Annotated in this window: 35 protein-coding genes; 19 read left to right on the forward strand and 16 right to left on the reverse strand. The window is 51.5% G+C overall.

Annotation, left to right across the window (positions count from 1 at the left end; translation table 11 throughout):
• Window positions 1-204: 204 nt before the first annotated feature.
• The 3 genes from AB1N33_RS15050 to AB1N33_RS15060 all read right to left on the reverse strand — a co-directional run bounded on the left by AB1N33_RS15050 (window position 205) and on the right by AB1N33_RS15060 (window position 1,645).
• Complete coding sequence (locus AB1N33_RS15050) at window positions 205-456, reverse strand: HP1242/YdcH family protein (protein ID WP_411272388.1); 252 nt, start codon at window positions 454-456, stop codon at window positions 205-207.
• Between the two features lie 129 nt (window positions 457-585).
• Window positions 586-996, reverse strand: coding sequence for a BLUF domain-containing protein (locus AB1N33_RS15055; RefSeq protein WP_411272389.1), 411 nt, complete (start codon window positions 994-996; stop codon window positions 586-588).
• A gap of 28 nt (window positions 997-1,024) precedes the next feature.
• On the reverse strand, window positions 1,025-1,645 hold the full coding sequence (locus tag AB1N33_RS15060; RefSeq protein WP_411272390.1) for a Crp/Fnr family transcriptional regulator: 621 nt from the start codon (window positions 1,643-1,645) through the stop codon (window positions 1,025-1,027).
• A gap of 204 nt (window positions 1,646-1,849) precedes the next feature.
• On the opposite strand from AB1N33_RS15060, the gene AB1N33_RS15065 reads away from it, so the two are divergent.
• Window positions 1,850-2,524 (forward strand): response regulator transcription factor, encoded by a 675-nt coding sequence (locus AB1N33_RS15065; RefSeq protein WP_411272391.1) that lies wholly within the window; start codon window positions 1,850-1,852, stop codon window positions 2,522-2,524.
• A 20-nt stretch (window positions 2,525-2,544) separates the two neighbouring features.
• Here the strand turns inward: AB1N33_RS15065 and AB1N33_RS15070 are convergent, their stop codons facing one another.
• The 7 genes from AB1N33_RS15070 to AB1N33_RS15100 are packed head-to-tail and all read right to left on the reverse strand — an operon-like array spanning window position 2,545 to window position 9,929.
• Window positions 2,545-3,588 carry a protein-glutamate methylesterase/protein-glutamine glutaminase gene (locus tag AB1N33_RS15070; RefSeq protein WP_411272392.1) on the reverse strand — a complete coding sequence of 348 codons (1,044 nt, stop codon included), beginning with the start codon at window positions 3,586-3,588 and terminating at the stop codon, window positions 2,545-2,547.
• Window positions 3,585-4,208 (reverse strand): chemoreceptor glutamine deamidase CheD, encoded by a 624-nt coding sequence (cheD, locus tag AB1N33_RS15075; protein WP_411272393.1) that lies wholly within the window; start codon window positions 4,206-4,208, stop codon window positions 3,585-3,587. Before cheD ends, AB1N33_RS15070 begins: the two co-directional genes overlap by 4 nt.
• Window positions 4,201-5,028, reverse strand: coding sequence for a CheR family methyltransferase (locus tag AB1N33_RS15080; RefSeq protein WP_411272394.1), 828 nt, complete (start codon window positions 5,026-5,028; stop codon window positions 4,201-4,203). Before AB1N33_RS15080 ends, cheD begins: the two co-directional genes overlap by 8 nt.
• Window positions 5,029-5,042: 14 nt before the next feature.
• Window positions 5,043-7,208: a methyl-accepting chemotaxis protein gene (locus AB1N33_RS15085; protein ID WP_411272395.1), complete on the reverse strand. Its 2,166-nt coding sequence runs from the start codon at window positions 7,206-7,208 to the stop codon at window positions 5,043-5,045.
• A gap of 3 nt (window positions 7,209-7,211) precedes the next feature.
• A complete protein-coding gene (locus AB1N33_RS15090) occupies window positions 7,212-7,724 on the reverse strand; it encodes a chemotaxis protein CheW (protein WP_411272396.1) in 513 nt (170 codons plus the stop codon).
• Window positions 7,690-9,555 (reverse strand): chemotaxis protein CheA, encoded by a 1,866-nt coding sequence (locus tag AB1N33_RS15095; RefSeq protein ID WP_411272397.1) that lies wholly within the window; start codon window positions 9,553-9,555, stop codon window positions 7,690-7,692. The genes AB1N33_RS15090 and AB1N33_RS15095 overlap by 35 nt, the downstream gene beginning before the upstream one ends.
• A gap of 8 nt (window positions 9,556-9,563) precedes the next feature.
• On the reverse strand, window positions 9,564-9,929 hold the full coding sequence (locus tag AB1N33_RS15100) for a response regulator (protein ID WP_411272398.1): 366 nt from the start codon (window positions 9,927-9,929) through the stop codon (window positions 9,564-9,566).
• 262 nt (window positions 9,930-10,191) lie between these two features.
• Here AB1N33_RS15100 and AB1N33_RS15105 point away from each other — a divergent pair, with 262 nt between their 5' ends.
• The 18 genes from AB1N33_RS15105 to AB1N33_RS15190 all read left to right on the forward strand — a co-directional run bounded on the left by AB1N33_RS15105 (window position 10,192) and on the right by AB1N33_RS15190 (window position 33,456).
• Entirely contained in the window at window positions 10,192-11,343 is a 1,152-nt protein-coding gene (locus AB1N33_RS15105; RefSeq protein ID WP_411272399.1) for a response regulator transcription factor, read from the forward strand.
• A 96-nt stretch (window positions 11,344-11,439) separates the two neighbouring features.
• The gene (locus AB1N33_RS15110; RefSeq protein ID WP_411272400.1) at window positions 11,440-12,618 is read left to right on the forward strand and encodes an EAL domain-containing response regulator; all 1,179 of its coding nucleotides are present in this window, start codon (window positions 11,440-11,442) and stop codon (window positions 12,616-12,618) included.
• 45 nt (window positions 12,619-12,663) lie between these two features.
• Window positions 12,664-14,529, forward strand: coding sequence for a PAS domain-containing sensor histidine kinase (locus tag AB1N33_RS15115; RefSeq protein ID WP_411272401.1), 1,866 nt, complete (start codon window positions 12,664-12,666; stop codon window positions 14,527-14,529).
• Window positions 14,529-14,900, forward strand: coding sequence for a response regulator (locus tag AB1N33_RS15120; protein WP_411272402.1), 372 nt, complete (start codon window positions 14,529-14,531; stop codon window positions 14,898-14,900). The genes AB1N33_RS15115 and AB1N33_RS15120 overlap by 1 nt, the downstream gene beginning before the upstream one ends.
• Window positions 14,901-14,996: 96 nt before the next feature.
• Entirely contained in the window at window positions 14,997-16,982 is a 1,986-nt protein-coding gene (locus AB1N33_RS15125) for a hybrid sensor histidine kinase/response regulator (RefSeq protein WP_411272403.1), read from the forward strand.
• Between the two features lie 168 nt (window positions 16,983-17,150).
• Window positions 17,151-19,037 (forward strand): diguanylate cyclase, encoded by a 1,887-nt coding sequence (locus tag AB1N33_RS15130; protein WP_411272404.1) that lies wholly within the window; start codon window positions 17,151-17,153, stop codon window positions 19,035-19,037.
• Window positions 19,038-19,169: 132 nt separating this feature from the next.
• The gene (locus AB1N33_RS15135; RefSeq protein ID WP_411272405.1) at window positions 19,170-20,333 is read left to right on the forward strand and encodes a DUF547 domain-containing protein; all 1,164 of its coding nucleotides are present in this window, start codon (window positions 19,170-19,172) and stop codon (window positions 20,331-20,333) included.
• Window positions 20,334-20,461: 128 nt separating this feature from the next.
• Window positions 20,462-21,640: a DUF547 domain-containing protein gene (locus AB1N33_RS15140; RefSeq protein WP_411272406.1), complete on the forward strand. Its 1,179-nt coding sequence runs from the start codon at window positions 20,462-20,464 to the stop codon at window positions 21,638-21,640.
• A gap of 154 nt (window positions 21,641-21,794) precedes the next feature.
• On the forward strand, window positions 21,795-22,967 hold the full coding sequence (locus AB1N33_RS15145; RefSeq protein ID WP_411272407.1) for a DUF547 domain-containing protein: 1,173 nt from the start codon (window positions 21,795-21,797) through the stop codon (window positions 22,965-22,967).
• A gap of 105 nt (window positions 22,968-23,072) precedes the next feature.
• Window positions 23,073-24,275, forward strand: a complete 1,203-nt coding sequence (locus AB1N33_RS15150; protein ID WP_411272408.1) for a DUF547 domain-containing protein — start codon at window positions 23,073-23,075, stop codon at window positions 24,273-24,275.
• A gap of 206 nt (window positions 24,276-24,481) precedes the next feature.
• Window positions 24,482-25,240 (forward strand): glycosyltransferase family 2 protein, encoded by a 759-nt coding sequence (locus AB1N33_RS15155; RefSeq protein WP_411272409.1) that lies wholly within the window; start codon window positions 24,482-24,484, stop codon window positions 25,238-25,240.
• Window positions 25,241-25,254: 14 nt separating this feature from the next.
• A complete protein-coding gene (locus AB1N33_RS15160; protein ID WP_411272410.1) occupies window positions 25,255-25,980 on the forward strand; it encodes a TVP38/TMEM64 family protein in 726 nt (241 codons plus the stop codon).
• 15 nt (window positions 25,981-25,995) lie between these two features.
• The gene (locus tag AB1N33_RS15165; RefSeq protein WP_411272411.1) at window positions 25,996-27,705 is read left to right on the forward strand and encodes an ArnT family glycosyltransferase; all 1,710 of its coding nucleotides are present in this window, start codon (window positions 25,996-25,998) and stop codon (window positions 27,703-27,705) included.
• A 127-nt stretch (window positions 27,706-27,832) separates the two neighbouring features.
• Window positions 27,833-28,732 (forward strand): DUF2785 domain-containing protein, encoded by a 900-nt coding sequence (locus AB1N33_RS15170; protein ID WP_411272412.1) that lies wholly within the window; start codon window positions 27,833-27,835, stop codon window positions 28,730-28,732.
• Between the two features lie 122 nt (window positions 28,733-28,854).
• The gene (locus AB1N33_RS15175) at window positions 28,855-30,921 is read left to right on the forward strand and encodes a glycoside hydrolase family 97 protein (RefSeq protein ID WP_411272413.1); all 2,067 of its coding nucleotides are present in this window, start codon (window positions 28,855-28,857) and stop codon (window positions 30,919-30,921) included.
• A 294-nt stretch (window positions 30,922-31,215) separates the two neighbouring features.
• Entirely contained in the window at window positions 31,216-31,449 is a 234-nt protein-coding gene (locus tag AB1N33_RS15180; protein WP_411272414.1) for a DNA-binding protein, read from the forward strand.
• A 96-nt stretch (window positions 31,450-31,545) separates the two neighbouring features.
• On the forward strand, window positions 31,546-32,175 hold the full coding sequence (gene upp / locus AB1N33_RS15185; protein WP_411272415.1) for a uracil phosphoribosyltransferase: 630 nt from the start codon (window positions 31,546-31,548) through the stop codon (window positions 32,173-32,175).
• Window positions 32,176-32,427: 252 nt separating this feature from the next.
• On the forward strand, window positions 32,428-33,456 hold the full coding sequence (locus tag AB1N33_RS15190; RefSeq protein ID WP_411272416.1) for a LacI family DNA-binding transcriptional regulator: 1,029 nt from the start codon (window positions 32,428-32,430) through the stop codon (window positions 33,454-33,456).
• Between the two features lie 12 nt (window positions 33,457-33,468).
• Here AB1N33_RS15190 and AB1N33_RS15195 read toward each other — a convergent pair whose 3' ends face one another.
• From AB1N33_RS15195 to AB1N33_RS15220, 6 genes are all read right to left on the reverse strand, one after another.
• On the reverse strand, window positions 33,469-34,965 hold the full coding sequence (locus AB1N33_RS15195; RefSeq protein WP_411272417.1) for a tryptophan halogenase family protein: 1,497 nt from the start codon (window positions 34,963-34,965) through the stop codon (window positions 33,469-33,471).
• 1 nt (window position 34,966) lies between these two features.
• On the reverse strand, window positions 34,967-36,457 hold the full coding sequence (locus AB1N33_RS15200) for a tryptophan halogenase family protein (RefSeq protein ID WP_411272418.1): 1,491 nt from the start codon (window positions 36,455-36,457) through the stop codon (window positions 34,967-34,969).
• A 174-nt stretch (window positions 36,458-36,631) separates the two neighbouring features.
• The gene (locus AB1N33_RS15205) at window positions 36,632-39,553 is read right to left on the reverse strand and encodes a TonB-dependent receptor (protein WP_411272419.1); all 2,922 of its coding nucleotides are present in this window, start codon (window positions 39,551-39,553) and stop codon (window positions 36,632-36,634) included.
• 548 nt (window positions 39,554-40,101) lie between these two features.
• On the reverse strand, window positions 40,102-40,851 hold the full coding sequence (locus AB1N33_RS15210; protein WP_411272420.1) for an SDR family oxidoreductase: 750 nt from the start codon (window positions 40,849-40,851) through the stop codon (window positions 40,102-40,104).
• On the reverse strand, window positions 40,851-41,432 hold the full coding sequence (locus AB1N33_RS15215) for a thymidine kinase (protein ID WP_411272421.1): 582 nt from the start codon (window positions 41,430-41,432) through the stop codon (window positions 40,851-40,853). The genes AB1N33_RS15210 and AB1N33_RS15215 overlap by 1 nt, the downstream gene beginning before the upstream one ends.
• 11 nt (window positions 41,433-41,443) lie before the next feature.
• Window positions 41,444-43,462: a putative bifunctional diguanylate cyclase/phosphodiesterase gene (locus tag AB1N33_RS15220; RefSeq protein WP_411272422.1), complete on the reverse strand. Its 2,019-nt coding sequence runs from the start codon at window positions 43,460-43,462 to the stop codon at window positions 41,444-41,446.
• Window positions 43,463-43,677 lie beyond the last annotated feature (215 nt).

Genomic DNA, 43,677 nt, shown 5'->3' on the forward strand with positions numbered 1-43,677 from the left:
GTCGACAACCGCCAGTTTAAAGGCCAGTGAATAATCCCGCTGAGTTCGTTTAGTACTTGTATTCATTACACTCTCCAAAAAGAAGCTGGAAAGTGTCAACTTTATTTAGGACGGGTCAAGTGATAAAAGAAAGCCCACGTCCTGTGGGCTTTTTGGGTGCACGGGAGAGTGCATGCAGCGTGTGAACGCGTCACACGAAAAACGTTACTGCGCGGCTTCTTCCTGTTTTACCAGGTCGAACAGGGTGTCTTTAAGATGAACCCGTTCGCGCTTTTTCTGCTCAAGGACATCATCAGAGCAAGCCTCTGCGCCTGACTCAATGCGAAAAATGTTCTGGTCGATGTCATTGTATTTTTCGAACAGTTTCGCAAAGTGGGCATCGTTCAGCTTAAGATGCCGGATAGTGTGATGGTGATCAGAAAACTCGCTCAAAAAATCATGTTTGCTTAACGGCATAAGTCCCTCGTTGGTCTCTTGTGGTTCTGTTATCAGACTAGAACTTTCTCACACGCTAAACGTTGATCTACATCAGTGGTTCGTCGTTTCCTCATTATGTCTTCAACCTCTGACACACTGGTGGTGTTATCAGACAATGGCTGCCAGTTCTTTCAGCATCCGGTAGGCGCTCTCGCCGCTCATCTGATATGGATTGAATTCGTCACTGCCTGCGTACTTCCGGCGTATTGCCGCTGTCATGGAGGCTTCGGGTATATAGCCCATTGACCAGGCGCTGAATGCGCGTTCAGACAGCTCTGAATAATCCAGCAGGACCACACGCGCGTGTCGCTCGTCGGCCATGATTGCCGTAAAAATGTGGTTCACGGCAGTGCGAGACCCCTCCAGACACTGCAGGAAGTACCGACTGTTGAAGCAGAGCATGCCGGTGAGGCCCTGCTCGGCGTTATTTTTTCTGGCCGCCTGCAGGATGTGGTCGATATCCGCAGGCTGAAATGTGCTACTGACTTCACTGGCGTAAAGCAGTCTGACTAAAAACATGTGGCGTCCCCCATCACTATCGGCACTGTCATGCCGCGTTTGACGATGTGCTGTTGTCAAAATGCCGGAACACAATGTGCCGGTTGTGGGCTTCAATCAGGCCTTTTTTCGTCAGCCCTTTGATCAGGCGGCACAGGGTTTCTACGGCAATACCCAGATAATTGGCAATGTCGACCCGGGTCATGGGCAGTTCCAACTGGTTACTGCGGGGACGCGAGCAGGCGTATAGCTCATTAAGAAAGCTCATCAGTCTGACCTCGGCATCCTGCATCATATTAAAGGCACTATTGTGCTGGCGTCTGACCAGGTTGTCGCTCAACAGACGAATCATCTCGCCAGCCATTTCAGGCATAGCGTGCAGTGCGTCATTAAAGTCGTCTTTGCTGATTTTAAACACCCGGCTGTATGACAGGATTTGAACACTTTCCTGATAGGTGGCATTACCAAAACCACACAGGCCAATGATATTGTTGGGATGATAAAAACCGACAATTTTGTCGTTATCGCCGGATTGTGTGCACACAGCCTTGGCACTGCCCTGACACAGCACATAAAACCCGTCGAAGGTGTCGCCCGCTTTGAACAGGTAGTCACCTTTTTCCGGACATGAAATGGATTTTTTAAGCTGCTTAAAAATACCTTCATGCATTTTGCAGCCCTTTGCAAAAGGGCAGTGTTTACATATGTCTATCACATCGGCAGCACACATATACGTTGTCCTTTTCAGCGTTAAACCATGGGATTGCAAAAGAAACTGAACATCACCTGATTTAAAATAGAACAATACTTTGCATAAAGTTATTGTGTGTTGTATCACTATTACTACGTAGAAACCGCAAGGTAGTCATCGGGCATGATGCATAATGCCGCTGGTGTTAACGACAAAAAACAACCTCTTTCCACCTCTGCTGATGTCGCCCTCGTGCATCTGATAGACGACGATGCCCTGATGCTGGACACCGTTGGCATGATCCTCGACAGCGTCGGCATTGTGCATAAAGACTACGTCAACGCGGACGCTTTCCTTAACGCCTATCCGAAAGACGCGTTCAGTACCATGGCAGGCTGCGTGGTGTGTGATATCCGCATGCCGGGGATAAGCGGCATGGAATGTCAGCGTATTCTCAATCAGTACGAGTCTGTGTTGCCGGTGATATTTATGACCGGATTTGCCGATGTCAGAATGGCGGTCGATGCGATGCATGAAGGCGCATTCGATTTCGTTGAAAAACCCTTTCGCGATCAGACCCTGATTGATACCGTCCAGCGAGCCCTGACGCACAATGCGGAGGTGTTACAAAAACGCCAGTCAGAGCAAAAGGTCCGTGAGGCGCTGTCGACGCTGTCGCCACGCGAAAAAGATGTCATGACACTGATGCTCGACGGACTGCCAAATAAGAAAATATCCACCACGCTGAATATCAGCCTGCGCACGGTGGAAGTACACCGCGCCCACGTGCTCGAGAAAATGGCTGCCAGAAATGTTACCGAACTGGTAAAAATGGTGCTGTCAGTCAGTAGCGACTGAACCCGCCGTACAGCATGGGTTTACAGGCGGGAACCGCTGCCGGTCACCTTGATATAGTCAAACACCGTTTTCGCAATATCGTTAATGTCACAGACCACACTGGCGGCACCCAGCTTCACCGCTTCCCCGGGCATCCCATAGACCACACACGAGGCCTCATCCTGTGCAATGGTATAACCGCCGCTGAGCTTCATGTCGTACAGTCCGGCCGCGCCGTCTTTGCCCATCCCGGTCATAATGATGCCGATGGCGTTTTTACCCGCGCTCTTACTTACACTGCGAAACAGCACATCCACTGAGGGTTTGTGACCACTGACCCGCTCACTGTCGATAAGCACGGTACGGTAGTCGGCACCGCTTTTTTCTATCCCCATGTGAATATCTCCCGGCGCGATGTAGACAAAACCCGGCAGCAGACGCTCTCCACCCTGAGATTCCGCCACGGTCACCTTACACAGGGCATTGAGGCGGTTCGCAAAGGTTTTGGTAAAGCCGGGCGGCATGTGCTGGGTTATTACCACTGCAGGGGCATTGGCCGGTAATGACAGCAAAAAGGTTTTAATGGCTTCGGTGCCGCCTGTGGATGCGCCAACGGCGATAATTTTTTCGGTACCCCCAATAATGCTCTGCGGTGTAATGCTGCCGGGCGCAGGAGCTTTACGGGTTACTTTGGACGTTGCCGCCATGCGTATCTTGTCAATAATTTCCTGGCGGTATTCCTCCATGGCTTCTTTAACGCCCAGTTTGGGCTTTTCAATGTAGTCCACTGCGCCCAGCTCGAGTGATCGCAGGGTCGCTTCGGCCCCCTGCGCGGTCAGGGTCGATATCATCAGTACCGGGGTAGGCCTGGCCTTCATCAGCTTGGATAAAAACGTAATGCCATCCATGCGCGGCATTTCAATATCCAGGGTGATTACATCGGGGGCAAACTTGTTTACCATGTCACGGGCGGCATAGGCATCGGGCGCGGCGCCTACTACTGTCATATCGCTTTGTGCCGCTATCATCTCTTTTAGCAGGCTGCGGATCAGCGCCGAGTCATCCACGATGAGTACCTTTATCATAGCTCCTCCCCAAATAAATCGACGTCTTTATCAAGCTTGCTTTGTTTAATGCGAAGCCGGTATTCGCTCTCCCGGTCAAGGATAGTGGTGTTATGAAGAGACCTGATTTTCTTGATGTTGACCCGGCCCTCGCCGGGCATAAAGTAGACTTTTCTGGGATAATCGCTAAGTACATCACTGGCCAGCAAAGGGATCTGCTCACGCTCGAGGTACTCAAACGTGAAGTCCACATTTCGCTCACCGACATTGTTTAGCGTGAAGCCTTTCATTACGTTGCCACCACCAAACACCTTGGCGGTCAGCTGTTGACGACTGGCACCGAGTTTGAGCATCTGGTTAATCAGAATTTCCATGGCATAGCCGCCGTAGCGGGCTGACTCGGACAATAGCGACTCCCGACTTGTGTTATCAGAGGGGAGCAAAAAGTGATTCATGCCCCGGATCCCGGCTATTGCATCATGCAGGCATACCGAGACGCAGGAGCCCAGCACGGTAACAATCATAGTGTCATCACTGGTGGCATAATATTCACCAGGCAGCAGCTTAACGGCATGTAACTGGAAGTGGTTGTCAAAGTACCGGTTGGCATACAGTGCGCTGTGAGGACGTTCGTCAATCATGTCTGCCAACCTTGCGGTAGACGGTTTTCCCTACCGGCCGGATAAGGTCGGCGGCATTAAGAAAACTTTCTGAGTGACCTGCGAAATACAGACCGCCGTCATTCAGCAGCCCCACCAGCCTTCTAAGCACCCTCAGTTGTGTTTCTTTATCAAAATAAATCATCACATTACGACAAAAAATAACGTCAAAAGGGCCTTTTATCTGCGGCCAGTGTGCGTCAGTCAGGTTAAGGCGTGTAAAGGTAATCAGCTGTTGCAGCTCGGGTACCACGCGGACTTTTCCTGCGCTGCTGCCTTTACCCTTATGAAAAAAACGCTTCAGTCTGTCATTACGCATATCGTTGACCCGCTGCGCCGGATAAATGCCGACACTGGCCGTAGCCAGTACGTTGCTGTCGATATCGGTAGCCAGTATGTCAACCGGCGGCGTCAGCGTGCCATAGGCCTCGGCCGCACACATGGCGATAGAGTAGGGCTCTTCGCCGGTACTGCTGGCCGCACACCAGATCCGCTGACGTCCTGTCGCATGGGTCAGGTGGTTTTGCAGGGCATCAAAGTGATGGTTTTCCCTGAAAAACGCGGTCAGGTTGGTCGTCAGGCCATTGATAAAATGCTCAAGCTCGTCACTGTTCGTTTTTAAAAAACGCAGATACTCGGCAAAGCTGGGTATCTTCAGAGCCCGCAGGCGGCGGGCAAGCCGACTGTAGACCATAGAGTCCTTGGTGTCGGCCAGCTTAATTCCGGCTGCGTTGTACAGCACAGAACGAACCTGCTCGAAGTCATCCCGGCAAAAATGAAACTCACGGACCTCATCGTTCATTCAGTGACTCCGTCTCAGAACGACTCCCACTCATCCTCTTCCGGTGTCGCCGGTTTGATCTGGCGCGCTTTGTCAGTGGTCGCTTTGGGTTTAGACGCCAGTTGCTTGACCGGCTTGCTGGCAGTCGCCATGACCGGCGAGTGAGTCACACTGCTTTCATCCAGCTTAAACGCCGAGATCTGACGCGACATGCTTTCGGCCTGTGCCTGCAGACTTTCTGCCGCTGCCGCGGCTTCTTCCACCAGTGCGGCGTTCTGCTGGGTCACTTCATCCATCTGCGACACGGCTTTGCTGACTTCATCAATGCCCGATGCCTGCTCAGACGAGGCAGCGGCAATCTCGGCCATAATGTCATTGACCCGTTTAATCGCTGTGACCACTTCTTCCATTGTTTTGCCTGACTGGGTTACCAGTTCATTGCCATTCTCAATTTTGTTCACCGAGTCTGAAATCAGTGACTTGATGTCTTTTGCCGCATCAGCGGAGCGCTGCGCAAGAGAACGAACCTCAGAAGCAACCACCGCAAATCCGCGCCCCTGTTCGCCTGCCCGGGCGGCCTCAACGGCTGCATTGAGTGCCAGAATGTTGGTCTGGAAGGCAATGCCGTCGATGACACCAATGATGTCAGAGATTTTCTGTGCTGATTCATTTATCGAGCCCATGGTATCGACCACTTTGTTAATCAGGCTGCCACCATTTATAGCAACCGTCGAGGCCTGGGACGCCAGACTGTTTGCCTGATTGGCGTTCTCGGAGTTAAGTTTCACGGTGCCATTCAGTTCTTCCATACTTGAGGCGGTTTCTTCGAGGCTGGACGCTTGTTCTTCGGTGCGGCTCGACAGGTCGGCATTGCCCTGAGCTATCTCGGTGGCGGCGGTGTTAATCAAGTCAGAGGCGCTACGGATCTCTGATATCATTCGACAAAGGTCGACGATAAATGAAGACAAGGCGTCACTGATTTGTTTGAACTCACCCTCAAACTCCATCGCCACATTCGTGGTCAGATCACCCTGCGAAAGGGCAAGCAGTACGCGTTTAATTTCGTTGATGGCAGCTTTGCGACCGGTGATATCGGTGGCGTATTTGACCACTTTAAACGGCTTGCCGTTAAGATCCAGAATGGGATTGTAGGTAGCCTGGATCCACACTTCTTTGCCGCCTTTGCCAATTCGTTTGAACTCGTTGTTTGAGTAAATACCCGCGTTCAGCTGATTCCAGAACTCCTGATACTCATGACTGCTGCGGTATTCCGGATCGACAAAAATACTGTGGTGCTTGCCTTTCACCTCGGCCAGCGTGTAGCCCATGGTCTGCAGGAAATTTTCGTTGGCATGGATAATGGTGCCATCCATGTTAAATTCGATGACCGCCTGCGACTTGCCGATAGCTTCAATCTGTCCGGCATAGTCGGCGTTACGCATTTTTTGTTCGGTCACTTCGGTGGCGTATTTGACCACGCCTTTGACATTACCCTTGCTGTCGAGAATGGGGTTATACGACGCCTGGATCCACACTTCTCGTCCATCCTTGGTGATGCGCTTAAACTCACCGGTCTGGAACTGACCTGCCTGAAGTTGTTTCCATAGATTCAGGTAATCAGTACTCTGATGTTCTTTGGTGTCCACAAACAGGCGATGGTGTTTGCCCACAATCTCTTCCAGGCTATAGCCCATGGTTGAGAGGAAGTTTTCATTCGCGGTAACGATATGACCGTCCGGGGTAAACTCAATCACCGCCTGGGAACGATCCAGGGCATCCAGCATGCCGGCTTTCAGAATCAGTTCACTCTGATCAAGCCATTCCACGGCGGTTCCGATACTTTTGCCGGCATCGTCAAACAGCGGCATCAGGGTCAGTTTGAAGTTCAGTGAGCCGATAGAAATGGACGACTCCATCACATCGCGCAAATTGGCCAGAATACCGCGCTGGTGGGCCGGATTTTTGTGGAAGATATCAATGTTCTGGCCAATCAGGTTGTCTGCCGAAAACTGTGGCAATACCTTACGCAGTTCATCCTCACTGTTTTTCAGCAGCGCCAGTACCGCCTTATTGGCATAGACAATGGTGCGGTCGACATCAGCAATCATAAAGCAGGTTGAACTCATCTCGAGGGTATGGACCTGCCGGTCGGTATTCACTGACGACTGGGTGGGGCTTTTAAATAAGTTTAAAACGTTCATAGTTCACTCCTGACCATCATTATTGCTCTTGTCGAATAACGCCAGCGACTCGCTGCTTATCAGACTCTCAATGTTGACGATAATAATCATGGCCTCGTTTACTTCTGCCAGACCGTGTAAAAACTGAGTATCAAAGGCGACGCCAAATTCGGGTGGGGGTTTAATGTCATCGGCTGTCAGCTTGATCACATCGGACACAGCATCAACCACAATGCCGACGATGCGGTCACACACATTCAGCATGATCACAATGGTAAAGTCGTTGTAGGTAGCCTCGCCTACGTTAAACTTAATGCGCAGGTCGACAATGGGGACAATGTCTCCCCGCAGATTCAGCACCCCTTTTATAAATGGCGGCGCATTGGCTATTTTGGTGACAGGCTCGTAACCCCGGATTTCTTTCACTGCCATAATATCCAGCGCGTACTGCTCATCACCGAGTACGAAGCTCAGAAACTCACGCTCGGTCTGAGCGTGCTGCTCAGCCTGCGCTGTGTTGTCTTGATGTTTGCTCATGCGTTTGTCTCTCCGCTACCTCGGTATTGACGTCTTCCGCCAGTGATTCCACGTCAAGGATAATGGCAACGTGTCCGTCGCCCATGATGGTGGCGCCTGCGGCGCCCGGCACCCGGCGGTAATGCTGCTCCAGACTTTTTATGACCACCTGCTGCTGTCCCAGCAAACGGTCAACCATCAGGCCGAAGCGTTTCTTACTGCTTTCAATCAGAATAATAATGGCGTCAGTGGGATTTTGTATGGCACCGTCAATCTCCATGCGCCTGGACAGATTCAGGATGGGCCAGTATCTGTCGCGCACCCACAGCAGGTTGTCTTTGGCAATAGTTCGAAGCTGTGATGCAGCGGGCTGAATAGATTCTATAATGGCAACCAGCGGCACCACGAACACCTGCTCGCCGGATGCCACGCACATGCCGTCAACAATCGCCAGGGTTAGCGGTACGCTTATGTCAAAACACGAACCGTGCCCCTCAGACGAGGCAATGCTGATCCTGCCGCCCATACTTTCGATATTGCGTTTAACCACATCCATGCCAACACCCCGGCCTGACACATCTGTCACCGTCTCTGCGGTCGAAAAGCCGGGTGCAAAAATCAACTCCCAGATCGCCTGGTGATTGCCGGGATCCGGTAACGGCAGGTTATTCTGCTGCGCCTTAGCAAGGATTTTCTGTTTATTGAGTCCCGCCCCATCATCACGAATACTGATCACAATATTGCCACCCCGCTGCGCGGCGGCCAGGGTGATATTGCCGCTCTTCGTTTTGCCGCGTGCGGTGCGCACATCAGGACGTTCGATACCATGATCAATGCTGTTTCTGACGAGGTGAGTCAGCGGGTCGACCAGCTTTTCAATCAGTCCTTTATCAATTTCTGTGCTGCCCCCCTCAATGTGCAGGTCAACCTGTTTACCGAGTTTGTCGGCAAGGTCCCTGACCAGGCGCGGGAAGCGATTGAAGACAAATGAAATCGGCAGCATGCGCATTGACATCACCGCCTCCTGCAGTTCGCGGGTATTACGCTCCAGTTCGGCCAGCCCCTGTTCCAGTTTGTCCTGGACAACGGGGCCGTCACTTTTACCCACCACATTCAGCATCGACTGGGTGATCACCAGTTCGCCAATCAGATTGACCAGTAAATCCACTTTGCTGGTGTCGACGCGAATCGACTTTGACTCAGTAAGCGGCGCTTTTTTGGCCTGACTGGCAGGTGATGGTGACGCTGCGGGGGGCGGCGCTGGCGGAGTCCGACTGGGTTCAGATGGCGCGGTGTCATCAAAGAAGCCAAAGCCAGCCTCATCCATGGCAGTACTGGCGTCGTTGCCTTTACTATTATCGGTGTCATCAAAAAAGCCAAACGCGTCATCATTGTCGTCTTGTTGACCGGGCTGTTCAAAAAAGCCAAAGGCGGCGTGTTCATCTTTTGTCTCTTTCGACGCCCCATTATCAATGGTCTCCTCCAGAACCCGAATAGCCTGGTCAATGGCGGGCTGGTCGATGGCATTGCCGCTACGATAATCGTCGAGGATAGTCTTCAGTAAGTCGGTGGTATGAAGCAGATGATTAATGATATCGGCGGACAGGTCTTGCTGACCCTTGCGCGCTTTGTCCAGCAGGTTTTCCATAACATGGGTCAGTCCGCCTAAGCCGTCAAAGCCAAAAATGCCGCTGCCACCTTTTATCGAGTGGGCGGCGCGGAAGATACTGTTGAGCGCTTCAGGATCCGGCGAGGCCGGATCGATCTCCATCAATAATCGCTCCATGGTCTCCAGGTGCTCTTCGCTCTCGTCAAAAAAGACCTGATGGAACTGTTCAGTATCAATCGTCATGCCGGCTGTTATCCCAGTACCTTAGCGACCAGCTCTAATAGCTTGGTCGGGTCGAAGGGTTTGACCATCCAGCCGGTTGCGCCTGCCTCTTTGCCCTGTGCCTTAATGTCGCTGCCTGCTTCTGTTGTCAGCACAATAATGGGGGTTGACGCGAAAGCCGCCATTGCGCGCAGTGACTTTACCAGGGTAACACCATCCATGTTTGGCATGTTGACGTCGGTCAGCACAAAATCAAAGGTCTGATCCTGACAGATATCGAGCGCATTCTGACCGTCCACTGCGACAGTAATGTTGTAGTTCGCACTTTTTAACGTGACCTCCACCATTTGCCGAATCGACGGTGAATCATCAACAATTAAAATTCGTTTGCTCACTCGGTTCTCCTTATAACGCCTGACCCTGGCGGTTAACAGTTATGGCATCACACACCACTTAAAGGGCTGCGGCATGCCAGTGAAATCACCGTGAATGTGTAGCAAAGTATAGTGGCGTCAAAAGGTTGCGTAGGTGGATTTGAGTAAATGTTGACATATGTCAAGAATCTCAGGTTTTGGCCGCGAGTTGCATGGCATTTGCACTATATTCACAGAATCTAAAAAACATGTTGTCAATTCAGGCTACCGACGGAGCACGATTTTGAAACAAACACTGCTCATTGCTGATGATGAAAGCCAGATCCGGGAAATACTCGAAGAGTTATTCGAGGATGACTTTTCCCTGGCCTTTGCCGCTAGCGGAGACGAAGTCATGGACGCGCTGGCAGCAAAGCCGTCGCTGATCATACTGGATATGCATCTGCCGGGACGGTCCGGACTGGAAATCTGCCAGGCGATCACGGGCATGGATCCTCAGCATCGTCCTTCGGTTATTGCGATAAGTGGCGATACCTCCGATTCTCTGGTCAAGCAGGCTTACGAACTGGGGGTCAGTGACTATATTGGAAAGCCTTTCAACCTGGTGACGTTTCACGAGCGGGTTGTTCGGTTTGCCAATGATGTGCGCAACATCCGGGCACTGCAGCAAAAAGACAAGGAAATTGGCACGCTGGCCCAGACAGCAATGAAGCAGGCCGCATCCTATGGCCGGGCGCTGGAGCTGGTCGCTAAAATGAACGACTGTCACTCGCCGCAGGATATCATGCAGGCCGTCGGGCAAAACTTCCTGGGACAAGACTTAAAAATTGCAATACAACTACGCTCTGACACCGAGACGTTCAGCTATGACGTCGACTCCATCACCTGTTCCGACATTGAGCTACAGGTGTTTGATGTATTGAGAGAGCACGGGCGTATCTATCACTTCGGGCGGCGCACCATTTTTAATGACCGGCATGTGTCCATTCTTTTCAAGAACATGCCGCTGGAAGGCACGCTGTCGTTTGATGCCATCCTTGATGTAGCCGCAAAACTTATCCTGGCGGTCGAGGCCCGGTTTATGTCTTTGCTGGAGCACCAGTCTTTGCTGGCCACGCGGGACAAGTTACGCTCAGCGCTCGACATGTTGTCATCGGGTATTAACAGCATGGAGTCAGAACGCAGAGAGCTGATTGATCAAATTGCAGTGAAAATCGGGTTGAGTTTCCATGAACTGGATATGACCGAAGAACAGGAACAGTTTTTCATCAATCTGATTGAAAAAGAAATACGCAGTAAAGAGAAAAGCAGTAATCTGGGAGAACTTCAGCGTTTAATATCAGATTGTGTGGATGAGATGATCCTGTCGGAATCACATACTAATGAGGAAAAAGCACAGCCGGACGTGACCGATTCTGACATCGAGTTGTTTTAGTGTATGAAGACGGTCATTACCGGTGAGCCCGGGAGACAGTCTGAAACCGTCAGTGTGCCTGAGGCAGCATGTCGGTTAGCGATCGCGGGGTAGGCAATGTCTGACATTGTGATTATTGAAGATGCACCGGACGTAGGTGAGACACTGTGCGATTTCGCCCGTGCTGCAGGGTTTTCTGCAACCTACTTTACCGAATTCGACCAGAATGCACTGTCGGCCTGTCAGAGCGCCTCGTTTGTCCTTCTAGACCTGAATATGCCGGGGCACGATGGCCTGGACGTGCTGGATGCGTTCAGTCATGCCGGCATCAACGTGCCAGTGGTACTGTGCTCGGGGGTGGCTGAAAGCATCATAAACAGTGCGGTGGATGTACTTCATGAACTGGGGCTGGTTTATGGCGGAAAACTGCTCAAGCCGTTTACCTTTGACCAATTTATCGATGTGCTCAACACCCAGCAACCTTTGGCCGCAGCCACGTCCTCATCAGACAGTGGTCAGGAGTCGATTTCCCTGACTAGCGGTGATCTCTCGATTGCCATTAAACGGGACTGGTTTTATCCCGTATTCCAGCCCCAGGTGAATTCGTTTGATAATACCCTGGTGGGCGTGGAGTGCCTGGCAAGACTGTCTCATCCGTTGTTTGGTGATTTGTGTCCGGCCGTATTTATCCCCCGTCTGGTTGAACTGGGGCTGATGGACGAGTTCACCACGAAAATCATTGATACCTGCTTAGCTCAACTGGCCTCAATTGGTTATCCCGCCCATTGCAGGGTGTCGTTTAATGTCGACCCTACGTCGCTGCACCGGTCGTTTATGTCAGGCCTGCTGGCGCACGTTTCCGGTCACTACGTTCAGCCGAGCCAGATCTGTTTTGAAATTACCGAGTTATCCGCAGTCGGAATGACAAAAGAACTGAAGTCCATGCTGGCCAAGTTAAGGCTGAATGGTCTGCATATTTCACTGGATGACTTTGGTACCGGTTTTTCCACCGTACATGAGCTTGACCAGTTACCCTTCAGCGAACTGAAAATTGACCGCTCCTTTGTGGTGAATATGACTGAACGTTCCGGTGCGTTGGCGATTGTTAAACACACGATTGCCCTGGCAAACGACCTCAATATGCTGGTGGTGGCCGAAGGCATTGAAACCGAAGAACAGGTCCGTCTGTTGCAATCGTTAGGATGCGAGTGCATGCAGGGGTTCTATTTTGCCAGGCCGATGACATCAGACAATTTGGAGAGATTCATCGGCGCTACCAGTCAGAAGGAGGCCTGAAATGGAAAACATCGCCCCCTTCAATGCATTGCGAGAATGTTCATCATGACCACCGCATCCTCAATGTATTCAGACAATAACAACAGCAGGGTCGCTGGCACTTCGTCGTTGCTTGTGCTGAGCCTGGATGACCGCCTGACCATTACAGCAGCAAACACGTCGTGGCTTTCGCAGACCGGCTGGGCAGCCAGACAACTGGTGGGCATGCCCATCGATAAGCTGGTGGCCGAACCTGACCGCGAGCGCGTGACACACCTGTTAAAAACAGTAATAAAAAACGGCGACACCGCACGCTTCAGTTTTGAGTGTCAGCGTGAGGACGGTGGGCTCACTGCCCTACAGTGTACGGCAACACCGGTTGAAAATTCCGGCGCAGGGCATGTTTCACTGGTCATAGTCCCTTTCAAAACCGTTGGCCATCTTGTTGAAAAAAGTGCAGAAGAAATAGAGCTGTTTGGTAAAGCGGCGCAGATCGCCAAGTTTGGTTACTGGTCGATTGACCTGAACACGCTGGATTTATTCTGGTCTAAAGAGATCTACGCGATCCACGGGTTAAGTGAAGAGGAGTACACCCCTACGCTTGAGACCGCCATTAACTTCTACCATCCGGAAGACCGTGATGAAGTAAAAAAAATGGTTGAAGCCGGAATTCGGGAAAACCGTTCCTGGCAGTTTCAGTTGCGACTGGTAAGACCCAGTGGCGAGGTACGGGTAGTGCGTTGCCGTGCTGAAGTCGACGAAGAACCTGCGACAGGGTCACCGCGCATATACGGTATTTGTCAGGATGTGACAGATTATGAGGATTTGTCTGAGCAGGTGAATTTACTGTCAAAAGTCGCTGAGGTGTCAATTACCGGCGTCACCATTTGTGACAGTGAAAAGCGGGTGATGTGGGTCAACCGGACCTTTGAGGATATTACTGGCTACACACTGGATGAAGTCCGGGGCAAACGCCTTGGGCAGGTTTTGCAGGGAGAGGATACCAACCCTGACACAGCCAGTCAGATTCGGGAGGCGCTGAATCGTGAGGCAGAAGTGGATGTTGAGATCCTCAATTATCGCAAAAACGGCAAGGCTTACTGGAACCATCTGTTGATCTCGCCGGTGAAGCGGAATGGCATACTTACCCATTTTATCGCTATTCAGCATGATATTACCGAACAAAAGCTGCAGCAGGAAACGATGGCCCGCAGGATGAAAATGCAGGCGATTGGCCAGATTGCAGGCAAAGTCTGTCATGACATCAACAACATCATGGCCATCGTGTCGGGGAATACACAGTTGCTGCGGCTGCAATCGCACAGTGAAAAAGCCGAGAAATGCATTAAAAACATTGAAACCGCAACTGACCGGGCGTCAACGCTCACCCGCAAGCTTGTCACGCTGGTGCGCGAGCGCCACCACCGGCATGAGCGTGTTGTGGTAGATGAATTACTTAGCCATCAGTTACGTACATTAAAAACGACGTTGCCGGAGTCTGTCACGCTCAACTGCTGGCGAAGCGCACAGTGTACTGTAATAACTGACAAAGTGGTGCTGATGGACGCGATAACCAGTCTGGTGGCGAATGCCACCGATGCCATTGCTGAGCACGGGACGATAACTGTCAATTCGGCGTGCTGCAGCCAGGTTGATACCCAGCGCGGTGTAGTCATAGTAGAACCCAGACCCAGTTCGCATTATGCCCTGATTACCGTTGCCGACAATGGTGAGGGGATTGCCGAATCAGACTTAAAACGCATTTTCGAACCCTTCTACACTACCCGTGACAAACGCGCAGGCGGTGGGCTGGGCTTAAGTGTGTTGTATGAATATTGTCTGCATGAAGGCGTTGGCCTTCAGGTCGACAGTCACCCCGGGGATGGCGCCACCTTTTCGTTGTGGCTGCCCTGCGAAAAAGAAGAAAAATAATGAAAGATATAACAGCAGTCCTGATTGATGATGAGGCATTGATTACCGATGTGCTCAAAGCATTTATGGAAGAAAAGGGCGCGGTGGTATATGACTTTAATAGTGCAGAGCAAGGACTTGATTTCGTGAAAGCCAACCACGAAAGAATTGATGTTGTGCTCACTGACTTCAAAATGCCCGGCAACTTGTCGGGGGGAGATATTTATTCCTGGGTGACGACACATTATCCGCAGATTGTGTGCTACATCGTGACCGGGTTTATTGATGTCAGGCCGCAAGGCATTGATGAAAATCATATACTGGAAAAGCCGATTGATTTTGATGATTTTCTGTTCCGGGTCAGGCAGGACTGTAACGCGAGAAAATTATGATTACCTGCCACCCCGTTATTATGGTGGTTTGTTGGTCAGATGCGCTACGGTGGGGCAGTGAATGACGCTTCGCCGAATAAAGGTAAACCTGAATTTATGACGACACGTTCAAGCAATCATGCAGTCTCAACTGACGCCCTGCAGGCGCGCATTGAAAAGCTGGAAAGCCAGGTCGCTCAGGCGGCGGTATACCGTGAACAGTCAGAATATTATCAGGTTTTGTTTCATAACATGCAGCATGAAGTGCATGTGTGGGAACTGGTTTATGATGGTGATCGCATTAAAACCTGGCGGCTGATTGATGCTAACGAAGTGGCACTGGCATCCTGGCAGCGTGAACGCGAGCATATTATCGGCAAGGAAACAGACGCTATTTTTGGAAAGGGCACCACCAAACTGTTCATGCCGATTGTCGAAAAAATTTATGCGGAACAAAAGCCCCATACCTGGGAGAGTTACTTCGAGGCCACCGATCAGACGCTGTCGATGACCAGCATTCCCTGTGACGGTTATTTCATTAGTACCGGCATTGATATTTCGGATATCCGGCGAACCGAAAAGCAGCTCAGGGAAACCGTCCTGCAACTACAGGAAGCCATCGCTGCCGGTAATATCGGGCTGTGGGAATGGGATTTGGTGACCAATAAGACCTACTTTTCACCGGAGTGGAAAAGTCAGCTGGGTTACCAGACACACGAAATAGACAACGAATTCAGTGAGTGGGAAAAGCGGGTGCACCCCGATGACCTTGAAGACACTCTCGTCAAAGTACGTAAAACGCTGGCCGGTGATTTTGATAATTATGAAGCAGAATTTCGAATGCGACACAAGGATGGTACCTACCGCTGGATTTTAGCACATGCTTCCCTGGTTCAGGATGAGACCGGTGAGCCAGTGCGTTTGCTTGGCTCGCACATGGACATTACTGAACGCGTCAGGCTCGAGGAAACCGCGCTACAGCAACAAAAAATGCAGGCGCTGGGCACCCTCGCAGGCGGTATTGCCCATGACTTTAACAACCTGCTGACCCCGATTCTGGGCTATGCACAGCTATTAAAATTAAAACTTGCCGGCGATCCGTCGCTCAGTGGTTATGTATCTAACCTGGAAGATTCAGCCAACCGGGCGAAAGCCCTGATCAAACAAATTTTGCTGATGAGCCGTGAGTCGGTTGAAAATATCGAGCCCGTCTATCTCGATAAGCTGGCAGACGAGGTGGTTACCCTCGTTCAAAGTACGGCACACAGTAACATTTCCATCGAGGAGAACTTTGAAGACGGCCTGCCTGCTATTGGGGCCAATCCGTCTGAAATTTATCGCGTGATCCTGAATTTATGCACCAATGCGATTCAGGCAATGCCAGACGGGGGAACGCTTACGGTGTCTGTTGGCATGTGTGATAAGCGGCGGTTAGCCGACAAAGGTGGGAAAAAAGACGATTACGTCTGCCTGAGTATCAGGGATACCGGGGTTGGCATGGACAGAGAAACCCGAAACCGGATTTTTGAACCTTTTTATACCACCAAACTGAAAGGTGAAGAGCGGGGATCGGGCCTCGGGCTGTCTATTGTGGATAGTCTTATCAAACAGCACAAAGGGCATATTGAAGTACTCAGTTCCCCCGGGCGTGGCACCGAATTTATCCTCTTTTTTCCAATTGTGCCGGACGGCGTCAGGGTGAAAGAACACAAAGACGACGCGCCGGATTATTTTGAACACATGCAGGTCGTACTGGTGGATGATGAAGCGGCCATTTGTGAATTGGGTGAGTCGTTACTTGAGCATATCGGCTGTGATGTGACCAGCTTTCAGAGCGCGAAGGAAGCGCTCGCACACATGAAGGAAAATCCTGACCGTTATCAGGTAATGATCACAGACTATGCCATGCCCGAAATGAATGGGCTCACGCTCCTTCACACCTTGCGTGAAAACGCCATATCGACACCGGTGATTGTGGCAACAGGCTATACCAATATGGCGACGGAGGAAAATCGTCAGCAATGGGGATGTGAAGGTATTGTCAGTAAGCCATTTAGTATTAAAGAGTTAAGTCAGGCGCTGTCTGCCGTGCAGAAAGCGTAAGCCGCGGCCTGTTTAATACGATTTCCATTAACCGGATGGTTTGCCCCTGTTGCACGGCGACAGCTTGCTAAATTTGCTACATCAGCATAGCTTTATATCCAGTAGGAACGTGAACGTTGTCGGCTGTCATCGACAGGTAACAACCGGAAGTGAAAGGAAAAGGGCTTAATGGCGCGCAACGTCGCAGGGTATGCCAGACTGTGTTTCTGCCTGCTCATGAGTGTGTTCTTAACAGGCGCAATGGCACAGCAGGCAGTAACTGAACAGACACTGGCCGAGTTTGAGCCGGTGTTATTCTCTGATCCCGGTCAGGCTTACCAGCAGCTCACTCAGTTTTCCCCCGAGGATACCAGCAACACGCCGGTCTACATCAATTGGTATCTGATACGCAAAGCGCAGGCAGAAAATGCACTGGCGCGGTATGCCGATATGGCAGATACCATTGCGGCACTGGCCGCCCGCGCGTCCACTTTCACGCTACCGCAACGTGCACTGGCAGACTATCTCAGTGGTGTACAGGCACACAAACAGGGGCAACTGAACAATGCGGAAGCCTTTCTTTCCCGAGCGGCAGCAACGGCTTCTCAGGCGTCTTCAAAAGCGGATTATGCGCTGATTATTCGTGAACTGGGTTATGTCTACGCCCTGGCGGGAGACTATTACACCGCAAACCTGACGCTGCATGAGGCCTACCGCGAACTGGTCTCACTCAATGATCCCTTCGTTAACGGGCTCATCGAGGAAAGCCTGGCAGATACCTACAATTATTCAGGTAACTATTCACGCTCAGTGGATTACTACAAAAGCGCACTGACCTATTTTAACCGTCTTGATTACCCGCCATTTATTGCCAGTACGTTACTCGGCCTGGCTACCGTAAACCGTCGTCTGCAAAACTGGCAGGAGGCGCTGACCCTGTTTGACCAGTACGAGAGGGCGCTGGCGTTCGCCGGTCCGGACAGTGAAAACTATTATCTGCACTATGGGCGGGCAATGACGCTGGCTGAAATGGGAGACTGTGAAAAGGCGCTGCCCGCCATCGCCTTTGCCCTGTCGCTCGACGGACTGGCTGACTATGATGCGGAGCTCTATAAAAAGCGCGCCTTATGTCATATTCAGGATGGCGGGCTCGAAAATGCCCGCGCTAATCTGGATGATGCGAGGGCAATTCTTGATGCGATGGACGGATTGCAGGGTACCCAGTGGCACCTTGAGCTGAGTTATATTGACGGCCTTTTACTGTTCAACAGTGGAGAAACAGCACGCGGGCTGCAGGTGATCGAGCAGTATTACCGCGACTACGTTACCCTGATCCGGCGCAATAATTCAGAACGCATCGCGCGCATGCAGACCACCATGGAGGCAGAGCGCAAAGACAAGGAAATTGCTTTTCTTAAACAAAACGCACAGCTCCAGGACGCCCGTGCTACCGAGCAGGCCTTGCGGACACAACAACAAAATCTGCTGATGATCGGCACTGTCCTGCTGGCGGTTTTCCTGCTGGTATTTGCGGTGATTCAGTATCGCAGTTCTCAAAAGTCGCTGGCATTGTCGATTCGCGACGAGCTGACCGGACTGTACAACCGGCGTTATTGCTACGACTATTTTAAAAATGTCCTCGGACGGGCGGGGGTGGCCCAGCCTGAGTTGAGTCTGATGACGTTTGATATTGATAATTTTAAACAGATTAATGACCATTACGGACATCAGGCGGGGGATGACGTGATCCGCGAGGTCGCGCAGATTGCGTCGGCAACCCTGCGTTCAAATGATATTCTGTGTCGCATCGGAGGCGATGAATTTGTTGTCGTATTGCCACGCACCCCGCTAACCCTGTCAGAAGCGATTGCAACGCGTTTTCTCAGCACGGTGGCCGACCATGTGTTTATGACGAAAGGCGGACAGGCCTTAAGCGTCACGGTGAGCCTGGGTATTGCGCATTACGCTCCACAGCCCGGTATTCGCTGTGATATTGAAGCGCTGATGGAAAAAGCCGATAAGGCGTTATATCAGTCAAAACGTGAAGGAAAGAATCGTTATCACATTGCTGTGTAGACAAGCGTGTTACCGTGGAACGTCTTCGGTACAAGCTGATTATGACATCTCCTTCATAAACAGCAGGATAAGTTGCAGGTAGCTAAAAAGGCAGTCACTATCAATGCAGAATTATCAGGTAAGGGGAACAATGTGAAACGGCTTTTGTATACATTTCTGATGGGGCTTGTTGGCTGCACAAGCGCGGCGGCAGAACCACTGACGACGCCCACTGAGTTTACGCAGTCAACGCCCGGCTCAACGCTGCAGATCATGTACGATGACGTTGATGCCTTTCTGGCTGCCAGCGTGTATGTGGTTGGTCCCTCAAGCCGGGAAAAAGCGCCGCGTCCGGTCGGTGTCACCGGCACCTTGCTGAAACCCAGAATAAACCGGGTAACGGCGCTGGAAGGAAACCGCTTCTACTTTGATAATTTTGCCAACCCTGAGTATGTGGCGCTGCTGACCTCGCTGCAGCGCAGTCTGATTGCGGTTGCCGACGAACTTATCCTGGCCTCATTCAGCCGGGATGAGCAGCTTGCCTACTGGCTGAATCTCTACAACCTGACGTTGCTGTCAGCCCTGGCTGACCAGTACCCGGTGATTGACCCGCGGGAGTTCTATGATGCAGACAGTGCGCTTTTTAGCGCGCCACGGGTCACCGTTCAGGGAGTCACATTGAGCCTTAACGATATCCACCATCGCATACTTGGCGTTCAGTATGCCGGGAAACCTGAGGTGATGTATGGTCTTTATCAGGCAGTGATTGGGGCGCCGTCACTGCAGCCATTTGCCTTTAAAGGCCCGCAGGTCTGGCAGCAACTGGCCCGGGCTGCGTCCGACTTTATTAATTCCAATCGTGGTACTTATTACGATGGCCGGGTGTCTCACTGGTACCAGAGAAATGCGGTGTTTTACAATGATGACAAGGAACAGCTGAAAGCACACATGTTGCGCTATCTCAAGCCGGGAACGTTTTATGCTGAAATAAACAGCACGCCAGCGCGTTTGCTGGCAATGGATATTCGCGATATTGACCTGGCAGATTTAAGCCGGGGACGTCAGTATGGCGCCGGACTGATGAATAACCGTGCCGCGCTGATGGATGCCGCCCGCGTGTCGCAGCCTGGCGTCGCGGTGCCGGTGCAGAATTACATTGCCGAGGGCATCTTAAGAAAAGCGATGCAAAACAGTCAGCTTAATCTGGATGATATTGAGCGGCTGCAGAAAATGAAAAATATTCGTCTTTCAAACCAGGGCTCGGTCAGTGTGGTTGATTTGTCGGAAACGGAAGCGATGGAGCCGACCAAAAAATAAATTCTGCAACAATACAGTGCCTTGACGCCAGGACGGCGTTTAGGCACAGTGTCTGCGAACCAACAACGGATTATCGTGTTCTATAGTTAGGGTGTGTCCACACCCTTTCAGCGTGTAAGGAAACCAGCATGAAAAAGTTATTATTTATTGTTTCTCTCTCTATCCCGCTATTCGCGTTGGCCAGTCAGGACAAGCCTGACGGAGATCTCGGGCAGTTTATGCAGGCCAATCAAAACTCTGAACTTACCATTGCCTATGACGATCTCGACGCGTTTCTCGACAGTGCCGTGTATAACGTGGGGCATTCTACCCGTGAGAAAGCGAGTGCCAGCAATGGCATTACCGGCACGTACATGCGCGAGCGGGCAAACCGTCTGACTGCGCTTGAAGGTAACCGGATTTTTTTCCAGGCCTTTGAGAATGACGCGTACGCCGAGGTGTTGACTACCCTGCAAAAGAGCCTGGAAACCCTGCCGGATGCCGCGCCACTGTCCTCGTTTAACAAGAATGAACAGCTTGCCTACTGGCTGAACCTTTACAACTTCACGATGATTAACACGCTGGTAAAAGCGTTACCTTATCCTGATATAGGCCGAATGCTGGCGGACGAAAACGACCCGCTGATGGACCGTAAGCTACTGACCGTCAGCGGCGTGCCACTGAGCCTGAATGATATAAAATTTCGGATATTAAAAGAAAAATATGATGCCAATCCGCTGATTCTTTATGGACTGTTTCATGGCGTCATTGGCGGGCCAAGTATTCAGGTAAAAGCCTTTCGCGGATATAAAGTCTGGCGGCAGTTAGAGCAGAGCGCCATTGAGTTTATTCACTCTAACCGTGGCAGTTACTATGGTGGCCGGCTCTCTGCGTGGTATGCCGACAACCTGGCTTTTTTCAATAATGATAAGGCCGTTTTGAAAGCGCATGTGCTGGATTACCTGTCTGATGATATTCGGGACGACATCGCCAGTACGCCGGCAGACGCCCTGAAACTGGACATACATGACCATAATCTGGCTGATATCGCCGGCGGAAGACAGTTTGGCGCGGGACTCGCGAATAACCGCGCTGCCCTGATTGACGCTGGCCGCTCCTCACAACAGGGCGTAGGGATGACCCAGAGCTTCATTGGCGACACGCTATTATCGTCAGCCAAGTTCAATGTTCGTTTCAGTGATCACGAGATTGAAATGCTGCAGAAAATGAAAGACAAAAATGCGGTCAGTCGGGGGCGGGTAACCATCACCGATATGTTGCTACAGGAGCTGGAAGAAGACGCGTCATCCTCAGATAACCAGCCTTAGGCCAGCCGGGTTTGGGGCGTGGCTTTCGATAATTACAGCACGCCCTGACCCAAATCGTACAGCCACACCACGGTCAGGATGACCCGCATCCTGACCTTGCGAACCCCGTCTTCTTTGACCATGCTTACATTTCATATTTTCAGGGAGCGTTGTCATGAAATCCATTCTTGCCGTTTTGCTGTTCAGCCTCTTGTGGTCTGCCGGTATGCAGGCGCAGACCTCATCGCGTTATGCACCGTTTATGTCGGCAGACAATAATTCAGAGCTGACCATCGCCTATGATGATCTTGATGAGTTTCTTAACGCCAGTGTCTACGTGGTGGGGCGCTCGACGCGAGAAAAAGCGCCACGCGCCAGCGGCACCACCGGAACGCGACTGAAAAACCGGGTAAACCGGCTCACTGCGCTGGAAGGTAACCGTTTTTATTTCGATATTCTTCAGAGTACGGACTATACCGACATTCTTACCGCCATTCACCAGAGTCTGGCGGCGTTGCCGGATGAAGTGCCGCTGTCAGGATTCAACCGAAATGAGCAACTGGCCTATTGGCTGAATCTGTACAACTTTACGTTATTCAGTGAGCTGGCTAAAGAAGGCGGCTATATTGATATGCGGCGGCTGCTTGATGATGACGATGACAGTTTACTGAACCGCAAAGCCGTGACCGTTGCGGGCGTACCACTCAGTCTGAATGACATCCATTTTGATATTCTTCTGCAAAAATACCATGGTGATCCGCTGGTCATCTACGGGCTGTTTCAGGGCGTCATTGGCGGGCCTACGCTGCAGGATGAAGCCTTCAAAGGGGAAACTGTCTGGAAGCAACTTGAGCGCCTTGCCAGTGACTTTATCAACTCAAACCGTGGCACCTATTACGATGGACGATTATCGGCCTACTATCAGCGTAATCTGGCCTTTTTTGATAACGATAAGCAGAAACTCAAAGACCATGTTCTGGATTATCTTGAAGACGATGTCTATCAGGATATTGCGGCCACCGCTGCGAACGATCTTGAGCTGGATATAGAAGATCTTAACCTGGCGGACATTGGCGGAGGCCGTGAGTATGGCGCCGGTCTTATGAAAAACAATGCGGCACTGATTGATTCCGCGAATGTTGAGCAGCGCGCGGGCTCGGTCACATTCGCAACGCAAAACTTCCTGGCCGAAGGCTTAATACGCAAGTCCAGACTGAATGTGCGCTTCAGTGCGGATGAACTCGAAGTGCTCAATGGCATCCGGCAGCAACACGAAATTAATGCCGGCCGGGTCAAGGTGACTGACCTTAGCAAAGAAGAAGCAACCAAAGAAAAAGAGCAAAGATAAATCATATTATGTTGCAATTATATACAGGGTGATTTTGGTAACTGCTTGCGAATTAACCATTTTTCGTAGATGCTAGAAAAACCTTAACAATAAGGACTGTTAAAAATGAAACGACTTCTAACGACTACACTGCTGGTGGCCACGTTGGGCCTGAATGTTCAGGCGGCGCCTTCACCAGAATATGACGTTTTTATGCAGGCGGATAATGCGTCTGAACTGAGTATTGCCTACACCGATCTCGACCAGTTTCTGGATATGAGCGTGTACGATGTGGGTCCGTCGACCCGTGAAAAAGCGGATAAGCAAAGCGGTACAACCGGCACGCGTATGCGCAATAAAATTAACCGCCTGACCGCGCTTGAAGGTAACCGCTTTTATTTCGATAACTTCGATAATGAGAAATATGTCGAAGTACTGAATGACCTGCAGCAGAGCCTGGAAAGCCTGCCCAATGAGGTACCACTGTCCAGCTTTAACCGTAATGAGCAACTGGCTTACTGGCTGAATCTGTATAACTTTACGCTGCTGAAGGAAATGGCCAGTGAACATCCGGGCCTGGATATGCGGCGTCTGACCGGTGATGACGATGACAGTCTCAGAAACCGCAAAGTCGTGACCATTAGCGGTGTGCCACTGAGCCTGAATGATATTCACTTTAAAATACTGAAAGAGAAATACCACAGCGATCCAGTGGTGATTTATGGCTTGTTTCAGGGCGTCATAGGTGGCCCGTCGATTCAAACGGAAGCCTTCACCGGTGAGAAAGTCTGGCGACAGCTTGAGCGTATTGCAAAAGATTTTGTGAACTCTAACCGCGGTACGTACTACGACGGTCGTCTGTCGGATTACTATGAACGTAATCTGGTGTTCTTTGATAATGACATGCAAAAGCTTAAAGACCATGTGCTGGACTACCTCAATGATGATGTCTATCAGGATATTGTCGCGACAGATGCCGACGACCTTGATCTTGATATCCGTGACATCAACCTGGCGGGTGTTGGCGGCGGACGTGACTTTGGCGCAGGCCTGATGACCAACAATGCGGCGATGATTGATGCGGCACGTGTTGAGCAGCGTGGCCTTAATGCCGGTGGTGGTGGCGCTATGGGCAATGGGGCCGTACAGAACTTCGTGGCTGAAGGCCTGATTCAGAAAGCCAAGCTGAATGTTCGCTTCTCACCGGATGAAATTAGTGTACTTAAAGGTCTTCGTGACCAGCACGATGTGGCAGCAGGTAAAGTCCGCGTGACTGACCTGTCTGAAGATGAAGCCAAAAAGAAAGAAAAACAAAAGCAGGACCAGTAAACACTGTTCCGCTAAACCCAAAAGGCACTTAAATGAAGTGCCTTTTTTTGTCTGTATTACACGTCAAAACACGCTTTTCCAACTCGCAAGCAGCCTGACGCACTGTATTCGCCTTTACGACTATTATTAACAGCCGCTTTACATTAAGGTTATCTTAAGCTTCCGGATATACATTTAAAAAATTAATAAAATTAAAGAGAGAAGTTGTGAGCGTCGACCTGTCTGTTGTTATTCCTGCAAAAAATGAAGAAGAAAATGTCAAACCTCTGGTGATGGAAATTGTCAGTGCGTTGGGCAATAGCTGTACCTATGAAATTGTCTATGTGGATGATGGCAGTGACGACGGTACTTATGCTGCGTTACGCGCGCTGGCTGATGGCGACGTCCCGCAACTGCTGCCGGTTCAGCATCAGGCATCGGTGGGGCAGAGCACAGCAATACTGACGGGAGTAAAACAGGCGACAGGCAGGCTGATTGTGACCATGGATGCCGATGGTCAGAATGATCCTGCAGACATTCCTGCCATGCTGGCCGCTGCCGACAAACTGAGCAACCCGCACTTCTGCATTGCCGGCTACCGTAAACAGCGTAAGGACACCGCGTGGAAACGGTTTCAGTCAAAAATTGCAAATGGTATTCGCCGTCGTTTGTTAAAAGACGATACGCCGGATACCGGGTGTGGCCTTAAGGTGATCCCGCGTCAGACCTATCTGAGCCTGCCTTACTTCGATCATATGCACCGCTTTTTGCCCGCCCTGATCCGTCGTTGTGGCGGTGAAATTGTCGTGGTGGAAGTCAATCATCGGGCGCGCGAACACGGGGTGTCTAAGTACACCATGTGGAGTCGCCTGTGGGTGGGTATTGTCGATATGCTGGGTGTGATGTGGCTGAGCCGGCGCGCCAGGCTGCCGGTCATTGTGCAGACAGACAAGCAGGATGTCCCGGTTACTGCCAGCCAGCAATGATATCCCGGACCGCTATGCGATTCAGTGAATACAAGCGCGTTGCGATGGTCAGGATTGCGTTTCGTCTCAGTGTGTTGCTGCTGTTAAGTATTGGCATCAGCGAATTGCTGCAATGGCTGCCCTCAATGTCTGAGTTTGACCAGGCCTGGGTGGACGCACATACCCGTGACAGTGGTTTTCAGGGCGCCATGATCTTTACCGGCGTTGCGGTATTGCTGCTCAGCGCGGGACTGCCAAGGCAACTGGTTGCGTTTCTGGCAGGCTATGCTTTCGGGGTTGCTGAAGGCTTTCTGTATGGCACCCTGGCAGCGGTACTCAGCTGTGTTGCTACCTTTTATCTGTCGCGGTTGTATGCCCGGCCACTCGTGGTGCGCTGGTTTCTCCGGCGGGTTGCGCCGCTTAATCGTTTCCTGGTCCATCATCCGTTTACCAAATCCCTTATCATCAGACTGCTGCCGGTTGGGAACAATCTGGTGACCAACCTGCTGGCCGGTGCAACGCATATCCGCGCTTTACCGTTTTTTATGGGCTCAATGCTCGGTTACATGCCGCAGATGCTGATTTTTTCGTTGCTGGGTAAAGGCGTGCTGGTGCAGTCATACTGGAAAATTGTGCTGAGTATTGTGCTGATGGGCATTTCCGGGGTACTTGGGGTTTATCTCTATAAGCAGCGCCGGGCCGCATTCCCGGAAGACACCGCACCGATTGATGAAAACCAGGCCGGGCGTCAGACTCTGTAATTCAAGACGGAGAACATGATTGTGTTTCTGAATGCGTTGACAGAAAGGCAGCAATTCATTGCATTAATGGTGATTTCAGCGGTGCTGATTCTGGCCGGACTTGGCCTGCGCGATCCCTGGCCTGCCGATGAACCCCGGTTTGCGCTGATCGCCAAGGATATGATCGACTCTGGTCAGTGGTTTTTTCCGTCCCGTGGAGGCGAGCTTTATCCCGATAAGCCACCCGTGTTCATGTGGAGTATTGCGCTGTTTTACGCGTTGACGGGCTCGATAACCGTCGCGTTTCTTATCCCGTCTGCACTGGCAGGTCTGGCGACCGTTTACCTAACCTATCGCGCTGGCAGCATGTTGTGGGACCGTCAGACAGGCCTGTTGAGCGGTTTCCTGTTACTGTTTTGTTTCCAGTTCCTGTTGCAGGCGAAGTCGGCACAAATTGACGCGCTGGTGTGTGCGTTTATTACCCTTGGTTGTTACAGCCTGCTGCGCTTTTTATTATATGACGGGCAGTGGCGTTGGTACCTGCTTGCCTGGGTCGCAATGGGACTGGGTGTCATTACCAAGGGCGTCGGCTTTTTACCCTTGTTGATGCTTATTCCCTATGTCATTGCGCGTTGGTCAGGGGCTCATCATCTGGCACCCATCCAGCGGGAACACTGGCTAAAATGGGCCTCCGGCCCGGTGGTTATGCTGGCTGCAATTGGCTGCTGGCTTATTCCGATGCTGTTGATTGTGGCAGGTAGCGACGATACCGCGCTGGCTGCATATCGCGACAATATCCTGTTTCGCCAGACCGTCACACGCTATGCGGATTCGTGGCATCACATTAAGCCGTTCTGGTATTTTGTGGTGTCCGTCATTCCTGCTTTCTGGTTACCACTGACATTATTACTGCCCTGGCTTATCCCTCAATGGGTACGGGCATTCAGGCAACAGGACGCACGCATTATTCTGACCTTGAGTTGGGTGCTGCTGGTGATTCTCTTTTTCTCAATGAGTCCGGGCAAGCGCGGCGTTTATATCTTTCCGGCACTGCCAATACTGTGTGTGGCTGCAGGGCCTTATCTCAGACAGGTGTTCTCAAAACCGTTACCTTCATGGCTTATATGGGGCCTGACAACGCTACTGGCCGTTGCGTTGCTGGGGCTGGGTATTGCCGGTGAGCTTGGTGTCAAAGCGGCAGTGAAACTGCAGGCAAAATATGAAATCTCGCCCTGGGCGTTTTTCATGACGGTTGGCGTATGGGGGATTGTCGTTGTCATTGCTAATGCGCGCCGACAGCGCTGGTTGAGCTGGCCCGCTTTTCTCGCCGGTCTGTGGGTACTTTACAGTACCTGGGGTTACAGCTTGCTTGAAGATGTAAAAACTCCTAAGCCAGTGTTTGACACGATGGCGGCCTTTGTTCCGGATGACGCGCAACTTGGGCTGGTGGATTTTTCCGAGCAGTTTATTTTGTTTTCGCCTTATCCGGTGACCCATTTCGGTTATCACACCCCCACGGAAGACCAGTTGAAAGCCGCCTATCAGTGGCTCGGGGAAAAGCCACATCGTTACATTCTGCTGGACAAGTCGCATATATCGGGCGATTGCTTTATGCCTGATAAGGCGATAGACGCAGGTTATGCGCATCGCACACACTGGGTGTTGCTGGGTCGTGAGACGCGCACCGAACAGTGTGAAAGGCCTGCGTCCGACGTACACACTTACACCACGATAAAACGACAGTAGTGCGCTGAACAGCCGGATAATCATGGTAAGCGGGCGACAAGGTGAAAGAACAGGCTGACCGGTCTTGCTATCCCGGGCGGGTCAGCCACACTACAGACTGAGCCTTACTGATTATTATGAACTGATTATGCATGCCAGACTCCTTGTCGTTCCGTTACTGTTTTTTTCTGCATCCAGCCCTGGTATGTCGTTGCAAGCGCAATGTCAGGCACACTTCCCGGCCAGCGCATTATCGACACTTAATCAGCAGACGTTCAGCGCCGATGAGCAACAACAGACAGCGCGGGATCTGCTGCCTTGTCTCGCAATGGCAGACCCGGTTATTCGCGATAACACCGCGTTTCACCTGCTAAGCACATGGATGCGGGCTGGCGCGCTGCAGCCTGACACACTGACTGCGATTACTAAGGAATTACTGGCACACATTGAGAACAACGTTAACGACGATGCAGGCGTTTATCTGCCATTTGCGGTACTCACGCTGTCAGAAGTGGTGCGGGTTGACAGAATAACGCCTTATCTTGATAAACCGACACTCGCCCGGGCCGGTGATGCCACGGCCAGGTACCTCAGTTCGCTCACTGATTTTCGCGGGTATGACGAGGCGTCGGGCTGGCGTCATGCCGGCGCACACAGTGCCGATGTGTTCTTGCAACTGGCGTTAAACGAGCGCACAGACGCCAGCATGCTTACTACGATATCCTCAGCGCTGTCAGTCGTCATTAACCCATCGGAGGTGCATTTTTACCGGTATGGGGAGCCCCAGCGCTACGCCAGAGCCATTGCATATATGATGCTGCGTGATACGCTGCCGGTAAGTCACTGGGAAACCTGGTTAAGCAATACCGCCAGTCCAGCGCCTTTTGAGAGCTGGGATGCGGTATTTTTCAGTCAGCGCGGGCTGGCCGCAAGGCATAACATCAGGGCGTTTTTACTTGAGCTTCATCACCTTATCGCTGACAGTGAGAATGCCCGCCTTAAGTCGATTAACATTACGCTGAGCTCCTTACTTGCCGCACTATCGTAGGACTTCTCTGCTCTGACCAGTGCTTAAAATGACGATCTTTCTTAATTGATTAAGAAAAGCCCTTTCAATTTGTCGCGGTACTGCTACTATTCACAAATCATTCACAAATGAGGGGAAGTGATATGCACGTTCTCGCGAAGCTTATTGGCGTGTCTGGTCTGCTTACCGGTAGTGTGCTGGCGGCTGATTTTTCGGTATCGTCACCAGACGGCGACATCCGGTTTACCTTTACCGATAAGAATGCGCTGGCACAGTACACCGTTGACTATAAAGGCGATACGCTGATCCGCCCAAGCAAGCTGGGTTTTACCTTTGAGCAGGCTAACCCGCTGTACCGTGATTTCAAGGCAGAAAAAGTCTCAGAAACGTCGAAAGATGAGACCTGGGAGCAGCCATGGGGTGAACAGCGCCTGATCCGAAACCACTACAATGAGCTGGCGGTGCGTTTCACTTCTCTCAACGACGCATCGCAACAGTTTGTGGTGAGGGCGAGGGTATTTGATGATGGCATTGGTTTTCGCTACGAAGTGCCCAATGACGGCGAGATTGCGATTACCCGCGAACTGACACAGTTCTACCTGGCCGACTCACATGAGGCCACCGCTTACTGGATCCCGGGACAGTCGCAGCAGCGTTATGAGTATCTGTATCGTGAAACGCCACTGACCGATGTGGACGTAGCGCACACGCCAATGACCGTGAAATATCAGAACGGCACGCACCTCGCCTTTCACGAAGCCGCGCTGGTAGATTATGCCGGAATGAGCATACAGCATCTCGAGCGGGGGCTGATGGAGGCTACGCTGTCACCCCGGGCAGATGGTTCAAAGGTGAAGAAAACCGGCAACTTTACGACACCATGGCGGACAGTGACGATTGGTGATCGCGCGGTTGATTTGATTAACAGCTACATCACGCTGAACCTCAACGAACCCAATAAACTGGGTGATGTGACCTGGGTCAACCCCGGTAAATATGTCGGCATCTGGTGGGGAATGCATATCAGCAAGTTTAGCTGGGGCAGTGGTGAGCACCATGGCGCGACAACGGAGCGCACCAAGGCCTACATGGATTTTGCCGCGAAATACGGATTCGATGGCGTGCTGGTGGAAGGCTGGAATAAAGGCTGGGACGGCGACTGGATGGCAAACTCCGAGCTGTTTTCATTCACAGAGAGCTATCCCGATTTTGACCTCAAAGCAGTGACAGATCATGGTAAGAAGGTGGGTGTGAAGCTGATCGGGCATCACGAAACTTCAGGTGGCATCACTAACTATGAAGAACAAATGGAGGCGGGCTTTAAGTTGTACCAGCAACACGGTGTGGCGCAAATTAAGACCGGCTACGTCAACTTCGGTCAGAACCTGACACGCAAGGATGAGAATGGTGTCATGCGCTATGAATACACCGACAGCCAGGATGTGGTGAATCACTTTATTCGCAACGTCACCACTGCAGCAAAATATCAGCTTTCAATCAACACGCATGAATCAGTAAAAGATACCGGCCTGCGCCGTACCTATCCAAACTGGATCGCGCGTGAGAGTGCGCGTGGGCAGGAATATAATTCCGGCTGGTCGGCGCCGAACCCGGCCGAACATGTGCCGATGCTGGCGTATACCCGTATGCTTGCAGGTCCGATGGACTTTACACCGGGGATCTTCAATCTCGACTACAAGCGTGAAGACAATGGTGGCATGGAAGCAGGGGTTGATGCCAATACGCGGCCGGTATCGACACTGACAAAACAACTGGCAGAGTATGTTGTGCTTTACAGCCCAATCCAGATGGCGGCAGACCTGCCGGAAAATTACGAAGCCAATCTGCCTGCCTTCCAGTTTATTCTGGACGTGCCCACCGACTGGGAGAAAACCGTCGCGCTACAGGGCGAGGTAGGGGATTTTGTCGTGGTAGCCAGAAAAGAGAAAAAGCACCGTGAGTACAGCGGTAACGACTGGTATCTGGGTGCAATCACCAACGAGGATGCACGTAACCTGGCGATCCCGCTGACGTTCCTTGACGAAGGTGTGACATACGAGGCGCAGATTTATCGTGATACCAAAGACACAGACTGGCAGACCAACCCGTATGCCATGGCAATTGAATCACGTAAAGTTAGCAAGGGCGATGCCCTGAATATTCGCCTGGCGTCAGCCGGTGGTGTTGCAATTCGCTTCAGAGCGCTCTGATGACCTGGGCCGGCAACCACTTTCCTGTTTGGAAAGTGGTTGCTATTGCCAGATTTCGTGATATGGTCAAGGATAGCGACGGTAACGAATTTTTTAAACACACCCTTAAGGTGAATCACTCATGATAATGCAAAACATGCACAGCCAGTACTTTTATAATTTTACCTACTGATTGCACCTGACGTTGGTGTTCAGGGGCAGCTAATCGCTTCTGGGCATCGCAGGTAACATGTTTCGCAATAGCCCAGAAAGTAACAATCTGGGCTTTTTTATGCCCGCAAAACGGGAAAGACCATGAAAGAATTAACCTTAGGCGATATCCGCAAGCAACATAAAGTGAAACAGGAAGTGGTGGCAATGGCACTCTGTGTCACCGCATCCGGTGTCAGCAAACTGGAATCCAAACGTATTCAGGACGTCCCTCTGCATCGTGCTGCAGCTTACCTGGCCGCGGTGGGCGGGGAACTGAAAGTGGAAGTGACACTGCCGGGTGGTGTTTCACTGTCGGTTGGTAGCGCAGTCAATTAAACGCTACCTGTAACAGTGTGTTATGTGGCTGTCAGGACTTGTTTTTTCAGCGCTGACGTGCAGACTTAAGGCACCGGAGCGCGAGAGGACATACCGATGGCTGTACATGAAATTACCCACCCTTTGATTCAGCATAAACTTGGACTGATGCGTGATGCGAACGTCAGTAGCAAGGACTTCAGGGAACTCGCTGGTGAGGTAGGCAACCTGCTGACCTACGAGGCGACGCGGGCTTTGCCAACCGAGTCGGTCACCATTGAAGGCTGGGCGTCAGAGCCGATTGAGGTAAAACGTATCAAGGGTAAAAAAATTACCGTGGTACCCATTCTGCGGGCGGGGTTGGGCATGCTCGATGGCGTACTGAACCTGGTGCCCAATGCAAAAATCAGCGTCGTGGGCTTTTACCGCAATGAGGAGACGCTGCAGCCCGTCGCCTATTTTGACAAAGTGGTGAAGGACGTTGACCAGCGAATTGCATTGATTGTTGACCCCATGCTGGCGACGGGCGGCACGCTGATAGCCACCATCGACCTGCTGAAACAAAAAGGCTGTACCCATATCATGGGGCTATTTCTGGTGGCAGCGCCTGAGGGAATAAAGGCGGTACAGGACGCACATCCGGACGTGGATATCTTTACGGCCGCCATTGATGAGAGACTGAATGAGCAGGGTTATATCCTGCCTGGTCTTGGGGATGCCGGCGATAAAATTTTCGGCACCCGGTAATCAGGCAACCCGAGTACGTAACGTCTTCTTCTGACTGATTAATTTTTTAACAAACCAGTAGGACATTTGTTAAAGAAATGATAAATTAAAATCAGTTAATCGATTAAGTCACGATCGCATAAAGAATGCAGGTCCTCGATTTAATTTTTTTTGCCATTATCAGTGCATAAGAGCGTGCGTTTTGCCTGCTTGACGAGTTTTAAGGAAAAACTGGTGTTGCTCTGCGGTGTGGCTGGCAAGGCATGAGTTTACATGAAGAAAGTAAAGCTGACTCTCAAAGACGTTGCACAAAAACTGGGGGTATCCACCGCCACCATTTCCAACGCATTTAACCGTCCTGATCAGCTCTCCGCTGCGAAGCGGGAGGAGATCCTTGAGGCCTGCCAGCGCATTGGCTATCACGGTCCGAATAAAGCCGCCCAGATCCTGCGAAAAGGGCAGTCGAATATCGTGGCGCTGGTGCTGGCTGACAGTATCAGTTATACCGTCAGTGACCCGGTAGCCAGTACCTTTATCCGCGGTGTGTCCTCAGTGTTGCAGGAACACAAAAAGCACCTTTTGCTGTATGCCGGTGATTCTGAATCCATTCAGGACGTAGTGGATTTTGTTGACGGGTTTATCTGCTATGGCTTGCCCAGAAATCAGAAGCTGGCGGACGAGCTCGCGCGGGTGACAAAACCGGTCGTGTCGGTCGACTTTGACCTCGACACCCGTCCTTCGGTGAACATCAATAATGAAGAAGCCTGTTATGAGCTTGCAAAACAGGCGGTGGCCCAGGGCGATCACGTCGCCATCTTAGGCCTGCGTCTGATTGACTCACCGACTACCTGTCGTATTTATAACAGCCCGTTGCTGGACACCGACAGCTCGATTTCTCATCGTCGGCTTGACGGTTATCTGCGTGCCATTCATGAAGCAGGGCTGACGATTGAAAATGACTGGATCTGGCATATCCCGGAGAGTGACAGTCAGTTTGCCCGACAGGCGGCGCGCGAGGTGTTATCCAGTAATCCTCGCCCGAATACTGTGTTGTGCATGAGCGACATTATTGCGCTGGAGCTGTTGCAGTGTGCGATGGGAATGGGCATCAGGGTGCCGGAAGAGCTGAAAATTACCGGTTTTGATGGCATTGATGAGGCCGCACGCACGCGACCTTATCTTGCTACTGTGTGCCAGTCCAGCGAGCAAAAAGGCAGGCTGGCCTGTGAAATGTTGCTGACCGGCAATAAAGAACATCAGCTGCTGCCGTTCGAAATTCGCCTGGGTGAAACGGTTGGTTGACGGTCTTGTCTGCTAACGCGTCAGCGCCACATCGTGAGCAGGGAAGTTCATTGCACAGCCAGTGAATAAGCCGCCGATGTCCTTGTCATAAAACAGATCATGCTGCCTGAGGTCGGCAGGCTGATTGCCTGAGACCGGCGGAAAGGCACCATAACCGGCAAGCAGGCAGTGCCATGACGACACCCCGAAGTGCTGCTGTAAATTCTGGCGCTGAATTTCCTGAACAATATCCCCTTTGCGATACCACACATCCAGTAACTGCAACAATGACTCAGACAGGTGATTGTTGTTGCGGTTGTCGTGCCAGTACGCCGTGTCGCTGCGCGTATTGAGCTTATAATGGCACACGATGTAATCGCGCACCCGCTCAACACGCTCATGCATGATGGTATTAAAGTCTGACTGATAACGCGCGGTCAGTCCGCCTTTTTCGTAGTGTGCGGCAAAAATCTCAATACCCAGCTGAACCAGGTGCAGTGCCGTGGCCTCAAGTGGTTCGATGAAGCTCTGGGATAAGCCCAGCCCCAGACAGTTATTCACCCACTGACGGCGGGTCTGACCTACGCGCATGGTCAGATGACGGGCTGTGATGTCATCGCTGACACCGAGGTGCTGTCGCAGTTCCTGTTCAGCCTGATCAGCGCTAATGTACGCAGAGCTGTAGACGTAGCCATTACCTGTGCGATGCGTCAGCGGGATTTGCCAGGCCCAGCCATGAGGAAGCGCAGTGGCACGGGTTTCAACCGGCAGCGGGCTTTTTACCGCTGTCGGAATCACCACCGCACTGTCATTAAACAGGTTATCCGAAAAACTGACGAAGGGTTCGTTGAGCGTGCTTTGCAACAGTAAGGAGCGAAAGCCGCTGCAATCGATAAACAAATCGCCGCGCACTGAGCTGCCGTCATCCAGTTCGACCGACGCGATACTGCCATCAGGATGGGTGCTGGCATGGGTAATATTGCCCTGAATATGACGCACACCATAGGCAGTGGCGCGGGTTTTAAGGTATTCACCCAGTAAGCCGGAGTCGAAATGGTAGCCATACTCCATGCGAAACGGAAAGTGTGCCGGGGTCTTCGGTGCCAGGTGCTGCTGAGCCAGATAGCCGTTAAATAAAAAGCGCTCGGGCTGAGTAATTACATCGAGCCCAAGCCGGCGGGTCAGACAATTAACATGAAAAGCACGCTCGCTGTGCGTATCGAGCTGAGAGATAAACGGGTGACTATAGCTGGCAATGCCGGATTCAGGGCTCCAGCCGTCAAAGCGGATATTCACCTTATACGTGGCGTGACAGGCCGGCATCCAGTCGTGTTCATCAATACCCAGGGTGGTAAAAAAGCGTTTAAGGGTTGGGGTAGAGCCTTCACCAACGCCGACAATGCCAACATCCGGCGATTCCACCAGAGTGATTTTTACCGGCTTCTGACTAAAATAATGCGCCAGCAGGTTGGCTGCCATCCATCCAGCGGTGCCGCCTCCGACAATAGTAATCTGATGAAACGCTGTCATATCAGCCACCGGTATAGCGGGTAAGAAAATCGTCGTGAGCCAGCATCGCCGCCAGTGGTTCCTGTTTTGCCTGGTATAGCTTGTCCATGGTCTCCCGTAATGTCTTGTCGTCCGGCTGCAGGGCCGCAGGGTGAAAATCGCGTGGCATGATCCCCTGACCCAGCATTACCTGAAGCCAGGATGCATCGCGGAAAATATCGTTGGGCTCATTGAATATGGCGGCGGTCTCGCGGAACGCCTCTATTTTGTGAGCGAGACGATCAGGAATAGTAAGGGCGCGCATATCCTGCCAGAAGTCGGAGTCTGTGCGCTCATTCACGTGGTAGTGCAAAATAATAAAGTCACGAATGGTTTCAAATTCGTCTTTAGATTCGGCGTTGTACGCGTCCACCATGGCGTCGGATATGCCCTGGTTGGGGAACATTTTCATCAGACGTACAATGCCGGACTGGATCAGATGAATACTGGTAGATTCGAGCGGTTCAAGGAACCCGCTTGATAACCCAATCGCGACCACATTTTTGTGCCACTGTTTACTTGTGCGCCCGGTTCTGAAACGTATTTTACGCGGGGTGTCGAGCGCCTGGGTATCAAGATTGCCCATCAGCGTATCGTGGGCCTCGTCGTCGGTCAGATAGTCGCTGGCGTAAACAATGCCGTTGCCATTTCTGTGGGTCAGCGGAATACGCCACTGCCAGCCAACACGGTGTGCGATACTACGCGTGAACGGCGCGGTTTTGTCATGGCGCTCTGACGGTACTGCCAGTGCCGTATCCGCGGGCAGCCAGTGCTTCCAGTCTTCGTAAGCGACGCCGAGTGTCTGTTGTATCAGCAACCCGCGCATACCGGTACAGTCGATAAAAAAGTCGCCGTCAATCTGCTGGCCGTTTTTCAGCTGAAGGCCGGTAATGTAGCCTGAATCGGGATCGGTCGCGATATGCCCGATAATGCCTTCAACACGTTTCACGCCATCCTGTTCGGCAAGTCGCCGTAAGAACTGTCCATAGAGTCCGGCGTCAAAATGATAGGCGTACTGCATTTCGTAAAGCGGATTCTGGGTTTGAATTTTATTGAATTTCCCGGCTTCACAACACAGATAGTTCAGATCATAGTCCCACAGTGAGCGGGCAGCACCGATTGCGTTAGCACGCAACCAGTAATGCTGGAAACTGCTGTAACCCAGGTTCGCTCCCGGCGCCCCAAATGTGTGATAATACGATTCGCCGGGCACCCGCCAGTTCTCAAAACGAATAGCCAGTTTGAGTGACCCCTTGGTTTCTCGCAGAAATGCCTTTTCATCCAGGCCCAGCACCCGGTTGAATGTCTGAATAGGGGGAATGGTGGCTTCGCCGACTCCGACGATACCAATGTCCTCAGATTCGACGAGTGTGATATCAATGGCCTTAGGCAGCACTTTTCGTAACAGGGATGCGGCCATCCAGCCTGCAGTGCCTCCGCCGGCGATAACGAGATGACGAACCGGTCGCGTCATGGCGTTGTGTTCCTTTCTGTCTGTTGTTCAGTGCATGAGGTGAGATCATGCGCTGAGTAAAATCTGATGGTATAGCAAGTCACAGGGTAAAAAAAAGGGCCTGACGTCAGTGACGCGGGCCCTGTTTTCGCTGCAAACCGGCAGCGGCGCTGCCGGTGCATGTTACGTTACGACTTAGTAGAAGTTGTAGTTAACGTTCAGCATGTAATACGGGCCAAACTCACGACGCAGGGTAACGATACCGTTGCTGTCGATGGTTTCTTCCGCTTCATCGGTCAGGTTTGTGCCCTGCAGGGCAATACGCAGACCTTTGAGTGACTCAATGCCGCTCTCTGCAAAGTCGTAGCTGATCTGTGCATCCACCTGAGTGATGGCGTCACGGGTTGCTGCCTCAATCTTGTTAGAGCCACCACGCTGATACGTGAGGAACTCAGAGCGATCGGTTGCCGCAATACGGAACTCAAATCCGTTCATCTCGTAGTACGCCGTCAGCGAGTAGGTCTCGTCAGACTGACCCGGGATCCCGGTACCGTCTTCCAGTTCAGCATCAATCAGCGTTGCAGAAGCTGCGATACCGAAGCCGTCAAGCGCATCGGCCAGCATCCGCAGTGGGATTTGAGCTGTGAATTCCACCCCTTTCAGATCGCCTTCCAGACCATCTTCGAAGAACGAGTAGAAGCCCTGATCCGGTGGTGTCAGCAAATCGCCTGCGGCATATGGCGTATCCAGAGGACCATAGTTACCAGCTTCATCCAGTACCCGGTCGTGGAATCCCGGAATGAAGTAGTTAGCGCCACCGTTAGTCACGTCGTTAGTGAAGTCAATCAGCTGATTACCGTCGCGGGTCCAGTTAACGAGGTCTTTGTAGAACAGCGCAACCGACACATAGCCTTCATCTTCAAAGTAGTTCTCGAACGAGATATCAAAGTTGTTGGCCTCAAGCGGACGCAGTGTTGGGTTACCCGTGTTCTTAGACCAGGGTGAACCGTACTGACGTACTGCTGCTTCGGTGTTTGGTGTTGCGATAAGCTCAATGTTCTGGTCGAACTTAACAAAACCCGATGCCTTCATCTGGTCGATACGGGCACGGCTGATCGTTTTACTGGCAGCAAAGCGCAGGTAACGGTTCTCGGCCAGCTCAACGTTCACGTTCAGACTTGGCAGGAAGTGTGAGTAGCTGTCACCGTCTTCAATCAGACAGTCTGCATCTACCTGGCCATCATTGTTGTCATCACAGACTTTCAGGTTTGAGCTGACAATACCCAGATAGCCTGTTGAGCTTTGGTCGGTGTCGACATACTGCGCGCCCACATTACCTGTCACACGGAAACCACCGACTTCAGTTTCGAAGTTGGCTTTGGCATACAGGGTCAGCACTTCTTCATCAACGGTGAAGGTATCACCCAAGCGATCCGGCTCAAGCAGGCCAGCATCATTGAGGGTGTACTCGCCATCGTTATATGGTGCAAAACCGTCATAGGCGACAACCATGCCCAGTCCAGCCCAGGTCAGATCGGCCAGGCCGTTATACAGGTAGCTTGAAGGAATAGAATCAGAGTAAGGATATGAAGACGCCGTAGCGAAGAACCCCTTATTCTCTTTCATTTTGTAACGGTCTGAGTAGTTTACACCCACCGTGATCTCATTAACGATATTCCAGTCAACGTAGCCTGAGAATTCGACGCGCGCTGTGGTCAGTTCTTCTTCGAAGTCTGCATAGTTGAGGAAGCCGTCCTGCGCGTTCAGATAGCTGTATGGTTCGCCATTAGCTTTAAGTACACCGGTAGCAAACTGGTCTGCCAGGCTGGCCATACCGCCACCCCATTCCTGAGGGCCGGTCAGTTGCAGCAGTGAAGGATCAGAGAAGGCGCCCAGGCCTGTGCTGCCAGTGAAGAATACGCCGTCAGGGCTCATGGTGAACTCACGCGTACCCAGCTGATCTGCTGTCAGTGCGCCAGAGCGACCCAGACCTGCATAAGATTCGCCGCGCAGATCGCGTTTGCTTGACTGACTGTCAGCGATGTCGACCATCATTGTCCAGTCGTCGTTAATGTTGTACTTCAGGTTCAGACCGAAGGTTTGCAGATCACCTTCTTTTTGTGCAGGGTCAGTACGCAGAACCGGGTTTACACCAACCTGGGTGCCCGAGTTGTTTACGCCAGAACCCGACATATTGTCGGCTGCAAAGGGTTCGATGAAACCACGGATAACCCCTGAGTCTGCGTAGTCAATATCCAGTACATCCACCACAATGTCGAGGCGGTCAGTCGGACGCCACTGGAAAATACCGGAGATGGTATCACGCTCCAGTTCACGGCTAATCGCCTGGGTGTCCAGACCAAACGGCAGGATCTGCCCGTCACCGTTGTCGCCATAACCCCATACGCCGTATTTACGTTCGTTACGCGGTGATTCGGTAGACGCGATGGCCAGTGCAATACCCATGGTGTCATCATTGAACTTTTCAACGAAAGACAGCGCATAACGCTTACCCTGTGCATCAAACTCAGGGTTATCTGAATCGTTACCGCCTTTTTCAAAGACGCCGGTTACAGTGAGTGTCTCAGCGGCGGCAAGCGGACGCACGGTCTGAAGGTCAACCGTACCACCAATACCCTGCACCATCTGGGTGGCGTCAGTGGTCTTGTAGATGGTTGCACCTGTCATGATTTCGGCTGGGTACAGGTCGTATTCAACCCCGCGGTTGTCGCCGATACCAATCAGCTCACGACCGTTCAAAGACGTGCCGGTAAAATCTTCTTTAAAACCACGAACAGAAATACCGGACGTACGACCGCCGACACGTTCACCAGCCAGGCCAGGCAGCCTCGCCAGTGACTCGGCGATAGACGAGTCAGGCAGTTTACCAATGTCTTCTGCAGATAACGCTTCAACGATAGACGAGTTATCCATTTTCACCGCCTGGGCCCGGATGAGTGAGCCCCGGATACCGGAAACCTGAATGACTTCTACATTACTTTCGTCAGCATTAGATCCTGTCTGTGCGTTGTTTTCTTGCGAAAGTGCGTGGCCAGAGTACATGGCCGACGCAACGGCCAAAGACAGCAAGGCCGGTTTAAATACTTGTTTTTTCATCACTATGTGTGCCCCTGAGTCGCTAAAAACAGTAACAAGCTTCGTTACATGGTGTTAACAATAGAGAAACGACAGGGCTTTAGCAAGCGAATTTTGTAAAAAATCTTAATTGATTAAGTGTCGTTTTGTGTGCCTTTGCGGCGTGGTTTTAGTTGTTTTGCGGCTTCAGGCTTAATTGTTTCAGGTTGTTGTTAAAATGTAAGCGCACTCAAAAGCCCGTCGTGACACGATCGGGGAATGTAAAAAAAGTGTAGTAGGGGAGGGGCCGACCGGACCCTCCTGAAGGAACGGAAAATGTGTTTAACGTCCGACAGTGCGGTTAGCCGGGACACATACCTGGTCACCGTAGTAATTGTTCTGGTAATTGCAATGAAGGGTCAGCGCTTTTTTCGGCGTAACTAATTTTTTGATAAGTTGCATCGTTGTCTCTCCACTTTGTTATGACAACGACAGTATTGGTGAATTGTTTAATTTTATAAAGCTATTAAATTTGATTATTTTGATAGGTAAAATCGTTTTGCGGTGGCAGCGCCACCGGAATCACGGGACTAACTCATTTTCTTCAGCATACTCAGAGGCGCAATGCGCAGCAGCCAGTGCATGAAAGCCCAGGGCCATACCGGAACCCAGGCATTGGCCTTTTCTTTGTCGATTGCCTTTACAATGGCCTTGCAGCCGGTGTCCTGATCGACAATAAACGGCACGGTTTTCACCTTTTTGTTAATGTCAGTTCGGATGAAGCCAGGATGCACGGTGGTCACGGTAATAGGGGTGTCCATCACGTCGATGCGGATCCCCTCTGACAAAGAGGTCAGCGCGGCTTTGGTTGCGGCATATACAGTCAGTGCCCGGCGGAAGCCGCGTACTGCACTGATCGAAGAAATTGTCACCAGATGGCCACTGTTCTGACGACGGAAAATTTGCATGGCCGCCTCACATTGCGCCAGCGCCGACACGAAATTGGTAATGGCGGTTTGTTTGTTGGCCTCGAAATAGCCGGTTCCCACTGACGCGCCTTTGCCCATGCCAGCATTAACAATAATGCGGTCTATTGCACCAAACTCGGCAGCAAAGGCATCAAAGACAGCAAACACGGCATCATGATCATTCACATCCAGTGCCTTTACCGATACCCGGATAGCCGGGTTTAATGCTTCGCATTCCTGTTTTAGTGTTTCCAGCAAGTCTGTTCTGCGGGCGCACAAGGCCAGATTATGCCCTTTTTTAGCGAACTCCCTCGCCATACCTTCACCCAGTCCTGAGCTGGCGCCTGTGATCAAAATGGTTTTACGAAACATCACTCATCCCATACCAGTTGCTTAAAGTGTTTTCTGCACATGGACTCGTAGCTGTCGTTTCCGCCGATCTGTACCTGATCCCCCCCTTTGACGGGGTTACCTTCTGCGTCCAGACGAACCACAAAATTCGCTTTGCGGCCGCAGTGACACACGGTTTTTAATTCAAATAGTTTATCAGCCCAAGCCAGTAAATAATGGCTACCGGGAAACGTTTCGCCGAGAAAGTCCGTGCGCAGACCGTACGCGAGCACCGGGATATCCAGTTCATCAACTACATCAACCAGCTGACGCACCTGTGCCCGGGTCAGAAACTGCGCTTCATCAATGAAAACACAATCCAGCTCGGCGGCGTCATTTTCTTTTTTGATAACTGCGAATAAGTCATCGTCGGCGCGGTAGAGGCTGGCATCAGACTGCAGGCCGATACGTGAGGTGACTTTGCCGGTACCGTAGCGATCATCAAGTGCTGCGGTATAAATAATGGCGCGCATTCCGCGCTCCCGGTAGTTATAGGCTGACTGGAGCAGTGACGTCGATTTACCGGCATTCATTGCCGAGTAGTAAAAGTAAAGTTGTGCCATGGGTTCTTGGTCTAGTTATTATCGTTGTACCAGCTGATCAGCGCTTCGCTGGTAAGCGGTCGGGAGTAGAGGTAACCCTGTAGATGGTCGACCCCCATCAGGGTAAGGCGCGCAGCCTGTTCGTCGGTTTCGATCCCTTCTGCAATCGTATTACAACTGAATTCCCGTGCGATCAGCAATGTTGCACGGATTATAGTATCACTCCCCTCTTCGGGATTCTGCACAAACGAGCGATCAATTTTTATGTAATCGCAGCGCAGCGACTGCAACTGGCTGAGAGACGAATAACCGGTACCGAAATCATCAATGGATACGCTGATCCCCCGTGCTTTGATGGCATTGATTTGGGCAATGACTTTGTCCTTGTTGTGGGTAAATACGCTTTCGGTAATTTCAAGGTGCAGGCGGTGGGCAGCAAGGCCAGAACCAACGAGGACCTTATCGAGTACCCTGACAAAGTTATCATCCAGTAACTGAATGACCGACACATTGACCGACACGGAAATATCATCCGGCAGCGGCCACTGTGCTACATCAATACACGCACGATGCAGCACCCAGGTGCCAATGTCCTGCATTTGCCCGGTGCGCTCAGCAAGCGGAATAAATACGTCAGGCGGAATGAGCTGATCGTCTTTTTGCCAGCGCAGCAGCGCTTCAACGGCATAGAGTCTTTTGGTTCGGGCGTTAAGAATGGGCTGATAAACCAGAAACATTTCCCCCTGGGAAATGGCCTGCCTCAGGTTCTCGCACAATAGTTGCTCTTCACGCAGGGCGAGAAAAATCTCTTCGCTGAACACGCCAATTGAGCCACGCTGCCGCTTTTTCTGTTCATACATAGTCAGATCCGCTTCCTGGATCAGTGACGTTGCATTCATGCCGTGTTCGGGGAACAGCGCAATACCGATAGTAGCGTCCAGTGTGACCTGGTTATCGCCTACAGTAATGGGGATGGTGATCCCACTTCTTGCCGCCTGGGCAACCGCTTTGGCGGTATCAACATTGGCATAGGGCAGGGCAATGACAAATTCATCACCACCCCAGCGTGCAAGATGGTCAGGCTCGCAGTAGCGCTGTAAACGGCTGGAGACTTCCCGCAGGACCGCGTCACCGATCTGATGTCCGAGACTGTCGTTGACCTGCTTAAAACCGTCGAGATCGATAAACAGCACGGCGACCTGGTTGCGCAGGTCTTTGGCTTTTTCTATCAGGGTTTCCAGATAGCGAACAAAACCATTACGGTTAAGCAATTCAGTAAGCGGGTCGCGGTTCGACAGGCGGTGGATATCGTTGGTGCGCTTGGCTACCTCCCGCTCCAGTCGCGCATTGGCGTCATCAAGACGCTCATTGGACACACTCAGCGCCTTGTTCATGCGCTCTATTTCATTTTGCTCTTCCAGCATCCGCTGCTTGAGCGTCTCGTTTTGTGCTTTGATTTGGGCGGTATTAACAAAGAAGCGGTTGGTGCGGTTGGCGGTTGTCAGCATGCCAACCCAGAAGATGACACCCAGTGCGCCAAGGGTAGAAAAATGGGGTTCATTGTCGAGCAGGGCCCGCAAGGAAACGGGTAATATCAGTAAGGTACAATAGGTGAATGACACAAACCGGCTGGGCGCCAGCACCGACGCTGCACCGCCTGACATGGCTGACAGCACCACCATGGTTGATGCCAGTTCAATTTCGGTCATTATATCGTAAAGCAGTACGGCGTAGGTTGACCAGATAATACCGGCAGCGACCGAACCAAGCATAAAGCGGTTTCTGGCGGCGATGGGAGAATAGTCTGTTCCACGTAACGCATTCAGCCAGTGGAGCGTGTCCCCCAGTCTGACAAGCATGACCAGAATCATCATTGCCCAGAATGCAAACTTTATCGACTGTGAGCCTTCAGAGTGAAAACCGAACACCAGGCCACTAAAGGCAATGATGGTGATCAGCAGTCCGGCAAAGGAATTGCCATACAAAACGTCAACCAGTTCTCGCTGAACGGTTGCTGAGGCCGATGGACTAAATACCGAGATTCTCTTCACATCATCAATCTACAACGTCACGTTATCAAAAAATAACCGAAACCGACGCAGACCACAATCTGAACAGGATTTTCAGGCATAAAAAAAGCGGCTGTGATGAAGTGACCCCCAATAGTTGGACATTCCAATTACTGGGGGTCTTTTTATGTCCAAATACAATAGAGCGTTTAAGTTAAAGCTCGCCAAACTCGCTCAAACTCTATCTTCCGGGGAGG

This window comes from Alteromonas nitratireducens (assembly GCF_040812025.1).
Classification (GTDB): Bacteria; Pseudomonadota; Gammaproteobacteria; order Enterobacterales; family Alteromonadaceae; genus Alteromonas; species Alteromonas nitratireducens.

What these genes read in the sequence shown, in the direction of transcription:
- AB1N33_RS15050 (WP_411272388.1), bottom strand. Translation starts at nt 456, where the DNA reads ATGCCGTTAAGCAAACATGATTTTTTGAGCGAGTTTTCTGATCACCAT.
- AB1N33_RS15055 (WP_411272389.1), bottom strand. Translation starts at nt 996, where the DNA reads ATGTTTTTAGTCAGACTGCTTTACGCCAGTGAAGTCAGTAGCACATTT.
- AB1N33_RS15060 (WP_411272390.1), bottom strand. Translation starts at nt 1,645, where the DNA reads ATGCATGAAGGTATTTTTAAGCAGCTTAAAAAATCCATTTCATGTCCG.
- AB1N33_RS15065 (WP_411272391.1), top strand. Translation starts at nt 1,850, where the DNA reads ATGATGCATAATGCCGCTGGTGTTAACGACAAAAAACAACCTCTTTCC.
- AB1N33_RS15070 (WP_411272392.1), bottom strand. Translation starts at nt 3,588, where the DNA reads ATGATAAAGGTACTCATCGTGGATGACTCGGCGCTGATCCGCAGCCTG.
- cheD (WP_411272393.1), bottom strand. Translation starts at nt 4,208, where the DNA reads ATGATTGACGAACGTCCTCACAGCGCACTGTATGCCAACCGGTACTTT.
- AB1N33_RS15080 (WP_411272394.1), bottom strand. Translation starts at nt 5,028, where the DNA reads ATGAACGATGAGGTCCGTGAGTTTCATTTTTGCCGGGATGACTTCGAG.
- AB1N33_RS15085 (WP_411272395.1), bottom strand. Translation starts at nt 7,208, where the DNA reads ATGAACGTTTTAAACTTATTTAAAAGCCCCACCCAGTCGTCAGTGAAT.
- AB1N33_RS15090 (WP_411272396.1), bottom strand. Translation starts at nt 7,724, where the DNA reads ATGAGCAAACATCAAGACAACACAGCGCAGGCTGAGCAGCACGCTCAG.
- AB1N33_RS15095 (WP_411272397.1), bottom strand. Translation starts at nt 9,555, where the DNA reads ATGACGATTGATACTGAACAGTTCCATCAGGTCTTTTTTGACGAGAGC.
- AB1N33_RS15110 (WP_411272400.1), top strand. Translation starts at nt 11,440, where the DNA reads ATGTCTGACATTGTGATTATTGAAGATGCACCGGACGTAGGTGAGACA.
- AB1N33_RS15115 (WP_411272401.1), top strand. Translation starts at nt 12,664, where the DNA reads ATGACCACCGCATCCTCAATGTATTCAGACAATAACAACAGCAGGGTC.
- AB1N33_RS15120 (WP_411272402.1), top strand. Translation starts at nt 14,529, where the DNA reads ATGAAAGATATAACAGCAGTCCTGATTGATGATGAGGCATTGATTACC.
- AB1N33_RS15125 (WP_411272403.1), top strand. Translation starts at nt 14,997, where the DNA reads ATGACGACACGTTCAAGCAATCATGCAGTCTCAACTGACGCCCTGCAG.
- AB1N33_RS15130 (WP_411272404.1), top strand. Translation starts at nt 17,151, where the DNA reads ATGGCGCGCAACGTCGCAGGGTATGCCAGACTGTGTTTCTGCCTGCTC.
- AB1N33_RS15140 (WP_411272406.1), top strand. Translation starts at nt 20,462, where the DNA reads ATGAAAAAGTTATTATTTATTGTTTCTCTCTCTATCCCGCTATTCGCG.
- AB1N33_RS15145 (WP_411272407.1), top strand. Translation starts at nt 21,795, where the DNA reads ATGAAATCCATTCTTGCCGTTTTGCTGTTCAGCCTCTTGTGGTCTGCC.
- AB1N33_RS15150 (WP_411272408.1), top strand. Translation starts at nt 23,073, where the DNA reads ATGAAACGACTTCTAACGACTACACTGCTGGTGGCCACGTTGGGCCTG.
- AB1N33_RS15160 (WP_411272410.1), top strand. Translation starts at nt 25,255, where the DNA reads ATGCGATTCAGTGAATACAAGCGCGTTGCGATGGTCAGGATTGCGTTT.
- AB1N33_RS15165 (WP_411272411.1), top strand. Translation starts at nt 25,996, where the DNA reads ATGATTGTGTTTCTGAATGCGTTGACAGAAAGGCAGCAATTCATTGCA.
- AB1N33_RS15170 (WP_411272412.1), top strand. Translation starts at nt 27,833, where the DNA reads ATGCATGCCAGACTCCTTGTCGTTCCGTTACTGTTTTTTTCTGCATCC.
- AB1N33_RS15175 (WP_411272413.1), top strand. Translation starts at nt 28,855, where the DNA reads ATGCACGTTCTCGCGAAGCTTATTGGCGTGTCTGGTCTGCTTACCGGT.
- AB1N33_RS15180 (WP_411272414.1), top strand. Translation starts at nt 31,216, where the DNA reads ATGAAAGAATTAACCTTAGGCGATATCCGCAAGCAACATAAAGTGAAA.
- upp (WP_411272415.1), top strand. Translation starts at nt 31,546, where the DNA reads ATGGCTGTACATGAAATTACCCACCCTTTGATTCAGCATAAACTTGGA.
- AB1N33_RS15190 (WP_411272416.1), top strand. Translation starts at nt 32,428, where the DNA reads ATGAAGAAAGTAAAGCTGACTCTCAAAGACGTTGCACAAAAACTGGGG.
- AB1N33_RS15195 (WP_411272417.1), bottom strand. Translation starts at nt 34,965, where the DNA reads ATGACAGCGTTTCATCAGATTACTATTGTCGGAGGCGGCACCGCTGGA.
- AB1N33_RS15200 (WP_411272418.1), bottom strand. Translation starts at nt 36,457, where the DNA reads ATGACGCGACCGGTTCGTCATCTCGTTATCGCCGGCGGAGGCACTGCA.
- AB1N33_RS15205 (WP_411272419.1), bottom strand. Translation starts at nt 39,553, where the DNA reads ATGAAAAAACAAGTATTTAAACCGGCCTTGCTGTCTTTGGCCGTTGCG.
- AB1N33_RS15210 (WP_411272420.1), bottom strand. Translation starts at nt 40,851, where the DNA reads ATGTTTCGTAAAACCATTTTGATCACAGGCGCCAGCTCAGGACTGGGT.
- AB1N33_RS15215 (WP_411272421.1), bottom strand. Translation starts at nt 41,432, where the DNA reads ATGGCACAACTTTACTTTTACTACTCGGCAATGAATGCCGGTAAATCG.